Genomic DNA, 56,331 nt, shown 5'->3' with positions numbered 1-56,331 from the left:
CCCGCGCTGGTGTATTCTGTTGCGGGAAAAAACGAATAAGGAGCCTGCAATGTCATCCGTTCGGCCAGACGCCGTCATCCGTATTAAAAACCTGCGCCTGCGCACTTTTATCGGCATAAAAGAAGAAGAAATTGCCAACCGTCAGGACATCGTTATTAACGTCGCTATTCACTACCCCGCGGACAAAGCGCGCGGCAGCGAAGACATCAACGATGCGCTTAACTATCGCACCGTAACCAAAGAAATCATCCAGCTGGTAGAAAATAACCGCTTCTCGCTGCTGGAAAAATTAACTCAGGATGTGCTGAATATCGCATGTGCCCATCCGTGGGTGACTTATGCTGAAGTAGAGATTGATAAACTTCACGCGCTTCGCTACGCAGACTCGGTTTCCATGACCCTGAGCTGGCGGCGCTAAGCGCTCCTTATCGGGAGGTACGCATGGAGATTCTGGTTACCGGCGGCAGCGGATTAATCGGCCGCCACCTGATATCCCGCCTGCTTGAACTTGGCCATAAGGTTACGGTCGTCACCCGCTCGCCTGAAAAAACTCGCTGGCTTCTTGATACCAGAGTCTCGCTGCTCAACGGGCTGGGCGAGCTGCAAAATATCGATGCTTTTGATGCGGTAATCAATCTCGCCGGGGAGCCGATTGCCGATAAGCGCTGGAGCGAACAGCAAAAACAGCGCCTCTGCCAGAGCCGCTGGCAAATAACGGAGCGGCTGGTCGAGCTGTTTAAGGCCAGCGCTCGGCCTCCTGAAGTCTTTATTTCCGGCTCTGCAACCGGCTATTACGGCGATCTCGGGGAAGTGGTGGTGACCGAGGACGAGCCGCCGCACAATGAATTCACCCACAAACTTTGCGCCCGCTGGGAGCAAATTGCCTGCGGGGCGCAAAGCGAAGCAACCCGAGTTTGCCTGCTGCGTACCGGCGTCGTTCTGGCCCCCAAAGGCGGCATTCTGGCAAAAATGCTGCCGCTGTTTCGCCTCGGGCTTGGCGGCCCCATCGGCAACGGCCGCCAGTATCTGGCGTGGATCCACGTCGACGACATGGTGAACGGTATTCTCTGGCTGCTGGATAACGATCTGCGCGGGCCGTTTAATATGGTTTCCCCTTACCCCGTCCGCAACGAGCAATTTTCTCACGCCCTGGGCCACGCGCTAAAGCGCCCTGCCATTCTGCGCGCTCCGGCAACGGCTATTCGCCTGCTGATGGGCGAGTCTTCCGTGCTGGTGCTCGGCGGGCAGCGCGCTCTGCCCAAACGGCTTGAGGAGGCGGGCTTTGGCTTCCGCTGGTTCGACTTGGAAGAGGCATTGCGGGACGTCATTCGTTAAAAAAACAAGCCGGGTTTATCGCCCGGCTTTTTTCTACTGCTCCACGGTACTCATTTTCCCCGCGCTGGCATTGCCCTTCTCCCGCTTAGGCTGCGGCACCTTAATAATAAACGTCAGTACTCCGGCAAACAGATACAGCCCGGTATAGGCCCAGACTACGCCCACAATGTCGAAGAACGGCAGAATTAACGAGGCAATTGCCGGAGCGACAAAATTGCTCATCCCCGCCGACAGGTTATAGATGGAAATAGCCGCCCCGCGATGATGCGGCTCCAGAGTCGGGAATACCGCAGTCATCGGCACAAACGCCGCCACAAACGTCCCCAGCATCACAGCAGGAATGAGCGCCACCCAGAAGTTATGGCCCGCCCACACCGGCAGGTAGTAAAACGTCAGGCTGGAGATAGCCATGCCGAGACAGCCAAACCAGCGCACCTGACGTATCCAGCCGATGTATTCGCCCATAATTCCCCAGAATATATTGGTGAAAATGGTAACGAAGAAGAACACCGCCCAGACCTGTAGCCACTCGGAAATGGTAAAGCCGAGGCGATCGACAAACAGCAGCGGCATCACGATAGCAAAGCCAAATAGCGACAGCGTATTGATGATGCGGATCAGGCAGGCGTAGAACACATCGCGGTTGCTGAAAAGAATGGTTACCGCGCGGGACATTTCGGTCATTTTATCGCGCATCGGCAGGTTCACCCGTGAGCGGTCAACCGGCACATTTCGCAGGCTGAAGAAGGCAATCAGCCCCCCGCACATGACCCAGGCAATCGCCAGCCACAGCGTGCCCGTTTCCCCCATCGCCGGAATAGTCAGGCTTGGCAGGTAGCTGCCGATTACGCCGATGCCAATAGAGTACATAGCCCAGAACCAGCCGGTTGCCGCCGCCAGCCGCTCGCGCGGAACAACCTGCACCAGCATCAGCATAAAGGAGTAAATAAACAGCGGATAAGCCAGGCCGCGAATGCCGTAAAACAGCAGCATCAGCGGATAGTTACGCAGCCCAAGCCCGAGCGACATAAACAGGGCGTGCATCACCACCCAGGTGACAAAACCGATCAGCATCGCTTTTTGCGGAGTGATTAGCTCCGCGACTACGCCAGAGGCCCAGGCTGCCAGCCCCGCCGCGAGGCCGTACAGAGTAAACACCATCGCCGACTGCGCGGGCGTAAAGCCCATATCGGTAATGTGTTTCGACAAAAATGCCATCTCGAAACCATCGCCGCTCATAAAAATCGCAATCGCGATAAAGCCCCAGAGCAGGTGTTTGGGTAAGCCAAACCAGTAATGTTTAGATTGCATAACAATCTTCCTCGTTGACGGGTACAGGAGTTCCCGGCGGCGAAACCGCCCGCCGGGTGGGCAAATCAAGGCAGCAGCTTACGAGCGGCTTTTTGTTGTTGGTAAAGCAGGCGGAACGCGCACAAACGCTGTTGCAGAACGCTTTGTGACGCCTTGCGCGGAGTAAAGCGCTGCTGAACCGGCGGCTTACGGCACACCACCTCTTCCACGCCGCTGTCGGCCAGCCAGCCGAGGCGGGCCGCGCCAAGCGCACCGGAAGAGCTTGCCGGATGGGTGACAATCGGCACATCCAGCACGTCGGCAATTAGCTGCGCCCAGATAGCACTGCGGGCGCCGCCTCCGGTCAGACTGCACTGGCTGATTCGGCTGCGGGAGGTTTCCAGCACCGCCATACCGTCGGCCAGGCCAAAGGTCACGCCTTCAATGACCGCATAGCCCAGCAGCGCCCGGTTGGTTTCATTATTTAGCGCGAAGAAGCTGCCCATTGCATGGGCGTCGTTATGCGGAGTGCGCTCTCCTGAGAGGTACGGCAGGAAAATCGGCGCGCGCTTTTTCTGCGCTTCACTGAGCGTCGCCATCTCCTCCATCAGCTGGCTTTCGGTCACCGACAGCAGATTACATACCCAGCGCAGGCAGCTGGCGGCGCTTAGCATGACGCTCATCTGGTGCCAGCGGCCCGGCAGCGCGTGGCAGAAGGCATGCACCCCGGACTCAGGGCGGGTTTGCAGCTCATCGTTCACCACGAAAATGACCCCGGAAGTACCGAGCGAGATAAACGCATCGCCGTTATTTACCGCACCAACCCCAACCGCCGAGGTGGCATTGTCCCCGCCTCCTCCGGCAATTTTCACCCCAGAACTCAGCCCCCATTCGGTTGCCAGCGCCGGGCGCAGAGTGGCGCTGACTTCGCTGCCCTCTACCAGGCGAGGCATCTGCCCGCGGTTAAGGCCGGTGGCGGCCAGAAGTTTGTCTGACCAGTCACGCTTTGCCACGTCCAGCCACAACGTGCCTGCCGCGTCCGAAGGATCGGAGACAAATTCGCCGCTGAGCCGCCAGCGCAGATAGTCCTTGGGCAGCAGCACCTTATCCACGCGGGCAAAGATTTCCGGCTCGTGCTCCGCTACCCAGCGCAGCTTCGGCGCGGTAAATCCGGGCATCACCAGATTGCCGCCGATGGTGAGAAATTCAGGATGCTGCTCCGTCAGCGCGGCGCATTGTTCCGCGCTTCGCGTGTCGTTCCAGAGGATGCAGGGGCGCAACACATTGCCCTGGTTGTCGAGCAATACCGCCCCGTGCATCTGGCCTGAAAGCCCAATAGCACGGATTTTTGCCCAGGCGTCCGGCACCTGCTGGCGTAAATCAGAAACGACTTGCTGAGTAGCCTGCCACCAGGCTTCCGGTTCCTGCTCGGCCCAGTGCTGATGCGGACGCTGTACGGTCAATGCGGCATGGCCCGAGGCCAGAATCTCGCCCTGCTCATCAATAATCAGAGCTTTTAGCTCGGAGGTTCCAATATCAATCCCGAGATACATAGCGCCTCCTTAAACCGCGGCCAGCGGCTGCTGCGGTGCTTTAATCCAGCTTTCCAGCCGGGCAACCGTGCGCTGCATTAGCTGATGGAAATCGTCTGAGCGGGAAAGCCCGGCAAACAGCGTCTCGTCGTTGACGAAGGCTTCCAGCGGCGAGGAGGAAGCAAACAGCGCGCGAACGGCCTCTTCCCGCATTACGCCGTCCTGATAGGGATAAGGAAGGCTTCCCTGCGCCCAGCGTTGCAGGAACAAGAAGAACAGCGCGGGCAGCACGGCGGTGGCCGCAGGCTGCTGGCCCCGCTGATAACACTCAACCAGCGTCGGGGTGATAAAACCGGGGATTTTAGACAGCCCGTCAGCGGCAACGCGCTGGTTGGTATCCTTGATATACGGATTGCTAAAGCGGGCCAGCACCACGTCGCGATATTGTTCGAGATCCAGCGGGCATGGCGACAGCGAAGGGATCACGTCTTCGGTGACATAATCCCAGGCCATCTGCTTAATCGGCTGCTGGACGGTGCTTTCATCAATGTAGTTCAGGCCGGTAAGCGTTCCCGCCCAGGCGATGCAGCTGTGGCTGGCGTTGAGAATGCGGATTTTTGCCTCTTCGTACGGCAGCACCGAATCCACCATTTCGACGCCAACCTTTTCCAGCGCCGGGCGGCCATGAATAAAATCATCCTCAATAACCCACTGGATAAAAGACTCTCCCATCACCGGCACTTTATCGTCAAAACCGGTGGCGGCCTTCACGCGCGGCGCGATGTCGGCAGTCGGGCGCGGGGTAATGCGGTCCACCATGGTATTTGGCGACACGGTATGGGTGCTAACCCAATCAAAGAGCGCATGGTCGCCCTTCGCCTTCAGAAACGACAGGAAGCCGTGGCGGAAGCGCTCACCATTGTGCCGAAGGTTATCGCAATTCAGCAGGGTAACCGGCTCGCCGCCTTCGCTCATACGCCGGTGAAGGATACGGCTTAGCGCGCCGTACAGCGTGGAAATCCCGCCCGCCAGGTCACCCTTAACATCCGATTGGTTAACGTCCAGTTCATGCTGCGGGGTCAGGTAATAACCGGCCTCGGTAACGGTAAATGCAATCACGCGGGTTGATGCCCTGGCACCCTCTTCAACCAGGGCAGAGATCTCTTTATCCCACGGCAGGACTTTGCGGATAGAGGAAATTTTTTCGTAAGCCCGCACGCCTTCCGGAGTCACCGTTTCCAGTACATATTCGCCGCCCTGCGCCGCAAGCTGTGCCAGCAGCTCGTTGGCATCGTTGCGAATATTGCCGAGCGAAATACTCCAGCTTTCGTCGCCCTGCTTCAGCAGCTCGTTGAGATACCACGCCTGATGCGCACGATGGAAAGAACCTGCGCCAATATGCATCCATACCGATTTCGTCGTCATCTTCCACCTCATAATTAAACATTTGTCATTATCAAGGGCATTTGCTCGTTTGTTATAGTCTAGTTGCGTCGAGGCCGAGCTTTCTGAGATCAAACTCACAGCTGCAACATTTGCCCATAAAAATGACTTTTGCCCAATGACCAATGCAGGACCCTGAGGGTAGAATGCGTTCCAGAGATTAACGAGGTGCCGGAATGAGCAGAGAAGAGAAAAAACAAGAGCAGGCCGCGCGCGTCGCCTGGATGTATTACGTGGCGGGGATGACACAGCAGGATATTGCCCGCGAACTGGGGATTTCGCGCCAGGTCGCACAGCGTCTGGTGTCTTCAGCGCGCGAGCAGGGAATGGTGACGGTCAAGATTGCCCACCCGGTTGCCCGCTGCCTGAAGCTGGCGCAGCAGGTGCGGGAGCGCTTTGGGCTTGAGATTTGCCGCATCGTCCCCTCGGAGGGGCTGGACAATGAAGCCATCCAGCAGATGCTGGCGGTAGAGGGTGCGGAGGTGATGTCGCAGTTTATCGCCGAAGAGCAGCCGCAGGTATTCGGCATTGGCTCCGGCAAAACGCTACGCTCGATTATCGACGTTCTGCCCTGGGTTGAACGTCCTCAGCACCACTGCGTATCGATGATTGGCGCGATAGCCCGCGACGATTCGGGAACGCGCTACGACATGCCGCTGAAAATGGCGGAGAAAATGCAGGGGAAATATTTCTTCATTCCCGCTCCTCTGTATGCAGACGATGAAGAAGACCGCGAAATGTGGTGCCGTCACCGCGTTTACCAGCGCGTAGCCGACCGGGCGCTGGGGGCTAACGTGGCGTTTCTGGGTATTGGCGAAGTCGATATTGGCTGCCCTCTAAACGCCGAAGGTTTTATTACCGACGAGCAGGTCAGGATGCTGCATGCCCGGGGCGTGGCGGGCGAAATGCTCGGCCACTTCTTCGACCACAAGGGCGAGCGTGTTTACAGCGAACTGGACGGGCTGTTGACCAGCGTGCCGCTGCAAAGCGATAACCCGCGCAAGATAATCGCCTTTTCCGGCGGAGAAAAGAAATTTGGCGCGATTAAAGCCGCGCTCACCGGCCGCTGGGTTTCTGGCCTGGTGACGGATGAGAGTACGGCGGTACGGCTTCTGGGAGAAGAGTAAAGTCTCTATTTACCCTCACCCCGGCCCTCTCCCGGAGGGAGAGGGGGAAACACGAGCAAATCATGAGTTCCCTCTCCCGGGGGAGAAGGAGGAAACACGAGCAAATCATGAGTTCCCTCTCCTTTGGGAGAGGGTTAGGGTGAGGGGCTATTTCAACGAACCAGAAAGGAACTGCTGAAGGCGAGCGCTTTTCGGACTAGCGAACAGCTCCCCCGGCGGCCCTTCTTCCTCAATGCGCCCCTGATGCAGGAAAATAACGTGGCTGGAAACGTGGCGGGCAAAGTCCATCTCATGGGTTACAACGACCATGGTTTTACCCTCTTCGGCCAGCTTCTGCATGATGCGTAACACTTCGCCCACCAGCTCCGGGTCCAGCGCAGAGGTAGGCTCGTCAAACAGCAGCACTTCCGGCTCCATCGCCAGCGCTCGGGCAATAGAAACACGCTGCTGCTGGCCGCCGGACAGATGCACCGGGTATTTAATATGCTGACGTTCGTCGATGCCGACTTTTGCCAGATATTTAATCGCCCGCTCTTTCGCCTCCTGCTTGCTGAGGCCCAGCACCTGAATCGGCGCTTCCATCACGTTTTCCAGCACCGTCATGTGGCTCCACAGGTTGAAGTGCTGGAACACCATCGTCAGCCGGGTGCGCAGCAGGCGCAGCTGGTTTTTATCGGCCACCTTGAGCTGGCCGTCTTTATCCCGCACCAGATTGATATTCTGGTTGCTGACCACAATCGTGCCTTCGCTCGGTTTTTCAAGAAAGTTAATACAGCGCAAGAAGGTACTTTTACCCGAGCCGGAAGAGCCGATGATGCTGATAACATCTCCGGCGTTGGCCTTGAGTGACACCCCTTTCAGCACTTCATGTTCGCCGTAGCGTTTGTGCAGATCCGTTACGTTTAATTTAATTTCAGCCATCAGAAGTCACTCAGTGCGAAGCGGGTTTAACATGCTGTAGCCAGCGTTTTTCCGCCTTGCGGAACAGGCTAATCAGCACATAGGAAATAATCAGATACAGCACCGCGGCAATGCCAAACGCGGTGAACGGCTGATAAGTAGCGGAGTTGATATCCCGGGCAATCTTCAGCAGGTCCGGCACCGTGGCGGTAAACGCCAGAGCCGTAGAGTGCAGCATCAGAATAACTTCGTTGCTGTACGCGGGCAGCGCAATACGCAGCGCGGAAGGCAGGATAATACAGCGGTACATTTTCACGCGCGAGAAGCCATAGGCGCGCGCCGCTTCAATATCACCATGCGGAACCGAACGAATCGCCCCGGCAAAAATTTCCGTAGTGTAGGCGCAGGTATTCAGCGTAAGCGCCAGCACGGTGCAGTTGAGGCCGCTGCGGAAGAACGCGTTCAGCAGTTCGGTGCCTTTAACGACTTCCAGGGTGTACATGCCGGAGTAAAACACCAGCAGCTGCACGTAGAGCGGCGTGCCGCGAAAAATATAGGTAAACAGCCAGATAGGAAACGCGACAAATTTGTTGCTGGATACGCGCCCGATGGCGAGGAACAGCGCCAGAATACCGCCCATCACCACAGAGATGATCAGCAGCCACAGGGTAATTGCCACGCCGGTAAAACGGTAGCCATCGGTCCACAGCAGCGACTGCCAGTAATCATGGATGATATCAATCATAGCTCCGCCCTCTTCACGCCAACGGAATAGCGGCGTTCAAGCCAGAGCAGTACCCCGTTTGAAACCGTAGTAAACACCAGGTAGATAATCCCGGCCACGATGGCGAAGTAGAACGGCTGCCAGGTACTTTTCCCCGCCAGCTGGGTAGCCTTCACCACGTCTTCAAGGCCGAGCAGCGAAACCAGCGCGGTCGCCTTGAGGATAACCTGCCAGTTATTGCCGATCCCCGGTAGCGCATAACGCATCATGGCCGGGAATAAAATGCGGCGGAAGGTTTGAGAGCCGGTAAAACCAAATGCGGTAGCGGCTTCAATATGCCCTTTAGGAACGGCAAGAAACGCGCCGCGGAAGGTTTCGGTAAAATATGCGCCGTAGATAAAACCGAGGGTAATAATACCGGCGATCATCGGATCGATGTCGAACTGGGCCACCCCGAGAGCGTCGGTAATGCTGTTGAGCACCATTTGCAGCCCGTAGAAAATCAGCAGCATCAGCACCAGGTCCGGCACCCCGCGAATAAGCGTGGTATAGCCTTCGAACAGCATCGCCAGCGGGCGGTTTTTGGAGAGTTTTGCCCCTGCTCCGGCAAGCCCGATAAGCACCGAAAGCACAACCGAGGCGAGCGCCAGCTCAAGCGTGACCAACGCCCCTTTAAAAATTACTTCAGAAAAGCCATACAACATGGTGCGTATCCTGTCGTCAGTGTTTGCTGCTTACTGGCCCCGTCTGACGCGGGGCCTTTATCACCGGTAACGGTTAATCACCATACACATTAAAGTCGAAGTATTTCTTCGCTAACTTGTCGTACGTGCCGTCTTCACGCATCTGGGCGAAGGCTTTATTCATCGCCACGCGCAGTTCGTTATCTTCTTTGCGCAGCCCCATGCCGGTGCCAACGCCAAACAGCTTGTCGTCTTTAATCGACGGGCCGCCAAACTGGTAGTCTTTGCCAACCGGCTGCTTCAGGAAGCCTTCGCTGGCGGCAACTTCATCCTGGAATGCGGCGTCGATACGCCCGGCAGCCAGGTCAGCATAAATAGAGTCCTGCCCCTGGTAAGAGACAATCTCGATGCCTTTAGGCGCCCAGTGTTCGTTGCCGTAGGTTTCCTGAGTGGTGCCCTGCAGCACGCCAACGCGTTTACCTTTAAGCGACTCCAGGGTTGGCTGAATCGGCGAGCCTTTGGCAACAACCAGGCGCGAGTCGGCGGCGTACAGCTTGTCGGTGAAGGCGATTTCCTGCTGGCGCTTTTCGGTAATCGACAGGGAAGACATGATGGCGTCGATCTTCTTCGCTTTCAGCGACGGGATCAGCGCATCTAATGGGTTTTCAACAAAGGTACATTGGGTCTCAAGGCGCTTGCAAAGCTCTTTGGCCAGGTCAATATCAAAACCGATCAGCTGCCCCTGGGCATTTTTAGACTCAAACGGCGCATAGGTAGGATCGGTGCCAATCCTCAGATTTTTTGGAATAGCGGCGAACGCTGCGGTTGCGCTGGAAAACGCCAGCACCAGAGAAAGAGACAAAACCAGCTTTTTCATAATTATCCTCAATAGACTGTCCGTTACTTAAGGCTCACACCCACTACGTTGACAAGGAAAACTCACGCATAGCGCTGCGAAGACAACGTTTTCGCACCATAAAGGTGCGGTCGGAACGGGACCGCACCCTGCATAGTTATCCTGCCCGGTTAAGAATATATTCAAAACCGGGCTACAGACTAAGGGATAAACTTATTCGCCGTAAACATTAAAGTCGAAGTACTTTTTCGCCAGTTTGTCGTAAGTCCCGTCTTTACGCATTTCGCCCAGCGCTTTGTCAAACGCGGCCTTCAGCTCGGTGTCATCTTTACGCAGGCCGATGCCCGTTCCGTCGCCAAAGTATTTCTTATCTTTCACCGAAGGGCCGGCAAACGCGAACTCCTTCCCGGCAGGCTGTTTCAGGAAGCCTTCGCTGGCGGCGACCTCATCCTGGAATGCAGCGTCCAGGCGGCCTGCAGCCAGGTCGGAGTAGATCAGATCCTGGTTGGCATAAGCCACCACATCCACCCCTTTTGGACGCCATTCGGCGTTGCCATAGGTTTCCTGGATTGAACCCTGCAGCACGCCAACGTGCTTGCCTTTGAGCGAATCGATAGTCGGAACAATCGGGGAGCCTTTGCCGGCAATCAGGCGAGAGTCAGCGGCGTACAGTTTGTCGGAGAACAGAATCTCCTGCTGGCGCTTTTCGGTAATCGACAGCGAAGAGATGATGGCGTCAATTTTCTTGGCCTTCAGCGACGGGATAAGCGAGTCGAAGTCGCTACCTACCCAGGTGCATTTGGTCTGAATGCGCTTGCAAAGCTCGTTGCCGAGATCGATATCAAACCCGACGAAGTCCCCTTTCGCGTCCTTCGAAGAGAACGGGGCGTAGGTCGCATCGGTACCGATACGGACGTTTTGCGGAATCGCTGCAAAAACGCTGGCTGCGCTGGACAGACCGAGCAGTAAAGAAAGAGCAAGAACCGACTTCTTCATACGATACCCTCAAGTTTGGCTTTCTTATTTGTGATGTCTTGTTGTGTGGTAATGCGTTGGCAAACTGAGAGTTGCAGTTCTCATGCCACTTTTCCCTGCGTGGAAAAAAGCGGCTGCGTTATGTTAACAAAACGTTGCAACTCTGCTGCTAGCTTGAAAGATAGCAGGTCTGAGGAGCCGGAATAGAGGGGAAAGGGTATTTAGCGGATTAAATCTTCTAAAAGCGATCGGCGTTACAGAATTGCCCCAGAATGAGGCAATCATTTTGTGATGCACTGCCGCAGTGCAGGCTATGCACCGTTCCAGCGGCTAAACAGGTCTTCCGGCAGCTCAAGGTCGAACTGATCCAGCACCCGGTTCACCGTCTGGTCGACGATGTCCTGTATCGTCTGCGGGCGGTGATAAAACGCCGGAACCGGAGGCATAATCACCGCGCCAAGCTCGGCGGCCTGGGCCATCAGGCGCAGGTGGCCAAGGTGCAGCGGCGTTTCGCGAATGCAAAGCACCAGCGGGCGGCGCTCTTTTAACACTACGTCCGCCGCGCGGGTCAGCAGCCCGTCGGTATAGCTGTGTACAATGCCGGAAAGCGTTTTGATTGAGCAAGGCAGTACCGCCATCCCCATGGTCTTAAACGAGCCGGAGGAGATGCTGGCGGCAATATCGCGGGCGTCGTGGACCACATCCGCCAGCGCCTGAACGTCACGCAGGGAATAGTCCGTTTCCAGCGCCAGCGTCTGGCGTGCGGCATTGCTCATCACCAGGTGGCTTTCTACTTCCGGCAGCTGTTGCAGAATTTGCAGCAGACGCACGCCGTAAACGGCTCCGCTGGCCCCGGAAATACCGACAATTAGTCGTTTCATTGAATTTGCCCGTCAAGAATATCTGGGCTGACTTTGCCGTAAGATGAGGTGCGATGCAAGGGATGGCCCTCACCCGGTAAGGGCGAGGGCGTAAGGCAGGAGGAAAATCAGCCTTCGTTGTGCATCTCTAGGTTTTCCACTTCGTTTTGACGAGCCAGCGCTTTGGAGTCGTCGTTACGCAGAGATTCGAGATACTCGAGGTATTTATGATCCACGTCTTTGGTGACGTAAATACCGTTAAACACCGAGCATTCAAACTGGGCGATGTCCGGGTTTTCAACACGAACGGCTTCAATCAGATCGTCGAGATCCTGGAAAATCAGGCCGTCAGCGCCGATTATCTGGCGGATCTCATCCACTTCGCGGCCGTGAGCAATCAGCTCGTTGGCGCTCGGCATATCGATGCCGTAAACGTTCGGGAAACGAATTTCAGGTGCGGCGGAAGCGAGGTAAACCTTTTTGGCTCCGGCTTCGCGCGCCATCTCAATAATCTGCTCGGAAGTGGTGCCGCGCACGATGGAGTCATCCACCAGCAGCACGTTCTTGTCGCGGAACTCGGCGCGGTTGGCATTCAGTTTACGGCGCACGGACTTACGGCGCAACTGCTGGCCCGGCATGATAAAGGTACGGCCAACGTAGCGGTTTTTCACAAACCCCTGGCGGTACGGCTTATCAAGAATACGAGCGATTTCCAGCGCGATATCGCAGGAAGTTTCCGGGATCGGGATAACCACGTCGATATCCAGGTCTTCCCACTCGCGGGCAATTTTTTCGCCAAGCTTTTTGCCCATCTCAACGCGAGCGCTGTAGACGGAAATCTTGTCGATAAACGAGTCCGGGCGCGCAAAGTAAACGTATTCGAACAGGCATGGGTTGCTGACCGGGTTATCCGCGCACTGGCGGGTGAACAGCTGGCCTTTTTCGGTAATGTACACCGCTTCGCCCGGCGCGATGTCGCGCAGGAACTCAAAGCCGAGGGTGTCCAGCGCCACGCTTTCGGAAGCCACCATGTATTCGGTGCGTCCGTCGCCCAAATCACGCTTGCCGATAACCAGCGGGCGAATGCCGTTAGGATCACGGAAGGCAACCATGCCGTGGCCAATAATCATCGCCACGCAGGCGTAAGCGCCGCGGATCTGGCGGTTAGTGGCGGCGATGGCGGCAAAAATGTTGTCTGCTTCCAGCGGGTAGTGGCGGAAGTTATCCAGCTCGCTGGCAAAGATATTGAGCAGGATTTCAGAGTCTGAGGTGGTGTTGATGTGGCGGCGTTTTTCTTCGAACAGCTTCTTACGCAGTTCGTGGGCATTGGTCAGGTTACCATTATGCGCCAGCGTAATGCCGTAAGGAGAGTTAACGTAGAAAGGCTGAGCTTCAGAAGCGCTGGAACTGCCGGCGGTTGGGTAACGAACGTGCCCAATCCCCATATTGCCCTGCAGGCGCTGCATGTGGCGGGCTTCAAACACATCGCTCACCAGGCCATTCGCTTTACGCAGACGGAAGCAATTTAAAGCGTCGATGGTGACGATGCCTGCGGCATCCTGGCCACGGTGCTGAAGCACCGTTAACGCATCATAAATCGACTGGTTGACCGGCATAAAACCGGCGATTCCGACAATACCGCACATGTTGTCTTTTCCTCATTAAGCCACAACCCCGCTACGATTAACGGGGCAAGAAACTTGACGAGCTTTGCAGATAGTCAAAGAACCATCTGATGATGAAACTGAATTGCGGGATAAGCTGCGACTTATGCCAGTCATCGCTTTTTGAAAAACCGGTAAAGGTATCCAGGAAGAACAGAATGGCGGAGACTATCAGTACGCCACGAAGTGCGCCAAAGCAGATCCCCAACACCCTGTCTGTACCCGACAGGCCGGTTTTTTGTACCAGCGCGCTAATCACATAATTGACTATTGCACCGACGATAAGCGTCGCGATAAACAGCACCGCGATAGCTATCCCATTGCGTACCAGTTCGTCTTCAAAGCCAGTGAACCAGACTGACAGATAAGTGTAGTAATGACTGGCGACAAAGAATGCACATCCCCAGGTCACAAGCGATAAAGCTTCCTTCACAAACCCACGAATTACGCTTACCAGACAAGAAAAACCGATAACCGCAATGATGGCGTAATCTATCCAGACCATGAAAAAATCTCGTGATAAATCGCCCTGACGTCCAGTTCGGGGCGCATTCTAACAGAAAAAGAAAACGTTTGCGTAGGGATTTCCTTCCCCCGCGTAAATAAATAATGGCGCTGAAAAAAGCATCAACGCCATTAAAATTTGCCCTTTTTTCCCCTCACCCTAACCCTCTCCCCATAGGGGAGAGGGGATAGTATGGTGGCGACCTTCCCCTTCCCATAAAGGAGCGGGGGTCTCTATAGCCTTTTCCCCTCTCCCTTCCAGGGAGAGGGTCGGGGTGAGGGTCACACATCGCTACCGTGGCGAGTAATTCATCACCACGCCGTTCAAACCAGAGAGCGAATTAAGCTCGCCAAGCGACGATTTAAGCTTGTCTTTAGAAGCATCCGGGCCCACCAGAATGCGGGTAATTTTCCCCTGCACCGGCGTCCCTGGCGACGTGTAAACCTTGAACCCGGCACCGCGCAGCTTACCAACAATTTCATTAACTTTGTCGGCATTTTTCAGCGCGCCAAGCTGCACAACATACGCCTGACCGGTCGGGGCTTTCTCGGCCGGTTTTTCTGCTTTTGGAGGCTGCTCGGCGGTCATCGCCAGGCGTTGTTCCGTCTGGTCTGTGGTAGCAGGCTTAGTCTGAGGTTTTTCAACCGGCTTTGGTTTTGGTTTTTCCTGCACCGGCTTAGGCTGCTCGCGGGTAACAGGCACTTCATCTATACCGGCAGAACCGTCATTGGGGATAGTGCCGTTATTCAGCCCCGGCGGCGCGGCGGTTCCCGCCCTCACCTCTTCAGCAGCCCCCTCAGGCGGCTGAGAAGGCAGCGCCTGGCTGGCACCCGGCAGCATATCCGGCTCGTCGCTGTCCCCTGGTTTTGGCACCAGAGGAATGGCCGCAAACTCGTCCTGATAGTGTTTTTTCTGCCCGTCCAGCAGCCCCGGCAGCACAATCACGCCCAGCGCCACCAGAATAATGGTTCCGACTAATCGGTTTTGAAACTTACTCGCCACCTGCTCTCCCCGCGTCCAGTACTTCCATTACATGGGCCACCGTGTGGAACGAACCACACACCAGCACGGTATCTTCTGCCGTAGCTTCCGCCATCGCCGCGTGCCAGGCATCCGCAACGCTTGCAAAGGTTTTGCCGTGGCCGAGGTGCTCAATAAGCTGCCCGGCGCTTGCGCCGCGAGGCCCCTCCAGCGGAGCACAATACCAGCTATCCACCTGAGGCGACAAACAGGCGAGCGTTCCGGCGATATCTTTATCATGCAGCATGCCAATCACCGCCAGCACTCGCCCCTGTTTCGGCAAGGCCGCCAGACGCCCGGCAAGGTAAGCCGCCGCATGCGGATTGTGTGCCACATCGAGAATCACACGCGGTGCCTGCGAGACTATCTGGAACCGGCCCGGCAGCGTGGCGTGCTCAATGCCGTAGCGAATAGCTTTTTCGCTCACGTTTAGCTTGCTTGCCCGCAGCGCGGCCAGCGCGGTCGCCGCATTAGGCTGCGGCACCAGCGGCAGCGGTAAATGAGTTAACTCGCCCTGAGCATCACGGAACGACCAGCCGTTTGCGTTAACTTCATAATCCCAGTCTACGCCACGGCGCAGCAATACCGCGCCTTTCTCTTGCGCCACATCGGCAATAGTGTGCGGCATATCAGGCTCGCCAACCACCGCCGGGTTTCCGGTGCGGAAGACGCCGGCTTTTTCACGGCCAATGCTTTCGCGATCCGGGCCCAGCCAGTCGGTGTGATCCAGCGCGATGCTGGTCACCACGGCAACGTCAGAATCAACAATATTAGTCGCATCGAGGCGGCCGCCAAGGCCAACTTCGAGAATAACCACGTCCACCGCCTGCTGCTTAAACAATAGCAATGCGGACAGCGTTCCGTATTCGAAATAGGTTAAGGAAATATCACCGCGCGCGGCCTCAATTTCCGCAAAGGAGGCGGTATGCAGCGCTTCCGGCAGCTCTTCGCCCTGAATGCGAACGCGTTCTGTATAACGCACCAGGTGAGGAGAACTATAAACGCCAACCCGGTAGCCATCGGCCATCAGCGTAGTTTCAAGGGTGCGGCAAGTCGTTCCCTTGCCGTTGGTCCCGGCTACCGTAAAGACCGTCGGCGCGGGTTTGAGCACGTCCAGCGTAGCAGCAACTTTGCTGATGCGCTCAAGGCCCATATCGATAGTGGTGGAGTGAAGGTTTTCAAGATAGCAAAGCCACGTTGCCAGGGGCGACGTGGCTTGAGGAATAAGGTCTTTTTCCATGATGCCCACTTAACATGCACATAAAGAAAAGGGCAGAGCCTGCTGGCCTGCCCTTAGTTGCGAATCAGGCCTCTTGACCCTGTTCCGGAGCTGGCGGAACCACAATTGGCTCGCCCGGTGCTTCCGGATTTGGTGCCGGTTGATTCATAAACTTAGCCAGCACGCTTGCCAGCTTCAGGCGCAGTTCCGGGCGACGAACGATCATGTCGATCGCCCCTTTCTCGATCAGGAACTCGCTGCGCTGGAAGCCCGGCGGCAGTTTTTCACGAACGGTCTGCTCGATAACACGCGGGCCGGCAAAGCCGATCAGCGCCTTCGGCTCGGCGATGTTCAGGTCGCCCAGCATCGCAAAGCTCGCGGAAACCCCGCCCATAGTTGGGTCGGTCAGCACGGAAATGTACGGCAGACCGCGTTCCTGCATCTTAGCCAGCGCTGCGCTGGTTTTCGCCATCTGCATCAGCGACATCAGCGCTTCCTGCATACGCGCGCCGCCGGAGGCGGAGAAGCAAATCATCGGGCAGTTGTCTTCCAGCGCCTGTTCAACGGCACGCACGAAGCGAGCGCCAACCACGGAACCCATAGAGCCGCCCATAAAGGCGAACTCGAAGGCCGCAGCCACAACAGGCTGGCCGTGCAGCGTACCTTTCATTACCACCAGAGCGTCTTTCTCACCGGTCTCTTTCTGCGCGGAGGCCAGACGATCTTTGTATTTTTTGGAGTCACGGAACTTCAGCACATCTTTTGGCTCAAGCTCACTACCCAGTTCCACCATGGAGCCTTCGTCTAACAGGCTGTGCAGGCGATCGCGCGCTGCCATACGCATGTGGTGGTCGCACTTAGGGCAAACGCCAAGGTTGCGTTCCAGCTCGGCGCGGTACAGGACCTGGCCGCAGCTATCGCACTTGGTCCACACCCCTTCAGGGATGCTCGCCTTGCGGGTGGGAGTAATATTGCTCTTATTGAGAATTCGTTCAATCCAGCTCATTGATGACCTTTCTGCTTGAACCTGGTCGATGCCAGTTTTTCTGCGGCAGATATTCCTGCCCCAGACCATAAATGGTGCTCATTAAAACACAACGGCCCGCGACTTTGGATAAAAAAGTGGTCGAACCGCTGCCGCGTATTATTTCGACTGCCGCGCCGCAGCGCGTTTGTGGCGGATGACTTCCACCACGCCGGGCAGAATCGACACCAGGATAATTGCCACAATCAGCAGCTTCAGGTTTTCCTGTACTACCGGCAGATTACCAAACAGGTAGCCCGCATAGGTAAACAGCAACACCCACAGCAGCGCGCCGACAACGTTATAAATCGCAAAATGGCGATAGGACATACGCCCCATCCCTGCGACAAACGGTGCGAAGGTTCGCACAATCGGCACGAAGCGCGCGAGGATAATCGTTTTTCCGCCGTGACGCTCGTAAAAAGCGTGAGTTTTATCAAGATAACTGCGGCGGAAGATCTTCGAATTCGGGTTGCTGAACAACTTATCGCCAAATAGCCGCCCGATAGTGTAGTTCACCGCGTCGCCGATGATGGCGGCAATCACCATCAAAATGACCATGTAATGCACGTTCAGGTCGTTGGTTTCCAGCGAGGCCAGCGCTCCGGCCACAAACAGCAGCGAATCACCCGGCAGGAACGGCGTGACCACCAGGCCAGTTTCGCAGAACAAGATCAGGAATAAAATGGCATAAACCCAGACGCCATAATCCCGCACCAGCTCGGCCAGATGCACGTCGATGTGCAAAATGAAGTCAATGATAAAGCGGATGAAATCCATCAAAGTATCCTTTTAAGCAACAATCAGTCGGCCAAGAACAGCGGCCCCATAGGGAGACGCGGCAGAGCAAAACGGTCGGGATAATCCACCGACACCAGATAGAGGCCTTCCGCTTTCGCGGTGGCGGCGGCCTTAGTACGGTCCTTCATTGCCAGCAGGTCGGCCATCCAGGTTTCATCCTGATTACCGCAGCCCACTTCCATCAGGCTGCCGACGATATTGCGCACCATATGATGCACAAAAGCGTTGGCCTTGATATCCACCACGATATAGGCGCCAAAGCGGCTCACCGTAATGTGCATCATATTGCGCCACGGAGTACGCGACTGGCACTGGACCGCGCGGAACGAGGTGAAATCGTTTTCCCCGAGCAGGCTCTGCGCAGCGCGGTGCATACGGTCGGCATCCAGCGGCAGGTGGAAATGGGTCACCCCCTGCTGCAATACCGCCGGGCGCAGCCGGTGATTATAAATCACGTAGCGATAACGGCGAGCCGTGGCGCTAAAACGGGCGTGAAAATCTTCCGGCACATCTTTAACCCAGCGCACCGCAATGTCACCAGGCAAATTCGCATTTACCCCCAGCGTCCAGGCGGCATCTTTGCGCGTGGCGCGGGTCTCAAAATGCACCACCTGCCCGGTAGCGTGAACGCCTGCGTCGGTGCGGCCTGCGCAAAAAACGCCGATCGGCTCGTTTGCGACCTGAGAAAGCGCTTTTTCCAGCTTTTCCTGCACGCTGCGGACTTCGTTCTGGCGCTGCCAGCCGTAATATTTACTGCCGTCGTACTCAATGCCGAGCGCGATTTTGTGGAGCGGATTTTCGCCAAGCACTTCGGACATTAGTACATATACTCCTGCACCAGCTTCTCTGCGGTTTTCACCGCCATCAGCGCGCCGCCAAAGCGGACGTTGTCGGCAACCGACCAGAACTGAATTTGCTCCGGCATGCCGTAATCGTTATGCACGCAGCCGATAGAAAGATGGCCGCTGCCGGAGGCATCCGCCACCTGAGTCGGGAAATCGCCTTCTTCAGACAGTTCGATGTCTTCAGCCTGAGAAAACGCATCGCGCGCTTCTTCGGCAGCCAGCGGGCGCAAGGCTTCAAAACTCACCATCTGCGCGTGGCCGTAAAACACCGGCGACTGCACGATGCTGGCGGAAATCATCAGGCCGTCATCCTGCAAAATCTTACGCGCTTCATTGACCAGGCGGCGTTCTTCGCGCACGCTGCCTTCGGCATCCGGCACCAGCGGCAGCATGTTAAACGCAAGCTGGCGGCCAAACAGGTCTTCTTCATCAATCGGGATCCCGTTAAGCAGGCGAGCGCTCTGCCCGGCCAGCGCGTCCACGGCGACCTTGCCGCGAGCGGAAGCGGACAGCAGGTTGGTCACCTGAATACGTGATAAACCGCCCTGCTCAATCAGCGGTTTTAACGCGCTGAGCAACTGGCTGGTCAGGCTGTCGGCAACGGCAACCAGGTTGCGGTTGCGGTAATCGCTCAGCACATAAGGGTTAACGTCCGGCACCACCAGCGGCACGTCCGGCTCCATGGCAAACAGGCCGCTGGAATCAATAACCAGGCAGCCCGCGTTGGTTGCTTCTTCTACATAGCGAGCGCTCGCCTCAACGCCGGCCACGAAGAACGCAAGCTGCACCTGAGTCCAGTCGAACTCGGCCGCGTCCTGCACCATGACGGTTTTCCCCTCATAACGCAGATTCTCACCGGCGCTCTCGCTACGCGCCAGGGCATGTAATTCACCAACCGGGAACTGACGTTCAGCAAGCAGTTCAAGCAAAGCTGAGCCTACGGCACCGGTGGCGCCCAGGATGGCAATATTCCAGCCTTCGGACATGTTGGTTTACTCCAGAAAATAAAACAGATGCTCCCCGAAGCCGGGCCTCGGGAAGCCAGAAGATTAAACTTAGCGAAGCGGGTGATGAACCGCGCTAAAGCCCAGTTTTTGCAGCATGGTTGCCGCATCGGCGTCATCGCACTGCACATAGAGCGATGACCACTCGCGACGCTCCAGATAGTTTTTACGCAGCTTGTCGAATTCACCCGGCTGCCCGGCCACTTTACGCAGCGGGGCATCGTCGCGGCGCACATCATACACCAGATGCGCCAGTCTTTTGAGCGTTGGCTGGTCGAGCGGACCCGCAAGCGTAATGCGGCCAAATTCCGGGGCAGGCAGCAGCGTGTCCAGCGCAACCTGGTGAGGCTGGCCGATAAACTCGCTGAAAGCTTCAAACACCTGCGTGGTGCCCCGCGCTTTGCCTTCCAGGGTATAACCGGCGATATGCGGAGTGCCAATATCAACTTTTTCCAGCAGCTCGACGTTGAGATCCGGTTCCGGCTCCCAGACGTCCAGCACCACGCTGAGCTTTTGCCCCTGATTAAGGCATTTCAGCAGCGCGGCGTTATCCACCACCGGCCCGCGGCAGGCATTTATCAGAATAGTGCCAGGCTTCAGGCGGCTAATCAGCGCTTCGTCGGCCAGGTGCAGCGTTTTGTACTCGCCTGACTTAAACAGCGGAGTGTGGAAGGTAATAATATCGGCTTCCTGCACCAGGGTTTCCAGCGGTTGGAAATCACCCTCGTCGCCGCGTGCGGCACGCGGGGGATCGCACAATAAGGTGCGCACGCCCCAGGCTTCAAGTCGCGCCTGTAACCGCGCTCCCACGTTACCGACGCCAACGATGCCGACGGTGCGGTCTTTCAGCTCAAAGCCATCGCGCTCGGCCAGCATCAATAAAGAAGAGAATACATACTCAACAACCGCAATCGCGTTGCAGCCTGGAGCCGCCGAAAATGCCACTCCGGCGCTTTGCAGATACGCTTCATCAACGTGGTCGGTTCCGGCAGTCGCGGTCCCGACAAATTTGATCCCTTTACCGTCCAGCAGTTCGGCATTCACTTTCGTGACCGAACGCACCATCAGCGCGTCCGCATCCGTTAACGCATCCACCGGAACAGGGCGCCCCGGCACGGCGGTAACCTCGCCCAGGCGGCTGAAAAGCTCGCGGGCATAGGGCATATTTTCATCAACGAGGATTTTCACCTGAGTACCTGTCTGTTAATCGTCGAGATAAGGCCGGATAGTGTGCCATAATCTGGCGTCCGGGCATAACGAACTACTTGTTAATGTTTTGTCGTTTTTAAGGCGATCTTAAGGATTACTCTATAATGCAACCCATTCAGGGCGCCACGCCGCGTCCTCCGGGGGAATCACCCTCCACGCCGTCTGCCGTCGGCGAACAACCGCTCTCTACCCAGCAACGCACCGTGCTGGAGCGCCTGATCACCCGGATCATTGCGCTTAGCCAGCAGCAAAGCGCCGAGGTATGGGCCGGATTAAAGCACGACCTGGGGATGAAGAATGACGCCCCCCTGCTTTCTCGCCATTTTCCGGCCGCCGAACAGAACCTGAGCCAGCGCCTCGTCAGCGCGCAGACCACGCTCGCAACGCGCCAGATAATCCAGCAGCTAACGGATTTGCTGCCGCAGGGGAACAATCGCCAGGCGGTGAGCGACTTTATTCGCCAGCAGTTCGGCCAGACGGCGCTCAGCCAGCTGACGCCGGACCAGCTCAAAACCGTGCTGACGCTGCTGCAAAATAACCAGTTGGCCATTCCTCAGCCGCAGCAACGCCCGGCGACGGACAGGCCGCTGCTGCCCGCAGAGCACAATAGCCTGAACCAGCTGGTCACTAAACTGGCGGCCGCTACGGGTGAGTCGGGTAAGCAAATTTGGCAGTCGATGCTTGAGCTGTCCGGCGTGAAGACAGGGGAACTTATCCCGGCCCGGCATTTTACGCTGCTAAGCACCTGGCTTCAGGCTCGCCAAACGCTGAGCCAGCAGCCCGCGCCTAATCTGCACAGCCTTCAGGCCGCGCTGAAACAGCCGCTTGAAGCAACGGAGTGGAAAGAGGTTGTTGATTATAGCCAGCAGCGTTTTCAGGCCACGCCGCAAACCGTGCTAACTACGGCCCAGGTGCAGGATATTCTTAATCAGGTATTTTTGAAACGCGCCGAGCGGCTGCCGGGCAATACCGAAGTGCGGGATATTCAGCCGATCTACAATCCGCTTTTCAGCTCGATAATCGAACCGATTAAGGCGCTGAGCGCCAGGCCAGGGCTTGCTCTGATTGCTTTGGTAGTTGTGATGGTTTTGCTCTGGCTGGTTATCTAGTTCCTTCGCCTGTCCCTCTCCCAAAAGGAGAGGGATAAAACCCTCAGCCAGGGTGATAGCACTACTTTCTGAAGGCCGCCAGCGTCACTACAATCCCCAGCACCGCCGAAACGGCTCCCGCCATAAATACCGACGAATACCCCATCGACGTAGCCAGAATGCCGGTTAACGGCCCGGTTACGCCGTACGAGATATCCTGGAAAGCGGCATAGCCCCCAAGCGCGGTACCGCGTACCTGAGGCGGAACGCGCTTCACCACTTCCACACCCAGGGCCGGGAAGATAAGCGAGCACCCGCAGCCGGTTAACGCCGCGCCCAACAGTGCGGTCCACGCGTCCGGCGCGTGCCACAGGAGCAGTAAACCAACGGTTTCAACAGCTAACGAGAACAGCGCTACGCGCACGCCGCCGTAGCGGTCCGGCATCCAGCCAAACAGCACGCGCACCAGCACAAACGCGCCGCCAAAAGCGGTCAGGGTAAAGCCCGCATGCGCCCAGCCGTTAGCCGCAAAGTAGAGCGATACAAAAGTGCCGATAACCGCAAAACCCACCCCCTGTAGCGCCAGCCCAAGGCCCGGCTGCCAGATGAGCCCCACAACCGCCAGCAGCGAAGGGCGTTCGCCTTTATGGGCGGGAACGGAGGCTACGGTGGCGTTGAACAGCAGGCCGATGAGCGGCAGAGCAATGGTGGTGACGCCCAGCGCCACAAAGCCCCACTGGCTGTTGAGCATCAGGCCAAGCGGCGCACCGGCGGCCAGTGCGCCGTAAATCGCCATTCCGTTCCAGGACATCACTTTTCCCGAGCGCCCCGGGCCAACTAGCCCCAGCCCCCAGGTCAGGTTGCCGGTCAGCAGCTGGCTTTCACCAAAGCCGAGGATCAGGCGGCCTACAATCAGCAGAGTGAACTTTATCCCAGGATCAACCGGCAGCAGCGCGGCAAGCAGATAGGCCAGCCCGGCAAGTCCGCAGGCGAACATCCCCTGCAACACCGAGCGCTTTGCGCCCATCTGGTCGGCGAGACGCCCGGCGTAGCCGCGGGTTAATACCGTGGCAAGGAACTGAATGCCGACGGCAAGACCGACCATCATATTGCCGTAGCCAAGCTGCTGATGAACGAAAAGCGGAATAACAGGCAGCGGCAGGCCAACGGTCATATAAGTGAGAAATACGGCAAACGTGATTCTGAATAGCGATGTATTAGCTGATTTCGACGATTTAAGCGTAGATTCAGGTACTGCGGACATACTGCTTACTCCATAAATTCAGAGCAAGGCGCAACTCAACCTGCGCCCTTTCCTCTGATGATTCAGATTACAGGGTGCGTTGGTTAACGTTGAACGCTTACGCATTATCAAAATGATAATGGAGGGAAATGAATAGTGCCTTCAGGCCAACCGACTGTCAATGCCGGGAAACGGGCAAAAAAATAGGGCACCCTCAGGCACCCCATTTCGCATCAGCCGTAATGATTAAACGTCAAGCTTGCGCATAACAAGCGTTGCGTTAGTCCCGCCGAAGCCGAAGCTGTTGGACATAACGGTTTTCAGCGTCGCATCAGTAGGCTTAGTGACGATATTCAGGTCAGCCGCCTGCTCGTCCAGCTCTTCGATATTGATGCTTGGGGCGATGAAGCCGTGTTCCAGCATCAACAGGCTGTAGATAGCTTCCTGAACGCCTGCGGCACCCAGAGAGTGGCCGGTCATCGCTTTGGTCGCGGAAATAGCCGGGCTGTTATTGGCGAACACTTCACGGATAGCGCCCAGCTCTTTCACGTCGCCTACCGGAGTAGAAGTCCCGTGGGAGTTCAGGTAGTCGATTGGCGTGTCGACGCCGTGCATCGCCATCTTCATGCAGCGCACCGCGCCTTCGCCAGATGGAGCAACCATATCTGCGCCGTCTGAAGTTGCGCCGTAGCCAACGATTTCAGCGTAGATGTGTGCGCCACGAGCCAGAGCGTGTTCCAGTTCTTCAACCACAACCATACCGCCGCCGCCGGCGATAACGAAGCCATCGCGGTGCGTATCATAAGTGCGGGATGCTTTATCCGGCGTTTCGTTGTATTTGGTAGACAGCGCGCCCATTGCATCGAACTCACAGGCCATTTCCCAGCCCAGTTCTTCGCCGCCACCGGCAAACACGATGTCCTGTTTACCCAACTGAATCTGCTCTACCGCATTACCGATACAGTGTGCAGAAGTCGCACACGCGGAGCTGATAGAGTAGTTCACGCCGTGGATTTTGAACGGCGTAGCAAGGCAGGCGGAAACCGCGGAGCCCATTGCTTTGGTCACAACATAAGGACCAACCGCTTTCAGGCCACGCGGGCTACGCATTGCGTCAGCACCGAATACCTGCGCTTTTGAAGAACCGCCGGAACCTGCAATCAGGCCAACGCGCGGGTTATTCTGGTAAACCTCTTCGCTCAGGCCTGCATCAGCAATCGCTTCCCGCATGGAAAGATAGGCATAGATTGAGGCATCGTTCATGAAACGAACTACTTTACGGTCAATCAAACCGGTGGTGTCCAGTTTGACGTTACCCCATACGTGGCTACGCATTCCCGAATCTTTAAACTCTTCAGAGAAAGTGATCCCGGAGCGTCCTTCACGCAGAGATGCCAGGACTTCCTGCTGGTTATTACCAATACTGGAAACGATGCCCAGGCCAGTAATCACTGCACGTTTCATTCAAATACCTCGTTCACTGCTCTATGTAGGATTTCGTGTGGCACAATAGCGTACACTTGTACGCCGAACAAGTCCGATCAGACAAATTATGCGGAAATTTGCGCCGCTCCGCTCACGCCGTTATGATCGACGCACTGCCCGCATACGAGCCACTTACGTGAAACATTCTCCTATACAATCCGCCAACCTTGGTTTCAACGAAGAAGGTACACCTGTAGCCCGAGACTTCGATGATGTGTACTTCTCTAACGATAATGGGCTGGAAGAGACGCGTTATGTGTTCCTTGGGGGAAATCATCTTCCTGAACGCTTCGCAAGCCACGAAAGACCGCTGTTTGTGGTCGCGGAAAGTGGGTTCGGCACCGGACTTAACTTTTTGACTTTATGGCAGGCGTTTGATGAATTTTGCGTGAAACATGAGGATGCGGCGCTAAAGCGGCTGCATTTTATCAGTTTTGAAAAATTCCCTCTGACCTCTGCGGACCTGGCGCTAACCCACCAGCACTGGCCGGAGCTAAGCCAGTTTGCCGCCGAGCTTCAGCAGCAGTGGCCTCAGCCGTTTGCCGGTTGCCATCGCCTGCAGCTCGGGAATGGCCGCGTCACGCTGGATTTGTGGTTTGGCGATATCAACGAGCTTATTCCTGAGCTGGACGACACGCTTAACCAGCAGGTAGACGCCTGGTTCCTCGACGGCTTTGCCCCGGCTAAAAATCCGGATATGTGGACGCCGCAGCTGTTTCAGACCATGGCTAAGCTGGCTCGCCCCGGCGGCACGCTGGCCACCTTTACCTCGGCAGGTTTTGTGCGGCGCGGCCTTCAGGAAGCTGGTTTCACCATGACCAAAAGCAAAGGCTTTGGCCGCAAGCGCGAAATGCTGACCGGATTCCTGGAGCAGGCCATTGACTCCCCTGCCCGCGCGCCATGGTACTCCCGCCCCGCGGCCACGGAGAAAGAAACCGCGATTATCGGCGGCGGTATCGCCAGCGCGCTGCTCTCTCTGGCACTGCTGCGCCGTGGCTGGCAGGTGACGCTCTATTGCGAAGATGACGCCCCGGCACAGGGCGCTTCCGGCAACCGTCAGGGTGCGCTTTATCCGCTGTTAACCGCGCACGACGCCGCGTTGACGACCTTTTTCCCGGCGGCTTTCACCTTCGCCCGGCGGCTGTACGACTCGCTGCCGGTAGAGTTTGATCATCAATGGTGCGGCGTCACCCAGCTGGCCTGGAACGAGAAAAGCTCGCAGAAAATAGAGCAAATGCTCGGACTAAATCTTCCTGCCGCGCTGGCAGCGGCGGTTGATGCCGAAGCTGTGGCAGAAAGCTGCGGCGTGGAAACCGGGTGCGGCGGCATCAGTTACCCGCTCGGCGGCTGGCTCTACCCGGCTCAGTTGACCGCAGGCGCGCTGGAGCTTGCTAAACGCCAGGGGCTGAAGGTGTTTTACGGCCACCGCATAACCGGGCTAAACGGCCAGCAAGGCGGTTGGGAACTGACTTTCTCCGGGCAGGAACCGCGGCACCATGAAGCCGTGGTTCTGGCAAACGGCCATCAAATCAGCGACTTCCCACAAACGGAAAAACTGCCGGTTTATGCCGTTGGCGGTCAGGTTAGCCATATCCCAACCACTCCTGCCCTCGGCGAACTGCGCCAGGTGTTGTGCTACGACGGCTACCTTACGCCGGTCAACCCGCAGAATCAGCAACACTGTATCGGCGCAAGCTACCACCGCGGTCAGAGAGAAATGGCGTTCAACGAAGCCGACCAGCAGCATAATCGCCAGCGCCTGATTGACTGCCTGCCGGAGGCCGAATGGGCAAAGGAAGTGAATGTTTCGGCCAACGAGGCCCGCTGCGGGGTGCGCTGTGCCTCGCGCGATCATCTGCCGATGGTGGGCAGCGTGCCGGATTACGAAGCGACGCTTGAGCAATACGCCACGCTTGCCGACGAGCGAGAAAATGCCGCCCCGGCTCCGGTGTATCGTAATCTTTATATGCTGGGCGCGCTGGGGTCACGCGGGCTGTGTAGCGCGCCGCTGGCGTCGGAAATTCTGGCGGCTCAGATGAGCGATGAACCAATACCTCTGGACTCCGCTACGCTGGCGGCGCTGAACCCGAATCGGCTTTGGGTGAGGAAGCTATTGAAAGGGAAAGCAGTGAAGTAATTTCCCCTCTCCCCAAAGGGTCGAGGGAGAAAACTATTTATTCCCTCACCCCTTTGGGGCGAGGGTCAGGCACAGGGCGAGGGTAAAACTTAGGCCTGAGCCTGTTGGTACAGGTTATCCCACATACCCAGCACCAGAGCCTGATCGCGCGGCGAAAGCTCACCGGCCTGAATGGCTTTATGCAGGCTGTCGGTCACGACGGCATGCAGCGCCTGGGATGAATGGTCATCACCATTTTCCACTTCAGCTACCGCCAGAGTGAGATGGCCACGCAGATAGCCGCTGGCGAACAGCTCGTCATCACTGGCGTGTTCCACCATCCCGTCAATCAGCGCCAAAATGCGTGACTCAAATTCCGCGATCATCGTACTTCCTCTTCTACAGGTGATTTTTAGTTTAGGTCTTCCGGCCACGGAAACTGCTCAGCGGCCAGCGGAGGGGTTTCATAATACGCCCTCAGCGCTTCAATAAGGCGTGCCGGACGAGCCGGGATGCCCTCTTTCAGATAAGTCATAACCTGAGCATGCACCCTGCGCTGGAACGCAATGCGGTCCGGCTCGAAATCGCCGCTCAGGTTGTCGCAGCTCACGTTGAACGGGAAATTAGCGGCGGTGCTGAGCATCCACTCCAGCGCCTGCGGCTTCACTTCCACATCTTCAAACTTGCCCTGGGTTTCGGCATCGCGCCCGTCCGGGCAGTACCAGTAGCCAAAGTCCACCAGCTCGCGCCGCGCTTTACCGGCCACGCACCAGTGGGAAATTTCGTGCATCCCGCTGGCGTAATAGCCGTGAGCGAAAACGATGCGGTTATACGGTGCATCGTCGTCGGCGGGCAGGTAAATAGGCTCGTCGTCGCCTTTGATCAGGCGAGTATTAAAATCATCTTTAAAGCAGCCGTCGAAAATATCGATCAGCTCCTGATAGTGGTGCTGTTTGCTCATTGTTACGTTATTCATTTTCAGGCTATCCCTAACCAGTGGAGGATTTCCGGTCCGTGGCTGTCATACAAAAGTTTAGCGCTCATCACCGCCGAGACCGCGACAATCATCGGCCGAATCAGCTGCTGCCCTTTGCTTAATACCAGGCGAGAACCCATTCTCGCGCCTATAAACTGCCCGGCCATCATCACGAAGCCGGTTCCCCAAATCACTTTCCCGCCGATGATAAACAGCAGTAATCCGCCGAGGTTTGAGGTGGCGTTAAGCACTTTGGCATGGGCGGTGGATTTAGCGAGGTTAAAGCCGCAGAGCGTCACGAACGCCAGAGCGTAAAACGACCCCGCGCCGGGGCCAAAAAAGCCGTCATAGAAACCGACGCAGCCGCCTGCAATCAGGGCAAACGGCAGGCCGTACAGGCGGCGCTGCCGGTCTTCTTCCCCAAGTTTTGGCATCAGCAGGAAGTAAAGACCGATGCCGATAATCAGCAAAGGTAGGATCTGGCGCAGGATATCGGACTTAACGTGCTGCACCAGCAGGGCGCCGCAGGTCGAGCCGATAAAAGTCATCAGGATATTGAGCTTCTGGTCCGCAAGGTTAACCACCTTGCGGCGGATAAAATAGAGCGAGGCCGAGACCGAACCGCCGCAGGCCTGTAGCTTGTTGGTCGCAAGCGCCTGAGCCGGTGACATGCCCACCGCCAGCAGCGCGGGAACGGTTAGCAACCCGCCGCCGCCCGCCAGGGCATCAATAAACCCCGCCAGCATAGCGACGAAGAAAAGCGCCGCCAGCATCAGCGGGGAAACCATAAACCATTCCATTATCCGACGGAAAACCTCATGTCTGATGTTAGAGAACGTGCTCATCCAGTAATGCCTGACAGGAGGCGGGCAGCGGCGGTGGCGTTGTTTTTTTCGGTGGCGTACTGCCCGGCGCAGGCGGCGCAAACCAGCTTTGCAGCTCGGCGCCGCAGCCGTCGCCCGGAGGCGGCAGAGGCTGGTCTTCACACTCAAGGCTGTTGGCCGGGCAACGCAGGCGAACGTGCATATGCGCGCGGTGGGCAAACCACGGGCGCACCTTACGCAGCCAGTCTCTATCTGCCCCGGCATCTTCGCAAAGCTTCTGCTTGATGGCCGGGTTCACGAAAATACGCGTCACGTCATTATCTTTGGCGGCGAGCTTAATCAGGCTGTCGATTTCCGGCTTCCACAGCGCAGGCACAACGCGCTTCCCGTCGGCGGCAACCAAATCCAGCGCCTGCGGACGCAGCAGCTGCGCCGAACTCCAGCGGGTTTTGGGCAGTTGCAGGAAAATATCGACATCTAATCCGGTCTGGTGGCTGGCGTGGCCGGAGCTGAAGCGCCCGCCTGCCGCCATGCCCATATCGCCAATCAGCACCGTGCCGAGGCCCAGCTGATTGACCTGGTTACTCAGGCGCTGAATAAACATCACTAAATCGGGGTGCCCGAAATAGCGGCGCTGATCCGGGCGCATCACCTGATAGCGAGCGTCTTCGAGCGGCAGCGCGTTAGCGCCGACGATGCAGCCATTGGAGAAAGCGCCGATGGACTGCGCGCTACCGCCAATAGGATGGTCGATTTTTTGCCACGGCGTTGCCGCTAAAGCCTGAGCGCTGGCGGCCAGCACCAGCAACCCTACCAGGAGTTTTTTCATCGTCTTACCAGCGAGGAAGCGGGGAAGAAACGTCAGCGTTCTGAGCGCGCTGGCGCAGCAGGTGATCCATCAGCACGATAGCCAGCATCGCTTCGGCAATTGGCACCGCGCGAATGCCTACGCAAGGATCGTGACGGCCGCGGGTGATCATCTCCACTTCTTCGCCTTCGCGATTAATGGTTTTACCCGGCACCGTAATGCTCGAAGTCGGCTTCAGCGCCATATTGGCCACAATCTGCTGGCCGCTGCTGATGCCGCCCAGGATGCCGCCGGCGTGATTGCTCTGGAAGCCCTGTTTAGTGATTTCGTCACGGTTCTGGCTGCCGCGCAGGTTTACAACGCCAAAGCCTTCGCCAATCTCCACCCCTTTCACCGCGTTAATGCTCATCAGCGCGTGGGCAATATCGGCGTCCAGGCGGTCAAATACCGGCTCGCCGAGGCCCGGCGGGACGTTATCAGCCACGACGGTAACTTTAGCGCCGATGGAATCACCCTCTTTTTTGAGGCCGCGCATCAGCTCGTCGAGTGCTTCAATTTTATCCGGGTCCGGGCAGAAGAACGGGTTCTGTTCAACCTGTTCCCAGTCTTTGATTTCCAGCGGCACGTCGCCCATTTGCGTCAGGCAGCCACGGATTTTGATGCCGAATTTCTGCTCAAGATATTTCTTGGCAATCGCCCCTGCGGCTACGCGCATTGCGGTTTCACGGGCGGAAGAACGACCGCCGCCGCGATAGTCGCGCAGGCCGTATTTCTGTTCGTAGGTGTAATCTGCATGTCCGGGACGGAACACATCTTTGATGGCGCTGTAATCCTGCGAGCGCTGGTCGGTGTTTTCGATAAGCAGGCCGATGCTGGTTCCGGTAGTCACGCCTTCAAATACGCCGGAAAGAATTTTGACCTGGTCCGGCTCGCGGCGCTGGGTGGTATAGCGTGAAGTCCCCGGGCGGCGGCGATCGAGATCGTGTTGCAGGTCAGCTTCGGTAAGCGGAATGCCCGGCGGTACGCCGTCAACAATACAGCCCAGAGCGATGCCGTGAGATTCACCAAATGTCGTTACGCGAAAAACCTGTCCAATACTGTTACCTGCCATCACGGCTCCTTATTACCGTTGTCGTTGTTGTGTTGTGCGCGGGAAGTAAAACGAGCCACGGGGCTCGTCTACGTTCGGCAATTAATCTTTGTAGATGCTGAAATGTTCGTGCGCCGCAATCAGCTGCGCTTTGGTCAGCATAAATACGCCGTCGCCGCCGTTGTCGAACTCAAGCCAGGTAAACGGCACCTCCGGGTATTGCTCCATCAGATGTACCATGCTGTTACCGACTTCACAAATCAGAATCCCGCCGTCGGCCAGATAATCCGGCGCACAGCCAAGGATGCGGCGCGCGAGCTTCAGGCCGTCGCTGCCCGCGGCGAGGCCAAGCTCAGGCTCAAAATGATACTCGCCCGGCAGGTCGGCCATGTCTTCTTCATCAACATACGGCGGGTTGGTGACGATGACGTCGTACTGCACTTTTGGCAGGTCGCGGAACAGGTCAGAGCGAATCGGCGTGACGTTATGGTCCATGCCGTGCTCGGAAATGTTCTGCTCGGCAACCGCAATCGCGTCCAGCGAGATATCAACAATGTCTACTTCCGCGTTCGGGAATTCGTAGGCGCAGGCGATGCCGATGCAGCCGCTGCCGGTACACATATCGAGAATATGCTGCGGTTCGTGCTCAATCAGCCCGGCAAAGCGGTTATTGATTAGCTCACCAATCGGCGAACGCGGCACCAGCACGCGCTCGTCCACGTAAAACTCATGCCCGCAGAACCACGCTTTGTTGGTCAGGTAGGCAACCGGAACACGCTCGTTGACGCGGCGAATCACGCGCTCAACGATGCGGTGGCGCTCGCTTGGCGTCAGGCGGGCGGTGCGCATGTCTTCAGGAATATCCAGCGGCAGATAAAGGCTCGGCAGAACCAGCTGAACGGCTTCATCCCACGGATTATCGGTGCCGTGACCATACCAAATGTTGGCGGCGCTAAAGCGGCTGACTGCCCAGCGCAGCATGTCCTGAATGGTATGCAGCTCGTTCACTGCCTCATCGACGAAAATTTTATCCACGTTGCCCTCCGCAGGCGACTCACGCTAGTTCAATAATAGTCGGCTAGTTTGCCATGAAGGCCGCGACAAATCAGCATCCATCCACTCTCCGGGGCAGGGAAAATTGCGTTTTCTTTATTGCCGGAGGAGAAAGCAGGTAAACTGGCGCGAAAGCGAATGCGAGATGGGAAGCACATGAAAAAGAAATCACCGCTCAGTTCTGAAGATGAGGCGCTATTCCGCGGCCTGATGAGCGGCACAAAGAAACTGGCGCAGGACACTATTGTTCACCGCCCGGTGCGAAAAAAAGTTGCGGAAGTGCCGGTAAAGCGGCTGCTGCAGGAGCAGGCGGACGCCAGCCACTATTTTTCCGATGAATTCCAGCCGCGCCTCGCCACCGAAGGCCCGATGCGCTACGTGCGGGAAGACGTCAGCCATTTTGAACTCAAGAAGATCCGCCGCGGCGACTACTCCCCGGAACTGTTTCTTGACCTGCACGGCCTGACCCAGCTACAGGCAAAACAGGAGCTTGGCGCGCTGATAGCCGCCTGCCGCCGCGAGCATGTGTTTTGCGCCTGCGTGATGCACGGCCACGGCAAGCACGTTCTCAAGCAGCAAACGCCGCTGTGGCTTGCCCAGCATCCACACATTATGGCTTTTCATCAGGCACCGAAGGAATACGGCGGCGACGCCGCGCTGCTGGTGCTGATTGAGGTTGAGGAATGGCAGCCGCCTGAGCTTACGTAGGCTTCGCGTCGGGGATGAGGGGAAAAATCCCGAGCACCTGAAAAGCAAAAGAGCCGCTTTCGCGACTCTTTTTTCATGCTCACAGCAATCAGATAGCCTTCGCCACCTTAAAGTTGCAGGGGCTCATCTGCCAGTTAAACACCCCTTTTCCGGTTTCCGGATCCAGCGTGACGTTGGCAATTGCCGAAGTGGTAAACATCGGCGGGGCCTCTTCCGGGCAAAGCTCGGAGACAAGGTAGCCAACCAGCGGCAGGTGGGAAACCACCAGCGCAGATTCTACGCCTTCATTTGCCAGGGCTTGCAGGTAGTCACCTACCAGGCCCACATCACCGCAGGGCCGCAGCTCCGGCAGGATGTCTTCTTTCTCCGGGAGGTTCAGCGCTTCCCGCACCACGTCCAGGGTCTGTTCAGCTCGCAGGTAAGGGCTCACCAGAACACGTTCGATACTCGCCACCTGACCCGTTAACCAGGTCGCCATCAGACGGGATTCATCGCACCCACATTGGGTTAAGGGACGAACCGAGTCGCTGGCAGCATCGAGTGCTGCGTCGCCGTGACGCATGATAAAAACTTGCATATTGCACCGCTTTTGTTAACCAGGAACGCCAGAACCCGCACGCTAAAAAAGTGGGGGTTCCCGGCAGCCGGGCATTGTGCCTTATCCGTACATCGAATGAAACGCTGTCTTTTACCTCAATGCTGCAAGTATAGTCAATATCTGTTTACAAAATGACCTTGCAGCGTACATTTGACGGTTTTCAGAGCGCCGTTTCGTCAACCCCGGTTGCCGCCTGCGGGTTTAGCGCGGGCCAGAAACTAAGGTGTTGTTCCGCCATAATTATCAATCTTTCGCAGGGTTCGAAACGCTCCCCGTACTGCCCCGCCAGACGCCGTAATCTTGCCACAATATCGGCCGCGCCCTGGCTGTCCATATACCTGAACGGCCCGCCCAGGAACGGCGGGAAACCAATCCCGAAAACGCCGCCGATGTCGCCATCTCTTGCGCTTCGCACTACGCCTTCATCCAGGCAGCGGGCGGCTTCGTTCAGCATCATCATCACGCAGCGCTCGGCTATCTGTTCCGGTGCCTGGCGTCCGTGTGGCGACACGCCGATGAGCTTATAAATCGCGGGGTCGGCCTGTTTCTTGCTTTTACGCCCTTTCGCTGGATAAAGATAGAAACCGCGACCATTTTTTCTTCCTTTGCGGTCGTCCTTAAGAATCGCATCCACGCTGCCCGGGGCGGCAAAGCGCTCGCCGAAGGCCTGGTGCAAAATCGGAATAATTTTAGTCCCAACGTCAATGCCCACTTCGTCCAGCAGTTGAATCGGCCCGACCGGGAAACCAAACTTAACCAGCGCCTCGTCGATGCGTTCCACCGGCTCGCCTTCCACCAGGCAGCGCATTGCTTCATTGATGTAGGGAGCAAGAATTCGGTTAACGTAGAACCCGGCGCTGTCGCCGACCACAATCGGCGTTTTGCCCTGTTTTTTGGCCAGTTGAACGGTTGTGGAAATCGTTTCCGCGCTGGTTTCGGCGTGCGGGATAACTTCCACCAGCGGCATTTTATCTACCGGGCTGAAGTAATGCAGGCCGATGACCTGCTGCGGGCGGGCGGCCTGCGCCGCAATATCCGCTATCGGCAGCGACGAGGTATTCGAGGCAAAAATGGTATGCGAGGCAGCATTTTGCTCCACTTCGGCTACCATTTTCTGCTTCAGAGCCAGGTCTTCAAACACCGCCTCAACGACGATATCGCGCTGATGGAAGCCGTGGTAGTCAGTTCCGCCGGAGATACGAGCCAGCTCGCGCTGGCGCTCCGCGGGTTTCATATGGCGGCGGCGCACCTTTTTATCCAGCAGATCCCAGCTGTACTTCAGCGCGTGGTTGATGCCTTCATTGTTAATGTCTTTGATGCGCACAGGCAGCTTGCCTTTAGTGGCGGTCACATAGGCGATACCGCCGCCCATCAGCCCGCCGCCCAGCACGCCCACGGCGTTCAGCGAACGAGGTTTAGCTTCGCCGCCGTACTCTTTTTTCAATTCGGTACTGGCGAAGAACAAGCCCCGCAGCGCGGCAGATTCCGGTGACATAGCGAGTATGCCGAAAGCTTTCGCCTCCGCCTCGTAGCCGCTTTTACTCCCCTGCTCCAGCCCGATGCGGATGACATCAATAATGCGGCTGGTCGCCGGATAGTTGCCCTGAGTCTTTTCCTCAGTCTTTTTACTGACGAGGCTGAACAGCAGCGAACGGCCGAGAGGACCGGCAAGAATACGCTCTTTCACCGGCAGCTCACGGGAAGGTTTACGCCCTTTCAGCGCCAGCTCAACCGCGGTTTCCAGCAGAATAGATTCCGGCACCACATCGTCCACCAGCCCCAGCTTCAGCGCCTGGCGCGGGCGCAGCTGTTTGCCGGTCAGGATCATATCCAGCGCATTGCTGACGCCAATCAGGCGCGGCAGACGCTGGGTTCCTCCGGAACCAGGCAGCAGGCCGAGCTGCACTTCCGGCAACCCTAGCTGGGTTTTCGGTGAATCAGTACAGATACGCGAATGGCAGGCCAGCGCCATCTCCAGCCCGCCGCCAAGGCAGGCTCCGTGAATAGCGGCGATGACCGGGATCGGCAGCGCGGCAATTTCCGCCATAATTTGCTGCCCCTGACGCGCCAGTTCCTGCGCTTCCTGAGCGGTTTTGCAGCCGGCTATCATGTTGATATCCGCCCCGGCGATAAAGTTATCCGGCTTGCCGGAGATAAACACCAGGCCCTGCACGCTCGGATTGTCGCGCAGCTTTTTGATTATGCCGTGCACCTGAGAGCCAAACTCGGCCTTCAGGGTATTCATTTTCTCGCCGGGAACGTCGATAGTGACAACCGCAACGTTATCCAGCCGAATGTGTAAATCGAATGCGCCTTTGTGCTCCATTATTCGGCCTCCAGAACCATAGCTGCCCCCAGCCCGCCCGCCGCACAGGCGGTAACCAGGCCAAAGCCGCCGCCGCGGCGGCGCAGCTCGTGCAGAGTTTGAGTGATCATTCGCGCCCCGGTGGCAGCAAACGGATGACCATAGGCAATAGACCCGCCCAGCACGTTGAATTTGGCATCGTCCACCTCGCCCGTGGCGTGGGCGCGCCCAAGCACGTTGCGGGCAAAGTTTTCGCTGGAAAGCATTTTCAAATTAGCCAGCGTCTGGGCGGCAAAAGCTTCATGCATATCAAACAAAGTGAGATCGTTTAGCGTGATCCCGGCGCGCTCCAGCGCCAGCGGCGTAGCCCATGCAGGGCCAAGAAGCATGTCCTGCCAGACATCAATAGCGGTAAATGCGTAGCTGCGCAGATAGCCTAACGGTTTAAGGCCGAGCTCTTTTGCGCGGGATTCGGTCATCAGGATGACCGCCGCCGCGCCGTCGGTAAGCGGCGTGCTGTTTGCTGCGGTTACCGTGCCGTGCTTGCGGTCAAAGGCCGGGCGCAGCTTCGCATAATCGGCGAGGCTCGAGCCTTTACGCACGTTGTTATCTTCGGCAAACGGCTGACGATAAGGCGGAATAAACGCGGTCATCACCTCTTCGGAGAGCTTACCTTCCTGCCAGGCCTGAGCGGCACGTTCGTGGGAACGGTGAGCCAGCGCGTCCTGTTGTTCGCGGGTAATGCCATGGGTTTTTGCCATCTGCTCGGCGGTATCGCCCATCCGCAGGCCGGTTGAATACTCGGCAACAGCCGGAGGAACCGGGAGCAGGTCACGCGGGCGTAATTTGGAAAATAGTTTCAGGCGCTGGCCGAGGGTACGCGCTTTATTGGCATCCACTAAAGTACGGCCCAGCTTTTTACTCACCCCGATAGGCAGCACGGATGAGGAGTCTGCGCCTCCGGCAATCCCGGCGCGAATGGTTCCGGCCATCAGGCTTTCCGCCACGTTTGCCACTGCCTGGAAGCTGGTCGCGCAGGCGCGGCTAACGCTGTAGGCGTCGGTATGTACGCTCATCCCCGTTCCGAGGACGATTTCACGGGCAATGTTCGGAGCTTCGGGCATCTGAACAACCTGGCCAAATACCAGTTGCTCAATGACTTCCGGCGGGATTTCGCTGCGGGCCATCAACTCGCTGACCACCATATTGCCGAGATCGACGGCGGGTATGCCGTGAAAAGCCGTGGCCTGGCGGGCAAACGGCGTACGTAAACCGCTAACAATGGCAATACGATCGCCCTGGCGGGTAATCAACGGCAGTGCCTGACTCATAACGCTCCCCTGCTAAAAAAAGTGAATACAGACAAAAAAGTGGTCTGACCTGATCACAGTCTTAACTAAAAATTCACATCCAGCCAACTGGCTGGCTAAAAAATTGGGAGAGGCGACACGAATTATTACACAACGAAAGAGAACGCCCTCGAAAATCGAGGGCGCAGAAGGAAGGATTAACGCAGGCCGAGCTGGAAGATCATAGTTTCAGCCTGGCAGCTGAACACGAAGTCGATATCCAGCTGCACGCCGTCCGCCACTTCGATATAACGCGGGGTGATCTGGCAAGGTTCCGATTCCACTTCGCGGGCTTTGGCGGTTAACGCCGCCAGCACTTCGTCAGCCTGCTTTTTGTCAGCGAATACGCGGCTGTAGGTAGCGATGCAATCGGTGTTGTCGATAATGGAACCGACATCAATGCAGCAGCAAACTGGGGTTTCATCGGCGGTATTTTTACTCATCACGCTTTCCTCTGTAGTGCAGCTTAAAATGGAGAATAGTTAAAATAATTGTCGTTATTTTACGCCCGCGGTTCTTTCTGCTCCAGTTGATAATTCTCACAAAGTCTACAAGTGACGGAAATCACACTTAAAAATGATCTAAAACAAATTACATCCCCCATCAGGGGGGAAGTTCCCCGCGGTTTTGCCAACCAGATCTCGTTTTTAAGATCAAAGTTGAAAAACTTTAGAAACAAACTTGCAACATCCTCTCTGGTCAGACCTATACTCTCGCCACTGGTCTGATTTCTCTGTACCCGATCAGTCCCTACTATTCGCGCTCCTGTTACGGTACGTAACAATGTTTGCATAAAAATAAATCAATGAGGTTTTGGTCATGAGCCAGAAAAACCTGTTTACAAAGTCAGCCCTCGCGGTTGCAGTGGCAATAGTCTCTTCCCAGGCTTACGCAGCCGGCTTTCAATTAAACGAGTTCTCTTCCTCTGGCCTTGGCCGAGCGTATTCGGGGGAAGGTGCAGTAGCGGATAATGCGGGTTCAGCAAGCCGCAACCCTGCAACAATTATGATGTTTGACCGCCCGTCTTTCTCCGCTGGCGCCATCTTCGTTGACCCGGACGTTAATATCTCCGGCACTTCACCATCCGGTAAAAGCACTGATGCAAAAAACATCGCGCCGACCGCATGGGTGCCTAACCTGCACTTTGTTGCACCGATTAACGACCAGTTCGGCTGGGGTGCTTCCGTCACCTCTAACTACGGCCTGGCAACAGAATACAACGACAACTACGCGGCTGGTTCAATGGGCGGTACTACCGACCTGACCACCCTCAACCTGAACCTGAGCGGCGCTTACCGCCTGAACAGTAACTGGAGCTTCGGCCTCGGTTTCGACGCGGTATACGCTAAAGCGAAGATTGAGCGTTACGCAGGTGACTTGCCTCAACTTCTGGCAAGCAAGCTTCCTGCTCAATATAAAGGACTGGTCGGCTCTATTCCGGCAGATACTCAGATTGCTCATCTGAAGGGCGATGAATGGGGCTTCGGCTGGAACGCCGGTATCCTTTATGAAATTGATAAAGACAACCGCTACGGCTTCACCTATCGCTCAGAAGTGAAAGTAGACTTCGACGGCGACTATAAGAGCAGCCTGCCGCCTTCAAGCGCGCTGCCACCTCTGGTTGCTGGCGCCCTTGCTGCCAACCATATCCCTGCGGGCACCGGCGGAGCAACCGTACCGGGTTCTCTGAGCCTGCACCTGCCGGAAATGTGGGAGCTGTCTGGTTACAATAAAGTGGCGCCGAAATGGGCCGTTCACTACAGCCTGACCTACACCAGTTGGAGCCAGTTCCAGCAGTTGAAAGCAACCGGCAGCAACGGTCAGACGCTGTTCTTGAAAGACGAAGGTTTCAAAGATGCTTACCGCATCGCGCTGGGCACCACCTACTATATGGACGATAACTGGACCTTCCGCACCGGTATCGCCTTCGATGACAGCCCGGTTCCGGCTGACAAACGTTCCATCTCCATTCCGGACCAGGACCGTCTGTGGCTGAGCGCCGGTACAACTTATGCGTTTAACAAAGACGCATCCGTGGATGTGGGCGTTTCCTACATGCACGGCCAGAAAGTGACTATCGAAGAAGGCCCATACACCTTCAAATCTGAAGGTAAAGCCTGGCTGTACGGCGCTAACTTCAACTACGCGTTCTAAGTTACCGCCCCGAAAAGCAAACCGCCTTCATCACGAAGGCGGTTTTTTTATTTCTGCTCGCTCAGCTTTTCTTCAAACCTTAATAGCCGGCCGGCATTGCCCAGCACCAGCAGCGTGCTGAGATTATGCAGAAGCGCGGCAACCACCGCGCCCGATGCCCCCAGCCAGCCGAAAGCGGCCATGGCCACAATCGCCAGCGTCCAGCCCAGCCCGATAAACACGTTTACCTGCAAAGTGCGGCGGCAGCGGCGGCTTAAACGAACGCAGGTGCCGAGCCGACGTAAATCACTGCCGATGAGCACGATATCCGCCGACGACATAGCAATGTCTGACCCACCCGCGCCCATCGCCACACCGACCACTCCTGCCTTGAGCGCCAGCGAATCGTTGATGCCGTCGCCGATAACCATTGGCCGGTAACCGCTATCAATTTGCTGTTTAACCTGGTTGAGCTTGTCCGCAGGCAGCGCTCCGGCAATAACATCCGTTATCCCCACGCTGCGGGCGATACGATCGGCAACGGACTGACGGTCGCCGGTCAGCAGCAGTTGCCGGTTCAGGCCAAGTTCCCGCAGCTCGGCCATTGCCGTTGCGGCCTCACCGCGCAGGCTATCGGCCAGCAGCAGCCAGCCAAGAAAACGGCCTTCCAGCGCCAGTCCAACTACCGGCCCATCGTGTTCCGGCACTTCCGGCAGGTCTGCCACGCTCGTTGCCAGCAGTTCTGGCCTGCCGAGCACGGCTTCGCCCTGCGGCGTTGCGGCAGAAACGCCCAATCCCTGAAGCTCACGCACGTTTTCCAGCGTCAGCCACTCTTCACGCGGGGCGATATCGCTCAGGGCACGGCTTACCGGGTGGTTGCTGGTTGCGCCCAGGCTGGCGGCAAGCGCCTTCAGCTGCTGCTGAGTCACGCCTTCTGCCGGAGCCAGCGCCTCCAGCTGTAGTTTGCCATGGGTCAGGGTGCCGGTCTTATCGACCACCACGGCGTTAACTTCCGCCAGCTCCTCAAGGAATGCCGCGCCACGGATTAGAATGCCGTGGCGGGCGGCCACCGTTAACCCTGCAATAGAAGAAGCCGGGGCGGAAAGCACCAAAGCACACGGGCAGGCGGCGACCAGCACGGCCAGCATCGCCTGAGCATCCTGGGTCAGGAACCAGGTGCTGGCGGCAATCATCAAAACCAGCAGTAAATAACGGGCAGCATGTCGCTCCAGCAGCCGGGTAATCGGCGGGCTTGCCTGCTCGGCGCTTTGCATCAGGGCAATGACTCTTCCGAGCGTGGAGGTTTCACCGGTACGCGTTACCCGCACGCGCAGCAGCCCGTCAAGGTTAATGGCCCCGCCGTACACTTCGCTGCCCGGTTCAACCTCCTGCGGCACCGACTCGCCGGTAATCGGAGCGGTATCCAGGCTGGCTTTACCCTCCAGCACCAGCCCGTCCGCGGGAATATGGTCTCCGGCCCGGACTTCTACTACGTCGCCGGGCTGTAAATCGTGGTTGTCGATATCGTGCAGATTGCCTTCGCCATCAACGCGCCGCGCCCGGCTTCGAGTCAGCTTGCTCAGCGCTTCTATAGCCTCCTGAGAACCAATCACGCTGCGCTCTTCAAGAATATGGCCAACAATCATAATCAGCGGCAGTAGCGCGGCGGTGAGCAGGTCGCCGGTTGCCCACGCCCCGAGCAAAGCCAGGGCAATAAGCTGGTCGGTCAGGCCGTGCAGGCTGGGGTAACGCAGGCTGTGCCAGGCGTGGCGCAGCACCGGCACGGCAACCACCAGCGATGCGGCTCCCAGCAGCAAATCGGCCACCGCAACCTGCTCCGGGGCCAGCCAGCGCCAAAGAAGCCCGAGGATCAGCGCCCCGCTGGCTATCAGGGCCAGCAATAACTGGCGGGTAATATGCCGCTGCTCCTGGCGCGTCAGCGCGCCGCCCGGCTGTGCAGATGAGGTGCTCATGGTGTGGAATTATCCTTTTGCTCAACGCCCTGCAGGATCAGGTGGGCATCATCCTGCGGCGACACGGTGACCACCGATCCCGCTTTAGACAGGATCTCAGCGATCCGCTGACGATAAATCCTGCCCATTAAATCCGGATCGTCACGGTTATTAGCCAGATGGGCAATTGTCGCGGTATCCGACTGCGCTTTTGCCACGCTTTCCTGAGCCTTAGCCTGGGCGGTCTGCCGGAGCTGATCCGCCTGTTGCACGGCTTTCTGCCGGGTGAGCGAGGCGTCGCTCTGAGCGGTGGCGATAGCTTTAGAGGCCTGCTGGCTGGCGGTCAAAACCGCATTGAAGGCGGCAACCGTGGCAACCGGCAGCGCCGACTGAACCGTGACCCGTTCAAGCGTGATGCCTGCATCGCTACCGGACTGCTGAAGGCGCAGCAGATTTTGCTCAATATTATGCTGCACGTCGCTGAGCAATTGTTCGCGCTGTTGGGCAACGTTCATGTCATTACCGGGCATTTCCGGGCGAGCGACCAGAATGGTATCCAGATCGCGTGAGGCACAAACGGCAACCGCCGCGCGCTCTACCAGCCTGTCGAGCAGCGGCAGAACGTGTTTCCCCTGGAGCACATACGCCATCGGCGTTCTGACACGGTAAAACACGCTGATATCCAACTGCACCACGCCCGCATCTCCGGTCAGCAAGAAGCCGGAACCGGCAATCGCATCGCTGGCCGGGCCGCCGTTAATATCGAGGCTTTGCGCGTCCGATGAGCGCAGCAGCGCGGTAACCCGATGCTCAATCACCCGGTCGGACCCCGGAACCATCACCACGTCGTTAATCGGCGAAGGCCAGGCCAGCAGCAGGCCCGGCTCGGCCACCCGCTGTTCGGCACCGAAACTTAGCACCACCGCTCTGCTTCCCGGGGGAATTTCCCGCACGTTGGAAAACAGCCATGCCGCGGCGGCGAATAGCGTCAAAACAAATATCGCGATAAACGCCAGCCGGATCGACTGCGTCCATGGCCCGTTCGGCGGGAGTTTTTGCCGTTCCGTCATGGCTTCTTGTCCGCCGCTTTATCCAGCTGTGGGCCTTCTACCAGCAGGCTGAACGGTTTCGCATCGGTGCGCAGAACCAGCCGGGTTTGTGCATTCACCATGCCGCTGAGGGCGTCAATCTGGCGCAGCAGGCTATAAAGCTGCGGCGCGCTTTCATAAGCCTTGCCGTAAATAGCCGCCGTTTGTACCTGAGCCTGAGCCTCAATATCCGCAGCCTTCACCGAGGCCTCGGCTTCGGTAATACGCGCATCGCGATCGGCAGCAGAACGGATCTCAGCCGCAGCACGCTTCCCTTCCGCCGTTCTTTCTATAGCAATAGTTTCACGCTCGGCGCGCATCCGGTCGACGGTGGCATTCAGCGTTACCGCTGGTAATGTCAGGCGCTCTGTACCCATCTGCACCAGCCGGATGCCGTAGCTTTGCAGCAGCGGCTGGCTGATTTGCTGCTGCAAGTGCGATTCAAACGCCGCCAGCTGGACCTGCTTGCCGTCGGTATTGACCAGCTGCGAGAGGGTAAAGCCGCTGGCCGTGGTTTCCAGCGCCGAACCGAGGTAGGTACGGATCTGGCGGGCGGCTTCATCAGGCTGGTTTTGCACCGCACGCATAAAGCGCTGAACGTGCTCGGGGGTATTATCCACCTCCCAAACCGCATAAGACTGGACGATTATCCGCAGCCCGTCTCGCGTGCCTACGTCCTGCAGGCCGCTCGAGGTGGTACGCAGGCGCAAATCAACCACCGTGGCGGTTTCAAAAGGTGCAGGCAAGCGCCAGGCAAGCCCCGGCTCAAGCAGCACGCGCACCGGCTTGCCGAAGCGGGTAATCACCAGTGACTCGCCGGAGCGTACCTGCACCAGGCTGGCAGCGGTGAGCACAATAAGCACCAGCAACGCGGCGGCGGCAATGCGTTTCCCCATCCCTTTTTTGCCGCCTTCCGGGGCGGAAGAGTGGTTATGGCCGCAGCCACTACCGTGAGAATGATGATGTCCATGAGAATGTGAGTGGCTCACCGGGAAGGCTCCTGTGCGGGTTTTACTGGCGCATCGCGCCGGGCTGCGTCATTCAGGGAAGGAAATTCACGAAGGTCGAGCGTTGGCGACGAACCTGCGCCGATCCGCTGGTCGATAACCAGCAGCGGGCGGCCGCTAAGCGTGAGCTGGAGTTGTTTAAACCACAGCTCGTCGATAAAGACCTGCCCGGCCTGCTGATAAGCATTTTTCTCGGCGGCAAAGCGCACCGCTGTCGCCCTGGCAAGGCTGAACGCCTCCGTGGCGTTAATTTTCGCCGTATCCTGGCGCACGGCGGCGTTGGTTGCGGCAAGCGCGGCTTTTTCTGCGGCACTGCCCTGCTCCCGGAGGATCAGCGACTGGGCGGCAATTTGCGCGGCCTGTACGCCATGGAACGCGTCCGCCGCGCCCGCCGGTGGATGAATAGCTTCAACAACCGTGGAAAGAATTTCGACGCCGCTGCCCAGGCTATCAAGCTGCTGCTGGACGGCGCGATTTATCTGCGCGGCTAAATCGTCACGACGCTCGCTCAGCACATCGTCAAGCGTGAGCGAAGAAAACTGATGCACCAGCACCTGATTGGCGGTGCTGCGCACAAGTTCGGCAAGATTGGCCGAGCGGTAGGTTGCCGCCAGAGCGGCTTTATCCGTCAGGCCGATGCGCCACATAAAACGCACGTCGCTGTTAACGATTTGCAGGCTTTGCTGGTCGCCACTCTGGCTGGCGATTATCTGCGCCTTATCGAAATTGTGGGTCGCATCCCACAGGCGGTCTGCGCTGGCCGGAGCCGGCCCTTCGGCGTCCACCAGCGGAGAGGCTTTCTGAGTCGCAGGGTCTTCCCCGGCTGCCAGCTCGTGCACCTGACCATTTTCGGTCAGCAGCACCCGGCCAAACGGCCACGGCATGCCGACGTGCAGGCCCGGTTCCAGCACCGCCACCGACCGGCCAAAGCGTTCATAGACCCCGCGCTGGGTAGCGGAGATTTGCTGTAGCCCGGTCAGCAGCCAGCCACAGAGCAGCATCAGCGCCAGCATCGGGAAAAAGGCGCGCCGTAAAACGGTAAACGCCCACACCTGACGCAGGTCGATGCCGAAGCGCTGGTGAAGTTCCTGCTGCAAAAAACGCAGCGGGCGCGGCGGCCAGCTAAGCTGTGCAGCAAGCTGGCTTTTGGGAATAAGCTTTGGTTCGGCGGAACCATCCCCCGGCGGTGCAAACAGGGAAAACAGACCCCGCAGCATAAACTCGAGCGCCGCCAGGCCAACCAGCAGCGCGGGCAGGTTTATCACCAGCGAGCTGTTGAGCTGCGGCCAGATAAACGCGGGCAACGTCAGGAGTTGTACCGCCATGACAAGGCGCAGTACCGGCGCAATCTGCCCGGCCTCCGGCGAAGCCTCTTTTGCCATAGCGCTGAGGTGCCGCTCGGCAACCAGCGCGGTGAAGATAGCCGCAGCCAGGCAGCCAACGGCTATCCAGCGGTTATTATCGGCCGCAAGAGGAACGTAGCTGCTGCTCCAGCCGCACAGCGCGATATAAATCGTCAGCGCGGCAAGCGAGCCGGACCAGATCCCCTCGGCCTTGAAAAAGTTTTCGATGCGGCGGAAATTCAGCGGCACGGAGGCGGTAAACCAGCGGGCTAAGGCTCCCGGCGGCGGCTCCGCTTCCGGGGTTTGTGGGCCGGGCGGCGGAGAAAATTTTGCGCTGCGCCACAGGCAAATACGCTGGGCCGCATGCAGCGAAATAACCAGCAACAATAGCGCGGCGGCGTTGCTGCACAGCAGAGGAACCCAGCGCGAGGCGGGTTCCAGCAGGCTGATGGTCAGCGCCAGCATAAGCATCATAAACAGCGGAATAGCCAGTACGAACACGACCCGCGCAAGGAGTCGGGCTTGCCCGGACGCCAGCGAATAGCGCGCGGGAAGCGCAGGCGGCAGCAGTTCAGCTTCAGGTATCTGGGAAGGCGGCATGGTCTTAAAAGGAATAAGGTGCACAAGAGTTGTGCAGCATTTTCAGGTTGTTACCTTATAACATACCAACACAAAATGCTGATGGGTAAAGATGTGTCAATTTATGTCGTTCTGATGACAATAAAAAAGCGAGCAACCGGTGCTCGCTTTCTCCTTGCCATCGCCTCGTTTACTGGGAGTCGATGTCTTTCAGATCGTCCTGAATCGCCGCCGCGTTCGGGTTGGCTTCCGGCTTCAGCTGTCCGCCATTCGCCAGGAAATCGTGGCGCTGGAAGTAAGCCTCTCGCACCGTAATGTACGGATCGGAGGACTGGCGCAGCAGGCCGTCGGAGTCCAGCAACTGGGCGCGGGTTTCGATACCTTCCACCGTCCATTTACCGATAGACATCGGCCAGGTCAGCCAGGAGAGCACCGGGTAAAGCGTATCGGCGAAGTCGCCGCCGTCTTCACGCACGGTAAAGCTTCCGTAACCCGGCAGCATCACATAAGGGCCATAGCCCGCGCCGTAGTGGCCGAGCGTACTGCCGAAGCGGTGCGGTTCAACACGCTGCAATTTGGGGTTCGCCATACCGGCAACGTCGATAAAGCCGCCCATCCCCAGCAGGGTATTAAGGAAGAAGCGCGTAAAATGCACCATCCCCTGGTACGGGTCGCCCTGTACGAAGTAGTTCACCATCGTCGCAGGTTCTTCAAGGTTGCTGGTGAAGTTGCTCAGGCCGTTACGCGCCGGAACCGGCACGTAATCTCGCCATGCAACGGCCACCGGGCGCAGCACATACGGGTCCAACACGTTGTAGTTAAAGTTGAACATTGAACGGTTGAACCCTTCAAGCGGGTCCGAACGCCCCTGAGGCTGCTGGCTGCCGGAGCTGGCGCACCCCACTAAAACCGTGGTCGCCAGGGCAAGCCCTGTCAGGCGGAAATTCATTAGCGTCTCCCTATTATTGTTTGTCTGCGCTTTCAGTGGTGCCCGTTTCGCTTTGGGCCCCCGCCTGCTCGATGCTGCGCTCAATCACGGCGCGACGCCGATCGCCCGCCGGTAAAATTTTCAGCATTGTTTGCCACGCCCCAACCGCTTCACGGTAGCTCTGGCGCTCAAAAGCATTGAACGCCAGCAGGCTGAGCACGCGAATATTCGTGTGGTCATCTTTTAGCATTTCGCGGAGCAGGAGACCACCCAGTTGGTTGTCCTGCGCGTCGGCGGAGCGGGTCAATACTTCAGCATAGCCCAGCTTTGCTTCGGCGTTTGCGGGCGCAAGTTTATAAGCACGAGCAAAGGCTTGTGTGGCCGTAGTTGCGTTATTTAACACCATGCCGATGCGCCCAAGCATCATCCAGCCCTCAAGATTATCAGGCTGGAGCTGTAATCGCGTGCGTAATCCTAACCCAAGTCGCGCCATCTCTTCCATAGTCAGGGGCGCTGCCTGCTGGTCCAGAACACGTTTTAACAACGCGGGCGTCTCGGCGGTCGCCTGCTGCCAGGCCCTGACCTGGCCCAGCCCGGAGGTTTTCAGATAACTGCCAGCGCTTACCGCCACCAGCACCAGCGCTCCGGGTAAAAACACCCACAGCGAGATTTTCCCGCCGGCCTGTTGGCCCGGATGAGCTTCATCGTCACCCGCGAGCGAAATCTTTTGCCGACGGCGACTTCGCAGCACAATTACCCCGATACCGCCGAAAATAAACATCGCGGGAAGCGCCCACAGCACGAGGGTTGCCGCGGTTAAAGGCGGCTCATAGGTCACAAAGTGGCCGTAGCGCTCAACCATATAATCGATGATTTGCTGGCTGCTTTTGCCCTGCTGCATCAGCTCGTAGACCTTGAGCTTCATGTCAGAGGCAATCATCGAGTTGGAGTCGGCGATGCTGTTGTTCTGGCACTTCGGGCAGCGCAGCTGCTCGGTAAGCTGGCGGAACTGCTGCTCCTGCGCCTCATCTTTAAAGGTATAAGTGTCGATGGCGGCAGCCGCATGGCAGCTAAATGACACGGCAATGAAAAAGAGCAATGCGCGCATCATGAGCCTGCCTCCTGGCTGTATTTATCCCACAGCGGTTTCAACTCCTCCCGCCAGACACGATCGTTAAGATCGCCCGCGTGGCGATAACGAATGATCCCTTTGCCGTCGATCAGGAACGTTTCCGGCGCGCCGTAGACGCCCAGATCCAGCCCCAGCATGCCGTTGCCGTCAAACAGGCTCAGCATGTACGGATTGCCGAGATCGCGCAGCCAGCCAATGGCCTTGTTACGGTCGTCTTTATAATTCATGCCCACCACGCGGATGCCCCGGGCGGAAAGCCCATTGAGGAATTTATGCTCGGCACGGCAGGTTGGGCACCAGGTCGCCCAGACGTTAAGCAGCAGCGGCTTGCCGTCCGCCAGCACTTCACTGCCCCAGACTTTGCCGGGCTGCTCGAGAGATTCCAGGCGGAACACCGGCACAGGTTTGCCAATCAGCGCGGATTCTAGATCGGTCGGCGCTTCGCCCTGTGCGTTCCGCGCCAGCTGCCAGAGCAGCAGCCCGGCCAGCACCAGGAAAAGCGCCAGCGGAATATAAAGATAACGGCGCTTCATGCTGCGGCCTCCGGCTTAAATTTACGGCTACGGTAGCGAGGGTCGAACAGGCAGAACACACCGCCAAGCGCCATCAGCAGCCCGCCGGCCCAGATCCAGCGTACGAACGGCTTATAGTAGAGGCGCACCGCCCAGCTTCCGTCCTCCAGCTCTTCCCCCAGCGCGGCGTACAGGTCGCGGGTAAAACCGCCGTCTATGGCGGCCTCGGTCATCATCGCCCGGCTGCTGTTATAGAAGCGTTTCTCGGCGTGCAGCGTGGCTTCCGGTTTACCCTCACGCGTTACGTCGATAACGCCAACACCGCCGCGATAATTAGGGCCGGTTATCTCGCGCACTTCGCGGAACACAAAGTGATACTGGTGAATGTTGATGCTGTCCCCGGACTTCATGCGTACATCGCGCTCTACGCTGTAGCTCTGGCTAAAAGCGATGCCGACCACGGTCACCGCCAGGCCAAGATGTGCGGAGACCATGCCCCAGTGGCTGGCCGGAATTTTGCGTAACCCATCCCACAAACCGAGGCGATGCGTCGCCCGCTGATAAACCTCCACCAGCGCCAGCACAAACACCCAGACGGCCATCAGCAGGCCGACAACCGTCATCGCTTCGATGCGGTCCTGCATCAGCCACGGTAACAGCAGCGACAATGCCAGGGTAATCACCACTGCCAGCAGCAGATGCTTACGCAGCTTACCCGGCTCGTCGCGCCGCCAGCGAACCAGCGGCCCAATCCCCAGCATCAGGGCAAACGGCGCCATCAGCGCGGTAAACATGGTATTGAAGAACGGCTCGCCGATGGAAATACTGCCCAGCCCGAGCTGCTTATGTACCAGCGGCAGCAGGGTCCCCAACAGCACGACCAGCATGGCGGCAATCAGCAGCACGTTGTTGCCGAGCAGGAAGGATTCACGCGACCAGAGATCGTTGCTGACGCGGGAGCGAACTTTGCTGCCCTTCACCGCGTACAGCAGCAGCGAACCGCCGATGACTATCACCAGGAAGGCGAGGATAAACATGCCGCGCGCCGGATCGGAGGCAAAAGAGTGCACCGATACCAGCACGCCGGAACGAACCAGGAACGTGCCAAGCAGGCACAGCGAGAAGGCGCTAATCGCCAGCAGCACCGTCCAGGCCTTAAAGCTGCCGCGTTTTTCGGTGACGGAGAGCGAGTGGATAAGCGCCGTCCCCGCCAGCCACGGCATAAAGGAGGCATTTTCTACCGGGTCCCAGAACCACCAGCCGCCCCAGCCCAGTTCGTAATAGGCCCACGCCGAGCCGAGCACAATGCCGACGGTCAGGAAAGCCCAGGCCGCCAGCGTCCACGGGCGGGTCCAGCGCGCCCAGGCGCTATCCAGCCTGCCGCCCAGCAGTGCGGCGATAGCAAAAGCAAACGCCACCGAGAAGCCGACATAGCCCATATACAGCAGCGGCGGGTGCAGGATAAGCCCGATGTCCTGGAGCAGCGGGTTAAGATCCCGCCCTTCAAGCGGGTAGTCCGGCAGCGTGCGGATAAACGGGTTGGAGGTGAAAATAATAAACAGCAGGAAGCCAAAATTGATCATGCCCATTACCGCCAGCACGCGGGCATGATCCTCCTGGGGCATGCGCCGGGCCGTAAGCGAAACGGCAAATGTCCAGCCGCTCATCATCAGCACCCACAGCATCAATGAACCTTCGTGCGCGCCCCAGGTAGCCGCCACTCGATACCATACCGGCAGTTCGGTATTGGAGTTGTTGGCGACATACAGCACGCTGAAGTCGTTGACCACAAAAGCGTTCACCAGAATCAGGAACGAAGCGCATAAAGTGATAAACAGCGCCCAGCTAAACGGCCTGCCGGAGGCCATCAGCCGCTTATCGCCGCGAGCCACGCCCCACAGCGGGTAAACGCCCAGCAGCAGCGACCAGCCAAGCGCCAGGCAAAGCAGAACATTTCCGATTTCCGGCATCATGGGGCGCTGTCCTTATACACTTCCGGCGGCTGCTGATGATTCTGCTCCATTGCCGCTTTAACCTCCGGCGGGGTGTAGTTTTCATCGTGCTTCGCCAGCACTTCTTTGGCATGGATTAACGTCGCGCCTTCCATTACGCCCTGAGCTACCACGCCCTGCCCCTCGCGGAACAGATCCGGCAGGATGCCTTCATAGGTGACATCCACCACGCCGCGCGCGTCGTACAGTTTAAAGCTTACCTTCAGGCTTTTGCTGTCCCGCTTTACGCTTCCCGGCATTACCATGCCGCCGATTCGCAGACGCTGCCCGGTTTCCGGCATTAATTGGCTTTCGCCTTTGCCATAGATAATTTCGCCGGGGGTATAAAACAGATCGATATTGCTGCGCAGGGCGTACAGCACAAGGGTGATAGTCAGCCCCAGCCCGGCCAGCACCGCCACGGCCAGATAGAGCCGGTTTTTACGACGAGGATTCACTTATGCACTCTCCTGACGCTGACGTGCGGCATTGACCCGCTGCTCTCTTGCCTGCTGGCGAGCCACCGCCCGCAGAATGGCGCGGTGCTGATAGCGGCTGTGGAAAAACAGCCCCAGCAGAGGCAGCAGCGTGAAGGCCACCGCCAGCCAGACGTAAAAGGCGTAGCCGCCCATCGCGAAGAATTCGCTCCAGTGAGTAAACGCCCACGTCATGATTTTGCTCCTTTGCCGTTAGCAAGCGCTAACACCCACGGACGACGGATCTCCTGCAACAGCAGCAGGTTGCGCATGCGCATTAGCGTCAGGGTAATAAACAGCGCCAGGAAGCCAAAAATAGTCCAGCGCAGCGGCGTGCGCATCGAAGGGTCGATGGATTGCTGCATATTGGTGGAGCCTTGATGCAGCGTGTTCCACCACTCCACGGAGAAATGAATAATCGGCAGGTTCACCACGCCCACCAGCACCAGGATACCTGCGGCACGCCCCGCCTGACGGCGGTCGTCGAAGGCGCTGTAAAGCGCAATCGCGCCCACATACAGGAACAGCAGCACCAGCTCGGAGGTGAGCCGTGCATCCCAGATCCACCAGGTTCCCCACATCGGCTTGCCCCAGGCTGAGCCGGTTACCAGCGCGATAAAAGTAAATGCCGCGCCCACCGGTGCCATTGCCATAACCGCGAGATCGGCGGTTTTTATCTGCCACACCAGGCCGATAAAAGCGGCAATCGCCATGCTGGCGTAAATGCCCATCGACCACATGGCCGCCGGCACGTGCAGGTACATAATCCGGTAGCTCTGCCCCTGCTGATAGTCCGCCGGAGCAATACCGAAGCCCCAGACGCAGCCCACCACCAGCAGTATCGCGCTGGCGGCAGCCAGCCACGGCAGAAGCCGGCCGCAGAAGTGATACAGCCGCTCAGGTTTAGCAAGCTGATGTAATGTTTTCCACATAGTTTTTGCTCACAAAACAAAGAATAAAGTTATTGCACGCTTACCCGCAGCGCCGCTGCGGTGGCAAACGGGCTAAGCGTGGCGCTCCCGGCCAGTAACGCGCCAAGAATAGCCATATAGCCCTCCACCGGCAGATGCATCGAGGCGGCATCCATCGCGGCGGTAGCAAAGATTAATAGCGGGATTGTCAGCGGCAGCACCAGCAGGCTGAGCAGCACGCCGCCCCGCTTCAGGCCGACCGTTAACCCCACGCCGGGCGCGCCGAGGAAGCTCAAGGTTGGCGTCCCCAGCAGTAAAGTGGCCGCCATCACCTGCCAGCCGTAAAAGTCCAGCCCCAGCAGCAGCGCGGCCAGCGGCGAAAGCAATAACAGCGGCAGCCCGGTCACCACCCAGTGAGCGGTCACTTTCGCCAGAACCACCAGCGGTAAAGGCACCGGCATCAGCATCAGCTGTTCCAGCGAGCCGTCCTGAAAGTCGTCCCGGAATAACCTGTCCATTGCCATCAGCGAGGCCAGCAGCGCCGCAACCCAGATAATGCCCGGGGCAATACGCGCCAGCAGTTGAGGCTCCGGGCCAATGCCCAGCGGGAACAAAGTAATGACAATCAGGAAGAACCACAGCGGGTTGGCGATTTCCGCCCCGCGACGAAACACCACCCGCAGCTCGCGCCAGAAAATACGCCGCATCATTGGGCGCTGCCCTGCAAATGGACCTGGCGAACCGAACAGCCAAGCGGCTGATGGCTGGTAAGAACAACCATTCCGCCCGCATCGGCATGCTGGCGCAGGCGCTGAGTTAATTTTTCGATGCCGGTCGCATCCAGCGCGGTAAAGGGTTCATCAAGAAGCCACAGGTTTGCCGTGGAGAGCCACAGACGAGCGAGCGCGGCACGGCGTTGCTGCCCGGCGGAAAGTTGGTTAACGGGTAAATCTTCAAACCCGAGCAGCCCGATTTGCTCCAGAGCGTGCCAGCGCTGCGCTGCGGCAACATCGGCATGGAAAAAAGTGAGATTTTCAAACGGCGTGAGAACGGTTTTGATGCCGGCCTGGTGACCAATCCACAGCAGGTCATCATGGAATAAATCCCGCTGGCGGCGCAGCGGCTGCGCCTGCCAGAATACATCCCCCTCATCGGCCTGGGCCAGACCGGCAAGAATACGCAGAAGCGTGGTTTTTCCTGCGCCGTTTTGGCCCGCCACCTGCACCATTTCGCCCGGCTCAACGCGAAATGACAACGCATTGAACAGCGTGCGTTCATCACGCTGGCAGGTCAGTTGTCGGGCTTCTAACATCGGGAGGCGCTCCTTGTCTCAGGTGGCGCCAAGCATATCATATTGCCCCATTTTCTTCAGTCCGCGCCCGCGCTACGGCCTACTCCATTAGAGTTATTCCTGTTACTCAGATCAAAGCAGGGACGATTTTTCCCATTAATCACGAGCAGGAGGCAAAAACCGCTACGCTTAAAAGACCGTTTTCTGACGCGGAACCGCCCAATGGACAAGATTGCAAATGACAAGCTAAGTAAAACCGACGAGCTGGAAGTGGACAGCGAAGAGAACACCAGCGGGAAACAAATTGAGCTGGATGAAGACCGCCTGCCCTCCGGCGCGATGGCTATCCACGAGCATATTCGCCACGACGGGCAGAAAGAGCTGGAGCGGGACGGCATGGCGCTGTTCTGGTCCGCCGTAGCGGCGGGGCTTTCCATCGGCGCTTCATTTCTGGCTAAGGGCATTTTTCACGTTAACCTGGTCGGCGTGCCGGGCAGCTTTTTGCTGGAAAACCTCGGCTACACGTTCGGCTTTATTATCGTGATTATGGCGCGCCAGCAGCTGTTTACCGAAAACACCGTTACCGCCGTGCTGCCGGTAATGCAGCACCCAACGGCCAGTAATTTCTGGCTGCTGATGCGGCTGTGGGGCATTGTGCTACTCGGCAACATCGTCGGCACCGCGCTGGCGGCGCTGGCTTTTGAATACATGCCAATCTTTGACGAAGCCACCCGCCAGGCGTTCGATGATATCGGCATGAAAGTGATGGAAAACCCGCCGGGCGAGATGTTCGCCAACGCCATTATCTCGGGCTGGATTATCGCCACTATGGTGTGGATGTTCCCCGCCGCAGGCTCGGCAAAAATCTTCGTCATCGTGTTGATGACGTGGCTGGTAGCCCTGGGCGATTTAACCCACATCGTGGTTGGCTCGGTAGAAATCCTCTACCTGGTGTTCAACGGCACGCTGCACTGGAGCGAGTTCTTCTGGCCGTTCGCCCTGCCGACTCTGGCAGGCAATATCTGCGGCGGCACCTTTATCTTCGCGCTCATCAGCCACGCACAGATCCGCAACGATATGAGCAATAAGAAGAAAGCAGAGGCTAAGCGGAAGCAGGAATCGGAAAGATAAAAGTGTTTCGGCTCGAAGTATGGCGGGTAAATTGTACAGGAATCAGGCAAACAGCACTGTAACCCCTTAACCTGGCGACAAAAGCGGGTATACTACGCCCGCTGCGTTCCCTTAGTTAAATGGATATAACGAGCCCCTCCTAAGGGCTAGTTGCAGGTTCGATTCCTGCAGGGAACGCCATGTTATCCCCCTTCCAAAGCGCAGCTCCTTCTTCTTTGCTCTTAAAGAAAAATAATTAGCATTATCAATTAAATGTACCGTATTAGCCCGCATTCTGGCACTGCTCCTGGTGTTAAGGGTATAATCCCGGGAATTATTTAATCAGCCCTGAAGAAAATCATGACAAAACTCACACTACAAGAGCAGATGCTTAAAGCTGGATTAGTCAGCAGTAAAAAGATGGCTAAGGTGCAGAGAACAGCTAAAAAATCACGCGTTCAGGCTCGTGAGGCGAGAGAGGCCGTTGAGGCCAATAAACAGGCTCAGGTTGAGCGTGATAAAGAGCTGAGCGAGCAGCAGAAGCAGGCCGCTATCGCAAAAGAGTTTAAAGCTCAGATTAAACAGCTGATTGAAATGAACAGAATTGTTATTTCGAGGGGCGATATTGGCTATAACTTCACGGACAATAACTTAATTAAAAAAGTTTACGTTGATAAGACAACTCAGGCTCAGCTAACCAACGGCCGCCTGGCCATTGCTCGCCTGGTTTCGGACAAGAATCCTGAAGGCGAATACGCAATTATTCCCGCCATTGTCGCGGATAAAATCAAACAGCGTGATGCCAGCTTTATCGTATTAAGCAGCGAACTCACCCAGGATGCAAAAGACGAAGACGACCCGTACGCTGACTTTGTCGTGCCTGATGATTTGATGTGGTAAGCGGGCTTTACCGGCCTTCAATGACTTAGCAGCAGCCCCGGACATTAACTTAGAGACGACTTATGAATAATGAAGTACCGCTGAAATTCTATGACATCGCGGATGAGTATTCGACCGAAACCGCAAAACCGGTTAGCGAGGAAGAACGCGATCGCCTGGCGCACTATTTCCAGTTGCTGATTACCCGCCTGATGAACAACGAAGAAATCAGCGAAGAAGCGCAGCAAGAGATGGCGGCTGAAGCCGGTATCGACGAGCAGCGCATCGATGAGATTGCAGAATTCCTGAACCAGTGGGGCAACGAGTAGCCTCCCCTGAGGCTATTTCCATAGCGCTGCCTATTATCTGGCGACGGCACTTGATGCTGCCGTCTTCAGAACGGGCTGGCGTGACGAGCTTTGATCTCTTCCCCGCTAACGGGATGCACAAAATGAAGTTCGCTGGCGTGCAGCATTAGCCGCGGCGTGTGCTCAGTGCCGGGCTGCAAAAGACCGCCGTACAGGTCGCAGCCTAATATCGGGTGGCCCAGTTGCTGGCAGTGAATGCGGAGCTGATGAGTTCGCCCCGTCTCCGGCGTGAGCTGTACCCGCGTCAGCGGCAATAAGGTTCCCTCCCCTGACTCTCGAGAAAACCGCTCAACAACCCGATAGCGGGAACGCGCAGGCTTGCCATTGATAGCGCAAATCGACATCAGCGGAAACAGCGCAGGGTCTTTGGCAATCGCCGCATCTATTACCCCTTCGTCATTATTCAGATGCCCGCAGAGCAGCGCGCTGTACACTTTATTCACCGAGCGCTGGCTGAACTGCTGGCACAGCGCGGCATTAATAGCCTTATTGAGCGCAACCACCATCAGCCCGGAAGTCCCGAAATCAAGCCGGTGAACCAAAGTGCAGCCGGGGAATAGCTTCACCAGTCGATAATGCACCGAGTCGAGATTTTGTGGATTTTTCCCGGAAAGACTCAGCAGCCCTGCGGGCTTGTTGATAAGCAGCAGGTGCTCGTCCTGATAAAGGATCTCTATCTCTTCGCGGCACGGCGGGGCAATAAAAGTATCAACAATGGTAGACATCAGGCTGCCCGGCTGGAGAGTGGGTGCGGATGATAACGAATTTTCAGCCGACAGGCGAATCCGGTTGGGACAGTTGCAGCCAGATTTTACTCCCATGGCTGCGACATAATTTATCGAGGCATCGCGCAATTACTCAAACCCACATCATCTGGTGATTGATCCAGTAATTTACAGGAGGATAATTGCTTCACATCCACAGCAGTTAATATTCCGACCTGGCATTCGGAAACTTTATGTCAACCCGATTTTCGAGGTTAAAAGAGAGAATCATATCTGTGCAGCGGGCCGGATGTCCGTCAGCCTCTAATTTCACAAATCTGATTGCCTGCAAAGAAATGATGAAATGTGAACTCAAAGCATGGAGCACTTTTTTATGCCTGTCATACTACGGATCAAAGGGTATATTTTCTTCTTCTATTCCAATGAAGGAACACCACGGGAACCCAAACACATTCATGGTCGGAATACTGATGCTGAAGCCAAATTCTGGTTAATTCCTTTTGTTACTCTCGCACGTAATGCTGGTTTCAGCCCCAGGGAACGAAATGAATTAGAAAATTACGTTAAAAAGTATCGCAAATTATTTATAGAGGCCTGGTATGGCTATTTCAGCTAAACACCTGAGATTTGATGAGCAAAAAATGTGGGTTGAACTGAGCGATGGGCGCACTCTCGGCATCCCGCTGGATTGGTTTCCAAAGCTACTTAATGCCAGCCATCAACAGCGTAGCGAATACGAGTTAAGCACCCACGGCATTCACTGGGACGCACTCAACGAAGATATTTCGGTGGAGGGGCTGCTGGCGGGGCACGGCGATGCAACATGTCGCCCATACGATGCAGCCTGAAAGCCCTGATGAATCACGTTAACAGGCAAGGCGACGTTATTTGCCGGCAGCCAAAAGCAAAGGGGCCATAACGGCCCCATTCGGTCACAGATAAATTAGCGAAGTTATTTAGCTTTCTCTTCGCCGACAATCTTCTGCACTTCAGCCTCGGTAGCTGCCGGAGCGCCATTGCCCCACGAGCCGCGCACGTAGTTCACTACGTCAGCCATCTCTTTGCCCGACAGCAGGCCTTTGTAGCCCGGCATCATAAACGGGATAGTGCCCTGGGTTTGCGGGGTGTGCGCCCCGTCAGCGATCACGCGGATCAGCGAGGACGGATCTTTCGCCATTACCGCAGAGTTGCCCACCAGCGACGGGACGTTGTAATCGGTGCCCTTCCCGTCCGGGCTGTGGCAGGTA

General features: G+C 57.3%; 57 protein-coding genes and 1 tRNA gene (1 of these 58 cut by a window edge). 13 read left to right on the top strand and 45 right to left on the bottom strand.

The genetic code is table 11. From position 1 onward, the window contains the following. The first annotated feature begins 49 nt into the window (after positions 1-49). Positions 50-418 carry a dihydroneopterin triphosphate 2'-epimerase gene (folX, locus tag FOC35_RS15275; RefSeq protein WP_172569368.1) on the top strand — a complete coding sequence of 123 codons (369 nt, stop codon included), beginning with the start codon at positions 50-52 and terminating at the stop codon, positions 416-418. Between the two features lie 23 nt (positions 419-441). Continuing rightward, positions 442-1,335: a TIGR01777 family oxidoreductase gene (locus tag FOC35_RS15270; RefSeq protein WP_172569367.1), complete on the top strand. Its 894-nt coding sequence runs from the start codon at positions 442-444 to the stop codon at positions 1,333-1,335. Positions 1,336-1,368: 33 nt separating this feature from the next. Here FOC35_RS15270 and FOC35_RS15265 read toward each other — a convergent pair whose 3' ends face one another. The 3 genes from FOC35_RS15265 to dalD form a co-directional block, all read right to left on the bottom strand. Continuing rightward, positions 1,369-2,646 carry an MFS transporter gene (locus FOC35_RS15265; RefSeq protein ID WP_172569366.1) on the bottom strand — a complete coding sequence of 426 codons (1,278 nt, stop codon included), beginning with the start codon at positions 2,644-2,646 and terminating at the stop codon, positions 1,369-1,371. Positions 2,647-2,711: 65 nt separating this feature from the next. After that, positions 2,712-4,178, bottom strand: coding sequence for a xylulokinase (xylB, locus tag FOC35_RS15260; protein ID WP_172569365.1), 1,467 nt, complete (start codon positions 4,176-4,178; stop codon positions 2,712-2,714). 9 nt (positions 4,179-4,187) lie between these two features. Then, complete coding sequence (gene dalD, locus FOC35_RS15255; protein WP_172569364.1) at positions 4,188-5,582, bottom strand: D-arabinitol 4-dehydrogenase; 1,395 nt, start codon at positions 5,580-5,582, stop codon at positions 4,188-4,190. Positions 5,583-5,776: 194 nt separating this feature from the next. Between dalD and FOC35_RS15250 the strand changes: the two genes are divergently transcribed. Further along, positions 5,777-6,727: a sugar-binding transcriptional regulator gene (locus tag FOC35_RS15250; protein ID WP_172569363.1), complete on the top strand. Its 951-nt coding sequence runs from the start codon at positions 5,777-5,779 to the stop codon at positions 6,725-6,727. 147 nt (positions 6,728-6,874) lie between these two features. On the opposite strand, the gene hisP is transcribed toward FOC35_RS15250, so the two are convergent. The 15 genes from hisP to pdxB all read right to left on the bottom strand — a co-directional run bounded on the left by hisP (position 6,875) and on the right by pdxB (position 20,995). Beyond that, complete coding sequence (gene hisP / locus FOC35_RS15245) at positions 6,875-7,648, bottom strand: histidine ABC transporter ATP-binding protein HisP (RefSeq protein ID WP_172569362.1); 774 nt, start codon at positions 7,646-7,648, stop codon at positions 6,875-6,877. 10 nt (positions 7,649-7,658) lie between these two features. Next, positions 7,659-8,372 carry an ABC transporter permease gene (locus FOC35_RS15240; RefSeq protein ID WP_172569361.1) on the bottom strand — a complete coding sequence of 238 codons (714 nt, stop codon included), beginning with the start codon at positions 8,370-8,372 and terminating at the stop codon, positions 7,659-7,661. Further along, positions 8,369-9,055: a histidine ABC transporter permease HisQ gene (locus FOC35_RS15235; RefSeq protein WP_016537476.1), complete on the bottom strand. Its 687-nt coding sequence runs from the start codon at positions 9,053-9,055 to the stop codon at positions 8,369-8,371. Before FOC35_RS15235 ends, FOC35_RS15240 begins: the two co-directional genes overlap by 4 nt. Before the next feature lie 73 nt (positions 9,056-9,128). After that, a complete protein-coding gene (hisJ, locus tag FOC35_RS15230; RefSeq protein ID WP_172569360.1) occupies positions 9,129-9,911 on the bottom strand; it encodes a histidine ABC transporter substrate-binding protein HisJ in 783 nt (260 codons plus the stop codon). Between the two features lie 192 nt (positions 9,912-10,103). After that, complete coding sequence (gene argT / locus FOC35_RS15225; protein ID WP_016537478.1) at positions 10,104-10,886, bottom strand: lysine/arginine/ornithine ABC transporter substrate-binding protein ArgT; 783 nt, start codon at positions 10,884-10,886, stop codon at positions 10,104-10,106. A gap of 290 nt (positions 10,887-11,176) precedes the next feature. After that, positions 11,177-11,746 (bottom strand): UbiX family flavin prenyltransferase, encoded by a 570-nt coding sequence (locus FOC35_RS15220; protein WP_172569359.1) that lies wholly within the window; start codon positions 11,744-11,746, stop codon positions 11,177-11,179. 107 nt (positions 11,747-11,853) lie between these two features. After that, complete coding sequence (gene purF, locus FOC35_RS15215) at positions 11,854-13,371, bottom strand: amidophosphoribosyltransferase (RefSeq protein ID WP_016537480.1); 1,518 nt, start codon at positions 13,369-13,371, stop codon at positions 11,854-11,856. A 37-nt stretch (positions 13,372-13,408) separates the two neighbouring features. Beyond that, positions 13,409-13,894 carry a colicin V production protein gene (gene cvpA / locus FOC35_RS15210; RefSeq protein ID WP_016537481.1) on the bottom strand — a complete coding sequence of 162 codons (486 nt, stop codon included), beginning with the start codon at positions 13,892-13,894 and terminating at the stop codon, positions 13,409-13,411. A 291-nt stretch (positions 13,895-14,185) separates the two neighbouring features. Then, positions 14,186-14,896 carry a cell division protein DedD gene (dedD, locus tag FOC35_RS15205; RefSeq protein WP_172569358.1) on the bottom strand — a complete coding sequence of 237 codons (711 nt, stop codon included), beginning with the start codon at positions 14,894-14,896 and terminating at the stop codon, positions 14,186-14,188. Further along, positions 14,886-16,154 (bottom strand): bifunctional tetrahydrofolate synthase/dihydrofolate synthase, encoded by a 1,269-nt coding sequence (folC, locus tag FOC35_RS15200; RefSeq protein ID WP_172569357.1) that lies wholly within the window; start codon positions 16,152-16,154, stop codon positions 14,886-14,888. The genes dedD and folC overlap by 11 nt, the downstream gene beginning before the upstream one ends. Positions 16,155-16,218: 64 nt before the next feature. Then, entirely contained in the window at positions 16,219-17,139 is a 921-nt protein-coding gene (gene accD / locus FOC35_RS15195) for an acetyl-CoA carboxylase, carboxyltransferase subunit beta (protein WP_039898511.1), read from the bottom strand. A 138-nt stretch (positions 17,140-17,277) separates the two neighbouring features. Further along, positions 17,278-17,937: a DedA family protein gene (locus tag FOC35_RS15190; RefSeq protein ID WP_016537485.1), complete on the bottom strand. Its 660-nt coding sequence runs from the start codon at positions 17,935-17,937 to the stop codon at positions 17,278-17,280. A gap of 23 nt (positions 17,938-17,960) precedes the next feature. Beyond that, on the bottom strand, positions 17,961-18,776 hold the full coding sequence (truA, locus tag FOC35_RS15185; protein ID WP_016537486.1) for a tRNA pseudouridine(38-40) synthase TruA: 816 nt from the start codon (positions 18,774-18,776) through the stop codon (positions 17,961-17,963). Continuing rightward, positions 18,776-19,789: an aspartate-semialdehyde dehydrogenase gene (locus FOC35_RS15180; RefSeq protein WP_016537487.1), complete on the bottom strand. Its 1,014-nt coding sequence runs from the start codon at positions 19,787-19,789 to the stop codon at positions 18,776-18,778. The genes truA and FOC35_RS15180 overlap by 1 nt, the downstream gene beginning before the upstream one ends. Before the next feature lie 69 nt (positions 19,790-19,858). Continuing rightward, positions 19,859-20,995 (bottom strand): 4-phosphoerythronate dehydrogenase PdxB, encoded by a 1,137-nt coding sequence (gene pdxB, locus FOC35_RS15175; RefSeq protein WP_172569356.1) that lies wholly within the window; start codon positions 20,993-20,995, stop codon positions 19,859-19,861. 125 nt (positions 20,996-21,120) lie between these two features. Here pdxB and flk point away from each other — a divergent pair, with 125 nt between their 5' ends. After that, positions 21,121-22,125 carry a flagella biosynthesis regulator Flk gene (gene flk / locus FOC35_RS15170; RefSeq protein ID WP_172569355.1) on the top strand — a complete coding sequence of 335 codons (1,005 nt, stop codon included), beginning with the start codon at positions 21,121-21,123 and terminating at the stop codon, positions 22,123-22,125. 61 nt (positions 22,126-22,186) lie between these two features. Here flk and FOC35_RS15165 read toward each other — a convergent pair whose 3' ends face one another. Together FOC35_RS15165 and fabB are read right to left on the bottom strand one after the other, a co-directional pair. After that, complete coding sequence (locus FOC35_RS15165) at positions 22,187-23,368, bottom strand: MFS transporter (protein WP_172569354.1); 1,182 nt, start codon at positions 23,366-23,368, stop codon at positions 22,187-22,189. A gap of 225 nt (positions 23,369-23,593) precedes the next feature. Further along, positions 23,594-24,811, bottom strand: coding sequence for a beta-ketoacyl-ACP synthase I (fabB, locus tag FOC35_RS15160; RefSeq protein WP_016537491.1), 1,218 nt, complete (start codon positions 24,809-24,811; stop codon positions 23,594-23,596). Between the two features lie 157 nt (positions 24,812-24,968). Here fabB and mnmC point away from each other — a divergent pair, with 157 nt between their 5' ends. After that, entirely contained in the window at positions 24,969-26,969 is a 2,001-nt protein-coding gene (gene mnmC, locus FOC35_RS15155) for a bifunctional tRNA (5-methylaminomethyl-2-thiouridine)(34)-methyltransferase MnmD/FAD-dependent 5-carboxymethylaminomethyl-2-thiouridine(34) oxidoreductase MnmC (RefSeq protein WP_172569353.1), read from the top strand. 89 nt (positions 26,970-27,058) lie between these two features. Here the strand turns inward: mnmC and FOC35_RS15150 are convergent, their stop codons facing one another. The 6 genes from FOC35_RS15150 to prmB all read right to left on the bottom strand — a co-directional run bounded on the left by FOC35_RS15150 (position 27,059) and on the right by prmB (position 31,681). Beyond that, positions 27,059-27,334, bottom strand: coding sequence for a YfcL family protein (locus FOC35_RS15150; protein ID WP_016537493.1), 276 nt, complete (start codon positions 27,332-27,334; stop codon positions 27,059-27,061). A 26-nt stretch (positions 27,335-27,360) separates the two neighbouring features. Beyond that, positions 27,361-27,909: an elongation factor P hydroxylase gene (locus FOC35_RS15145; protein ID WP_172570376.1), complete on the bottom strand. Its 549-nt coding sequence runs from the start codon at positions 27,907-27,909 to the stop codon at positions 27,361-27,363. 17 nt (positions 27,910-27,926) lie between these two features. Then, entirely contained in the window at positions 27,927-28,724 is a 798-nt protein-coding gene (locus FOC35_RS15140; RefSeq protein WP_039898515.1) for a sulfite exporter TauE/SafE family protein, read from the bottom strand. A 28-nt stretch (positions 28,725-28,752) separates the two neighbouring features. Continuing rightward, positions 28,753-29,577 (bottom strand): penicillin-insensitive murein endopeptidase, encoded by an 825-nt coding sequence (mepA, locus tag FOC35_RS15135; RefSeq protein WP_016537496.1) that lies wholly within the window; start codon positions 29,575-29,577, stop codon positions 28,753-28,755. Positions 29,578-29,581: 4 nt separating this feature from the next. Next, complete coding sequence (aroC, locus tag FOC35_RS15130; RefSeq protein ID WP_016537497.1) at positions 29,582-30,667, bottom strand: chorismate synthase; 1,086 nt, start codon at positions 30,665-30,667, stop codon at positions 29,582-29,584. A gap of 81 nt (positions 30,668-30,748) precedes the next feature. Further along, positions 30,749-31,681: a 50S ribosomal protein L3 N(5)-glutamine methyltransferase gene (gene prmB / locus FOC35_RS15125; protein WP_016537498.1), complete on the bottom strand. Its 933-nt coding sequence runs from the start codon at positions 31,679-31,681 to the stop codon at positions 30,749-30,751. Between the two features lie 174 nt (positions 31,682-31,855). Between prmB and smrB the strand changes: the two genes are divergently transcribed. Beyond that, positions 31,856-32,407 (top strand): endonuclease SmrB, encoded by a 552-nt coding sequence (smrB, locus tag FOC35_RS15120; RefSeq protein ID WP_172569352.1) that lies wholly within the window; start codon positions 31,856-31,858, stop codon positions 32,405-32,407. Positions 32,408-32,495: 88 nt separating this feature from the next. On the opposite strand, the gene sixA is transcribed toward smrB, so the two are convergent. The 4 genes from sixA to FOC35_RS15100 form a co-directional block, all read right to left on the bottom strand. Further along, positions 32,496-32,984: a phosphohistidine phosphatase SixA gene (gene sixA, locus FOC35_RS15115; RefSeq protein WP_016537501.1), complete on the bottom strand. Its 489-nt coding sequence runs from the start codon at positions 32,982-32,984 to the stop codon at positions 32,496-32,498. Positions 32,985-33,165: 181 nt separating this feature from the next. Further along, positions 33,166-35,331 (bottom strand): fatty acid oxidation complex subunit alpha FadJ, encoded by a 2,166-nt coding sequence (gene fadJ, locus FOC35_RS15110; protein WP_172569351.1) that lies wholly within the window; start codon positions 35,329-35,331, stop codon positions 33,166-33,168. Next, on the bottom strand, positions 35,331-36,641 hold the full coding sequence (fadI, locus tag FOC35_RS15105) for an acetyl-CoA C-acyltransferase FadI (protein WP_016537504.1): 1,311 nt from the start codon (positions 36,639-36,641) through the stop codon (positions 35,331-35,333). Before fadI ends, fadJ begins: the two co-directional genes overlap by 1 nt. 176 nt (positions 36,642-36,817) lie before the next feature. Continuing rightward, entirely contained in the window at positions 36,818-37,102 is a 285-nt protein-coding gene (locus tag FOC35_RS15100) for a YfcZ/YiiS family protein (protein ID WP_172569350.1), read from the bottom strand. 376 nt (positions 37,103-37,478) lie between these two features. Here FOC35_RS15100 and fadL point away from each other — a divergent pair, with 376 nt between their 5' ends. Further along, complete coding sequence (gene fadL / locus FOC35_RS15095) at positions 37,479-38,813, top strand: long-chain fatty acid transporter FadL (protein WP_172569349.1); 1,335 nt, start codon at positions 37,479-37,481, stop codon at positions 38,811-38,813. 47 nt (positions 38,814-38,860) lie between these two features. On the opposite strand, the gene FOC35_RS15090 is transcribed toward fadL, so the two are convergent. The 13 genes from FOC35_RS15090 to ccmA form a co-directional block, all read right to left on the bottom strand. Then, positions 38,861-40,765: a cation-translocating P-type ATPase gene (locus tag FOC35_RS15090; protein WP_172569348.1), complete on the bottom strand. Its 1,905-nt coding sequence runs from the start codon at positions 40,763-40,765 to the stop codon at positions 38,861-38,863. Further along, the gene (hflK, locus tag FOC35_RS15085) at positions 40,762-41,814 is read right to left on the bottom strand and encodes a protease modulator HflK (protein WP_172569347.1); all 1,053 of its coding nucleotides are present in this window, start codon (positions 41,812-41,814) and stop codon (positions 40,762-40,764) included. Before hflK (FOC35_RS15085) ends, FOC35_RS15090 begins: the two co-directional genes overlap by 4 nt. Continuing rightward, positions 41,811-42,821: a protease modulator HflC gene (gene hflC / locus FOC35_RS15080; RefSeq protein ID WP_172569346.1), complete on the bottom strand. Its 1,011-nt coding sequence runs from the start codon at positions 42,819-42,821 to the stop codon at positions 41,811-41,813. The genes hflK (FOC35_RS15085) and hflC overlap by 4 nt, the downstream gene beginning before the upstream one ends. Further along, entirely contained in the window at positions 42,818-44,806 is a 1,989-nt protein-coding gene (gene hflK / locus FOC35_RS15075) for a protease modulator HflK (RefSeq protein WP_254065294.1), read from the bottom strand. Before hflK (FOC35_RS15075) ends, hflC begins: the two co-directional genes overlap by 4 nt. A gap of 145 nt (positions 44,807-44,951) precedes the next feature. Next, positions 44,952-45,710 carry a phospholipid-binding lipoprotein MlaA gene (gene mlaA, locus FOC35_RS15070; RefSeq protein ID WP_016537511.1) on the bottom strand — a complete coding sequence of 253 codons (759 nt, stop codon included), beginning with the start codon at positions 45,708-45,710 and terminating at the stop codon, positions 44,952-44,954. Positions 45,711-45,723: 13 nt separating this feature from the next. Then, positions 45,724-46,797, bottom strand: a complete 1,074-nt coding sequence (locus tag FOC35_RS15065) for a cytochrome c-type biogenesis protein CcmH (RefSeq protein WP_371810767.1) — start codon at positions 46,795-46,797, stop codon at positions 45,724-45,726. Continuing rightward, a complete protein-coding gene (locus FOC35_RS15060; RefSeq protein WP_016537513.1) occupies positions 46,797-47,354 on the bottom strand; it encodes a DsbE family thiol:disulfide interchange protein in 558 nt (185 codons plus the stop codon). Before FOC35_RS15060 ends, FOC35_RS15065 begins: the two co-directional genes overlap by 1 nt. After that, positions 47,351-49,306 carry a heme lyase CcmF/NrfE family subunit gene (locus FOC35_RS15055; RefSeq protein WP_172569344.1) on the bottom strand — a complete coding sequence of 652 codons (1,956 nt, stop codon included), beginning with the start codon at positions 49,304-49,306 and terminating at the stop codon, positions 47,351-47,353. The genes FOC35_RS15060 and FOC35_RS15055 overlap by 4 nt, the downstream gene beginning before the upstream one ends. Next, positions 49,303-49,782: a cytochrome c maturation protein CcmE gene (gene ccmE, locus FOC35_RS15050; RefSeq protein WP_016537515.1), complete on the bottom strand. Its 480-nt coding sequence runs from the start codon at positions 49,780-49,782 to the stop codon at positions 49,303-49,305. The genes FOC35_RS15055 and ccmE overlap by 4 nt, the downstream gene beginning before the upstream one ends. After that, the gene (gene ccmD / locus FOC35_RS15045) at positions 49,783-49,995 is read right to left on the bottom strand and encodes a heme exporter protein CcmD (RefSeq protein ID WP_172569343.1); all 213 of its coding nucleotides are present in this window, start codon (positions 49,993-49,995) and stop codon (positions 49,783-49,785) included. Further along, on the bottom strand, positions 49,992-50,732 hold the full coding sequence (locus tag FOC35_RS15040; RefSeq protein ID WP_172569342.1) for a heme ABC transporter permease: 741 nt from the start codon (positions 50,730-50,732) through the stop codon (positions 49,992-49,994). Before FOC35_RS15040 ends, ccmD begins: the two co-directional genes overlap by 4 nt. Positions 50,733-50,761: 29 nt before the next feature. Further along, positions 50,762-51,421 carry a heme exporter protein CcmB gene (ccmB, locus tag FOC35_RS15035; RefSeq protein WP_172569341.1) on the bottom strand — a complete coding sequence of 220 codons (660 nt, stop codon included), beginning with the start codon at positions 51,419-51,421 and terminating at the stop codon, positions 50,762-50,764. Next, positions 51,418-52,023, bottom strand: coding sequence for a cytochrome c biogenesis heme-transporting ATPase CcmA (gene ccmA, locus FOC35_RS15030; RefSeq protein WP_172569340.1), 606 nt, complete (start codon positions 52,021-52,023; stop codon positions 51,418-51,420). Before ccmA ends, ccmB begins: the two co-directional genes overlap by 4 nt. 201 nt (positions 52,024-52,224) lie before the next feature. Between ccmA and FOC35_RS15025 the strand changes: the two genes are divergently transcribed. From FOC35_RS15025 to FOC35_RS15010, 4 genes are all read left to right on the top strand, one after another. Then, entirely contained in the window at positions 52,225-53,133 is a 909-nt protein-coding gene (locus FOC35_RS15025) for a formate/nitrite transporter family protein (RefSeq protein WP_016537520.1), read from the top strand. A gap of 105 nt (positions 53,134-53,238) precedes the next feature. Next, positions 53,239-53,313: transfer RNA gene (locus FOC35_RS15020), tRNA-Arg, on the top strand. Positions 53,314-53,472: 159 nt separating this feature from the next. Next, positions 53,473-54,012, top strand: a complete 540-nt coding sequence (locus FOC35_RS15015; RefSeq protein ID WP_172569339.1) for a DUF2058 domain-containing protein — start codon at positions 53,473-53,475, stop codon at positions 54,010-54,012. Positions 54,013-54,074: 62 nt separating this feature from the next. Further along, the gene (locus FOC35_RS15010; RefSeq protein WP_172569338.1) at positions 54,075-54,320 is read left to right on the top strand and encodes a YmjA family protein; all 246 of its coding nucleotides are present in this window, start codon (positions 54,075-54,077) and stop codon (positions 54,318-54,320) included. A 65-nt stretch (positions 54,321-54,385) separates the two neighbouring features. Here the strand turns inward: FOC35_RS15010 and FOC35_RS15005 are convergent, their stop codons facing one another. Next, on the bottom strand, positions 54,386-55,084 hold the full coding sequence (locus FOC35_RS15005; protein WP_172569337.1) for an RluA family pseudouridine synthase: 699 nt from the start codon (positions 55,082-55,084) through the stop codon (positions 54,386-54,388). Between the two features lie 358 nt (positions 55,085-55,442). On the opposite strand from FOC35_RS15005, the gene FOC35_RS15000 reads away from it, so the two are divergent. Both FOC35_RS15000 and FOC35_RS14995 read left to right on the top strand, forming a co-directional pair. Beyond that, a complete protein-coding gene (locus FOC35_RS15000; RefSeq protein ID WP_371810695.1) occupies positions 55,443-55,700 on the top strand; it encodes a DUF4160 domain-containing protein in 258 nt (85 codons plus the stop codon). Then, positions 55,684-55,932 carry a DUF2442 domain-containing protein gene (locus FOC35_RS14995; protein WP_016537525.1) on the top strand — a complete coding sequence of 83 codons (249 nt, stop codon included), beginning with the start codon at positions 55,684-55,686 and terminating at the stop codon, positions 55,930-55,932. The genes FOC35_RS15000 and FOC35_RS14995 overlap by 17 nt, the downstream gene beginning before the upstream one ends. Positions 55,933-56,036: 104 nt before the next feature. On the opposite strand, the gene FOC35_RS14990 is transcribed toward FOC35_RS14995, so the two are convergent. Continuing rightward, positions 56,037-56,331, bottom strand: partial view of a cytochrome c gene (locus FOC35_RS14990; protein ID WP_172569335.1) — the end only. 914 nt of this gene lie beyond the right edge of the window; the window shows 295 of its 1,209 coding nt (coding positions 915-1,209); its start codon lies beyond the right edge, outside the window — the gene reads right to left on this strand; its stop codon occupies positions 56,037-56,039.

It is taken from the genome of Cedecea sp. FDAARGOS_727 (assembly GCF_012273235.1).
Lineage (GTDB): Bacteria > Pseudomonadota > Gammaproteobacteria > Enterobacterales > Enterobacteriaceae > Cedecea > Cedecea davisae.
Note: the sequence above shows the minus strand (reverse complement) of the source record. Positions and strands in the feature narration are given on the sequence as shown.

Bases quoted from the DNA above. Each gene is read 5' to 3' on its own strand.
- ccmA (WP_172569340.1), bottom strand. From the start codon at position 52,023: ATGTTAGAAGCCCGACAACTGACCTGCCAGCGTGATGAACGCACGCTG.
- truA (WP_016537486.1), bottom strand. From the start codon at position 18,776: ATGTCCGAAGTGCTTGGCGAAAATCCGCTCCACAAAATCGCGCTCGGC.
- fadL (WP_172569349.1), top strand. From the start codon at position 37,479: ATGAGCCAGAAAAACCTGTTTACAAAGTCAGCCCTCGCGGTTGCAGTG.
- flk (WP_172569355.1), top strand. From the start codon at position 21,121: ATGCAACCCATTCAGGGCGCCACGCCGCGTCCTCCGGGGGAATCACCC.
- hflK (WP_172569347.1), bottom strand. From the start codon at position 41,814: ATGACGGAACGGCAAAAACTCCCGCCGAACGGGCCATGGACGCAGTCG.
- mepA (WP_016537496.1), bottom strand. From the start codon at position 29,577: ATGAAAAAACTCCTGGTAGGGTTGCTGGTGCTGGCCGCCAGCGCTCAG.
- hisP (WP_172569362.1), bottom strand. From the start codon at position 7,648: ATGGCTGAAATTAAATTAAACGTAACGGATCTGCACAAACGCTACGGC.
- folX (WP_172569368.1), top strand. From the start codon at position 50: ATGTCATCCGTTCGGCCAGACGCCGTCATCCGTATTAAAAACCTGCGC.
- FOC35_RS15165 (WP_172569354.1), bottom strand. From the start codon at position 23,368: ATGTCCGCAGTACCTGAATCTACGCTTAAATCGTCGAAATCAGCTAAT.
- purF (WP_016537480.1), bottom strand. From the start codon at position 13,371: ATGTGCGGTATTGTCGGAATCGCCGGTTTTATGCCGGTCAACCAGTCG.
- FOC35_RS15025 (WP_016537520.1), top strand. From the start codon at position 52,225: ATGGACAAGATTGCAAATGACAAGCTAAGTAAAACCGACGAGCTGGAA.
- FOC35_RS15100 (WP_172569350.1), bottom strand. From the start codon at position 37,102: ATGAGTAAAAATACCGCCGATGAAACCCCAGTTTGCTGCTGCATTGAT.
- accD (WP_039898511.1), bottom strand. From the start codon at position 17,139: ATGAGCTGGATTGAACGAATTCTCAATAAGAGCAATATTACTCCCACC.
- FOC35_RS14995 (WP_016537525.1), top strand. From the start codon at position 55,684: ATGGCTATTTCAGCTAAACACCTGAGATTTGATGAGCAAAAAATGTGG.
- FOC35_RS15015 (WP_172569339.1), top strand. From the start codon at position 53,473: ATGACAAAACTCACACTACAAGAGCAGATGCTTAAAGCTGGATTAGTC.
- FOC35_RS15180 (WP_016537487.1), bottom strand. From the start codon at position 19,789: ATGTCCGAAGGCTGGAATATTGCCATCCTGGGCGCCACCGGTGCCGTA.
- mlaA (WP_016537511.1), bottom strand. From the start codon at position 45,710: ATGAATTTCCGCCTGACAGGGCTTGCCCTGGCGACCACGGTTTTAGTG.
- FOC35_RS15010 (WP_172569338.1), top strand. From the start codon at position 54,075: ATGAATAATGAAGTACCGCTGAAATTCTATGACATCGCGGATGAGTAT.
- FOC35_RS15265 (WP_172569366.1), bottom strand. From the start codon at position 2,646: ATGCAATCTAAACATTACTGGTTTGGCTTACCCAAACACCTGCTCTGG.
- ccmD (WP_172569343.1), bottom strand. From the start codon at position 49,995: ATGACGTGGGCGTTTACTCACTGGAGCGAATTCTTCGCGATGGGCGGC.
- FOC35_RS15240 (WP_172569361.1), bottom strand. From the start codon at position 8,372: ATGATTGATATCATCCATGATTACTGGCAGTCGCTGCTGTGGACCGAT.
- hisJ (WP_172569360.1), bottom strand. From the start codon at position 9,911: ATGAAAAAGCTGGTTTTGTCTCTTTCTCTGGTGCTGGCGTTTTCCAGC.
- sixA (WP_016537501.1), bottom strand. From the start codon at position 32,984: ATGCAAGTTTTTATCATGCGTCACGGCGACGCAGCACTCGATGCTGCC.
- dalD (WP_172569364.1), bottom strand. From the start codon at position 5,582: ATGACGACGAAATCGGTATGGATGCATATTGGCGCAGGTTCTTTCCAT.
- fadJ (WP_172569351.1), bottom strand. From the start codon at position 35,331: ATGGAGCACAAAGGCGCATTCGATTTACACATTCGGCTGGATAACGTT.
- FOC35_RS15000 (WP_371810695.1), top strand. From the start codon at position 55,443: ATGGAGCACTTTTTTATGCCTGTCATACTACGGATCAAAGGGTATATT.
- xylB (WP_172569365.1), bottom strand. From the start codon at position 4,178: ATGTATCTCGGGATTGATATTGGAACCTCCGAGCTAAAAGCTCTGATT.
- FOC35_RS15065 (WP_371810767.1), bottom strand. From the start codon at position 46,797: ATGCGCGCATTGCTCTTTTTCATTGCCGTGTCATTTAGCTGCCATGCG.
- FOC35_RS15090 (WP_172569348.1), bottom strand. From the start codon at position 40,765: ATGAGCACCTCATCTGCACAGCCGGGCGGCGCGCTGACGCGCCAGGAG.
- FOC35_RS15220 (WP_172569359.1), bottom strand. From the start codon at position 11,746: ATGAAACGACTAATTGTCGGTATTTCCGGGGCCAGCGGAGCCGTTTAC.
- FOC35_RS15060 (WP_016537513.1), bottom strand. From the start codon at position 47,354: ATGAAGCGCCGTTATCTTTATATTCCGCTGGCGCTTTTCCTGGTGCTG.
- FOC35_RS15190 (WP_016537485.1), bottom strand. From the start codon at position 17,937: ATGGATTTCATCCGCTTTATCATTGACTTCATTTTGCACATCGACGTG.
- FOC35_RS15150 (WP_016537493.1), bottom strand. From the start codon at position 27,334: ATGATCGCGGAATTTGAGTCACGCATTTTGGCGCTGATTGACGGGATG.
- smrB (WP_172569352.1), top strand. From the start codon at position 31,856: ATGAAAAAGAAATCACCGCTCAGTTCTGAAGATGAGGCGCTATTCCGC.
- FOC35_RS15005 (WP_172569337.1), bottom strand. From the start codon at position 55,084: ATGTCTACCATTGTTGATACTTTTATTGCCCCGCCGTGCCGCGAAGAG.
- FOC35_RS15140 (WP_039898515.1), bottom strand. From the start codon at position 28,724: ATGGAATGGTTTATGGTTTCCCCGCTGATGCTGGCGGCGCTTTTCTTC.
- FOC35_RS15055 (WP_172569344.1), bottom strand. From the start codon at position 49,306: ATGATGCCGGAAATCGGAAATGTTCTGCTTTGCCTGGCGCTTGGCTGG.
- folC (WP_172569357.1), bottom strand. From the start codon at position 16,154: ATGGAAAAAGACCTTATTCCTCAAGCCACGTCGCCCCTGGCAACGTGG.
- FOC35_RS15145 (WP_172570376.1), bottom strand. From the start codon at position 27,909: ATGAGCAAACAGCACCACTATCAGGAGCTGATCGATATTTTCGACGGC.
- fadI (WP_016537504.1), bottom strand. From the start codon at position 36,641: ATGAGTCAGGCACTGCCGTTGATTACCCGCCAGGGCGATCGTATTGCC.
- FOC35_RS15235 (WP_016537476.1), bottom strand. From the start codon at position 9,055: ATGTTGTATGGCTTTTCTGAAGTAATTTTTAAAGGGGCGTTGGTCACG.
- ccmB (WP_172569341.1), bottom strand. From the start codon at position 51,421: ATGATGCGGCGTATTTTCTGGCGCGAGCTGCGGGTGGTGTTTCGTCGC.
- fabB (WP_016537491.1), bottom strand. From the start codon at position 24,811: ATGAAACGTGCAGTGATTACTGGCCTGGGCATCGTTTCCAGTATTGGT.
- argT (WP_016537478.1), bottom strand. From the start codon at position 10,886: ATGAAGAAGTCGGTTCTTGCTCTTTCTTTACTGCTCGGTCTGTCCAGC.
- FOC35_RS15250 (WP_172569363.1), top strand. From the start codon at position 5,777: ATGAGCAGAGAAGAGAAAAAACAAGAGCAGGCCGCGCGCGTCGCCTGG.
- FOC35_RS15040 (WP_172569342.1), bottom strand. From the start codon at position 50,732: ATGTGGAAAACATTACATCAGCTTGCTAAACCTGAGCGGCTGTATCAC.
- aroC (WP_016537497.1), bottom strand. From the start codon at position 30,667: ATGGCAGGTAACAGTATTGGACAGGTTTTTCGCGTAACGACATTTGGT.
- cvpA (WP_016537481.1), bottom strand. From the start codon at position 13,894: ATGGTCTGGATAGATTACGCCATCATTGCGGTTATCGGTTTTTCTTGT.
- FOC35_RS15270 (WP_172569367.1), top strand. From the start codon at position 442: ATGGAGATTCTGGTTACCGGCGGCAGCGGATTAATCGGCCGCCACCTG.